A 57,671-nucleotide genomic window follows, 5' to 3' on the forward strand; every position below is an offset into this window, starting at 1 on the left:
ACAAAGGACAGAGGACGACCCCATCATTGGCAATGGGCCTTTCCCGTCTGGTCTTGCGTATATCCCGGATACTCTGGCGGCCCACAAAACCTGCTGTGTCACCTTTGAGGTCGAGCCGCTAGTTATAAACGGCAATATCGTCATCAGGGATTGGCGTTACGAGCAAGACCCCTACGGTGAATGGGACTATTGAGACCTATGTGCTCCGTGATTCGAGACGTGAGTCAAGACAAGATCGCCAGCGAAATTTGGCCTAATTTCGCTGGTCCAGATGGAGCGGCGGCGCCCCTTGATAATTGCGCTGAGTTTTACGAGCGAGCCTAACGTTTCACTCAAAGCGAAAAGGTCTGGGAGAAGATCAAGTCCATTGGATTCCACATTCCTCCCATGCATCTCGTATAAGTGATGCCCACTCCGTGTCATCAAACGAACGAGAAGAACTACGGTAAGCATCGGCAAACTCGCCCCCCACAGTGAGCAAGGCGTGCCATCTTAGATGCTCGAGAAAAGCACGCTTGCGCGAAGCTGAGCGGTATCGGGATGAAGGGGCTTCGTCTTCTTGTTGGAGTATCTCCAAATCGCTATCTGGCAGGGCTGCCCCCCACTGGATCATCGTCGATCCGACTCGGGTGGCAATCACTTCCGGAGCTAAGGAAAAGGTCTTGGCGAGCCTTGGCAAGTAGGCCGATTCATAGTCTTGCTCTTCGGCAAGCACCGCTTCTGGTCCGGCTATACACTCCCATGGAAAAGGTGTACAAACGCCTGTTAGAGTTGGTGGTACATTGGTTTGCACAGCGCCTACCTCCGTCGCAAGTTGACGTAGAAGAGGGTGGCACGTTCGAGTGTCGAGGATGCTCTGAAGCATGAGGCTGAGCTCCAGCGCTTGCTCTGATTTCAGAGCGCGCAGAAGCCCTAAGGCCAGCGACAAGTGCGTATCAAGATACCGAAACTCTCCTGACTCAGAGTTTAGGGGAGAGACATCAATGCTCTTCCAACGAGCGACGAGCTTTTCCAGCAGAGCTAAACGCTTGTGTTTGGCAAGAAACACTATGGCATCTGTCGCCGCTGTTCGTCGGCGTGGATTTTGGTCGCCCAGCCTAAGCCATATGAGGCCGGCTACGCACTCATCTGCGTTGCCTGCAGATGTTAGCCACTTTCGATGGCTGCCAACCGCATCGCGCTCTGCGAGGTGTGCAATCGGACTGTCCAAAAGACGCTTCACCATTGCCGATTTATCCTGAGTGTTGAGCCTCTCAGAGAGCATTGCTCCCAGCGCGAGCCATGTTGCTGGTGCGACATCGGCTTTACGTTCACTGGCTGCGGCCACAATGTTACTTGCCACTTCTTCGATAGGAGTGTGCGCCAGCATGACTAGCTTCGAAATCGTGTCGTCAAGTGAAGACGGCTCGCGAGACAAAGCCGACAGGTTTGCCTTTATCAGCATGCTTGCTAGTGCGGGACGAATATCCTGAATAGAAGTCATGACATGCCATGAGTCAAGGCAACATTGTATCGCCTTAAGGAGTGCATCCAGCTCACTCCACGGAGCACATACACCACTTAACGCTTGCACATGATTGGCCCGCTGATTGTATTTAACCTTGGCTCGTAAGCCATCGAAAAATAACTGAGCTGGTAGGTAAATTTCCTCGTCTAGCAGCTTCCAGGCGGCCTGAATCGCAGGTCCATCACAGGGGTCAGTTTCGGCAATCAGCTCTTTAAGCAATCTGTGTAATAGTTCCTGCTCAGGATTGGGATGATCTGAGCCGGCTTGGATGTCAGGGGGAAAACCTGGAACCACAACAGTTGCCGTATGTTCATTAATCAATTCGTCGAGTCGCTCCAAGGACGGGCGGACCTCGCCTTCATGCTCTGATGCAGCTGTTCTGAGGGCATGTAGCAGGAAGATTGGACGCTGTTTACTGTGTGCCCAGGCCAATTCCAAGTGATAAGTTAGTTCTTCGATGACTTCACTGAATTTCAAATCTCCGCGGGCGGATAGCGCATCAATGAGGCCAAGGTCCAAGTGTTCGCGGCGTTCAATAATTTCCAACCGAGTACTTTTCCACTGCTCAGGAGCCGCCAGAGCCAACAACGTCAATGCTTGTACAGAGTCAATCACGTGTCGTCTTAACAGATTGACTAGCACCGGAGCCAGTGAGTGGGAAAGCTTCACGTTGTTGTCGCGATCCCAGTGCCCTAATAGCACTAAGGCTCGATGGCCGAGTACAGCAGCCGCAGCTGCCCCGAACATTAGCCACGGGAATGTGCTTCCATAACCGCCAGGTTCACCTGATTCACAAAGACTAACGAACCGACTAGTTTGCGATACGTTCAGTTCAGACGACTCTACGTGCCGGCTCAAGGCAAAAACTCTGGATAAAAAAAAGCTATCCCTTTCATCAACATCATCGACGAGCTTTAATCCTTCTCGGTATAAGCCATATGACTCGTTGAGGGATGCGGGCAGAAGAGCCCGGGCCAGGGAAGCATAAGCATCTCGGCGCCAATTTAGTTCACGCATTTGCTTTATACGTGTGCTGCACCTGTCCGCTATCTCACCAGCTACCTCCTGCAGAGAAGGTTGGTCCGCGAAGTATTTGACATAGTTGATACCTTCAAATGCACGCTGCGAGCGAGTGTGCCACGCTTGAGCGAATGCTTTTGCATTGCTGACTGAAAATCTTTGGCTTACACGCAAGATGCGGAAGGTCAGGTTGCGGGCGAGATATTCGAGATTACTGGTCGAGGATGAGGTGTAATCCTCGACATCAAGTTCGTCTCTTATGTTTGTGCATGTGCTGATCAAGTCGGCCGCAGCTATGTCATTGAGTTTCGCCGGTTTGTCTAGGATAGCGGAACACATTGCCGTAATCTTCATCAAGGGGATGACTCTGGTACGGAGCGTTTTTACCATGAGTGCCTTTTCCTCGCGCTCTTCCGGGCTAACGCCTTCCAATACTTCCAAGTGCGAGGTGAGATTCTCGATAGTCGGTGCAGGAATCAGCTGCGCTATTCTCCTTAACTGCGAAGGCAAAATATCCATTAAGCAAGGCTGCCGCCCGGAAAGGAGTGCACTCAGCATGCTATCGAGTAGCCAGTTTGGCAGATCTTCCCCGTGTGCCCCTTTGCGGAAAGCACTCGTGTCGGGCGACATGATTTTGAGCGAGTTGCGTAAGGTGCGGCAGGTATCCAGCATACCGAGTCTGTAGGCACGTAATGCCGCATTCAATATGGGATCGTCATCTGATCTCAGTCGCAAACCTATCGGCTTGGCCATTATGCTTTTTGCCAATCGGTTCAGCAGCATCGCTTCGTCAGCGTGGGACAATTCGTGCAGTGTATCCAGCACACCGGCGAGTAGGCCGGGACATGACGTTTCAGAGTCGCGTAAAGCTGCAACTACTTCAACGAGAATGCTGGAGTTTTGAAGCGCTCGTGCTAGGAACAAAACCTGGAGTGTGATTTCAAAGGTATCACGTGGTGAGCGGCGTACGGTCCACCCGAAGAACGCATTGAAATCTCGCTGGCATAGTAGATAAAACGATACTGCGACGACGGCATAGTGTGTATCGGGAGCAGACGTATTACGTCCTTGCTGCAAATGCAGCCACTCTCTTGTGTAGTTCAGGTGCTGGGCGGAATTTCCTGGCGCGCCAGCTAAAAGGTTGGCTACGGTCAGTCGTGCATGACGCAGAGCTGGGTTGCGCGAGCGGAAGCGATACAATTGAAGCAGCGCATCATTGTCACCTAGGACCGCGGAGAGATCTGAACACGCGGCAATGTATTCGCTGCTTTTCTCTGCGGCGTGCTGTAGGGTGCCAGCCTCGACCAGTAAATTCACAATGATGGAGAGGTCATGGTCTATCGCTAACCGAAGCGCAGCTTGTACACGAGCAATTTTGATCCTGCGCCCCACTGTGGTCTCTAGGAGGTCCTTAGGCAGGCGGTGATTCAAAGCCATTTCGACAGCTGCATCGACATCTTTTAAGGCGACGAGAAGGTGAGGCAATGCCACGCCGGCATAATGTGACGTGTCTTGTAAGTTGCCCAAGCGATAGGCTAGCTCCGTCAGTACTTTCGGCTCTGACGCATAGTGCATGCGCACCCACGTTTCGGTCGGTTCATCGCGGAAGATTACGCCAAATGGTGTTTCTTCCAGTAATGGGCTCAGAGCCACAAACAGGCTTCGGGCCTCCTCAGGTGTGACGTCGTATGCTGCGGCATAATCGGTTACAGGGATAGGAACAGGAAGTACTGCTAGCCCTGCTAGGAACGGATCAAGATAGTCGGGGTCGTGGTTAAGGTCCGAGGCTTGTTGAATATGGTCCTTGATCAGCTGTTCGACTGTGATAGGGGTTTGTTGTCTGCTTGAACTCTCTGACTCATTCCAATGCTGAGTTAGAAACGCTAGTACGCGCGGGTTGCCACCCGATCGAGCAAATGCGATGTCCGCATCATTCAGTTGGATGTTGGACAGGGCGTCTACAAGATATTGGGCGGTTTCTTGCTGGGTGAAGGGTTGCAGTGCAAATTCTTCCACATACAATTTTTTACCCAGCAAATGTCGGCGTTCAGTCCTGCATGTCATGACTAAGCGCATCTGGGCGGGCAAGCCTTCAGCTTTGGCAAACGCTAGCAGTTGAGTTGGGAATGCCCTTTCGCCGAGATCAAGGGCCTGTTGTGCAGAGTTGTCGACACTGTCGAGTATCAGTACAAGCAAGGCGCCAGGCGAGATTTCCTGCAGTGTGGCCGAGGCTTCGCTCAGGCGTTTGGTGGCGGCCCGAAGCATCATACCGTCATCTGTCTGTCCTGGTAGGAGCGGATCGCAAAGCCCCTTGAGGGCCATTTGGTTGACGATGTGAAGCAAGCCACGATTCAGTCTGTGTCGTTCATCCGACAAGCCTCTGTAGGACCCCCCTCCAAAACAATCGAATAGAATGACCATGGAACCATCAGGTGCCGACTCACGCAGTTGCTGCATCAGCACGGTTTTTCCCATACCACCGGTACCGTGGACGAGCAAAGGTCGGTCGAGCGTTTTCAGGCGAGACATGATCTCGCTTCCTTGGCTGCGCAGCAGTTCTGCTCGCACCAGCGGGAACGCTTCCGGGGTCGGCAACAAATCCTCTACTTCTTCGAGCTGGAGGGCGTTCAACACGTCAGCGAGCCGGATCACGTTGTTGTCCTGGCCAGGGCTTTCAGCTTTAGCTCGAACCATTTCGTCCAAGCTGCCTACGCGCACCATTGATCCTAGGACGCTGCCTGCAGACCAGCTTTTGATCCGTAGCGCTAACGATTTCTTGAGGCCTTGGAGGGTCGGTTCTTGGCCCATGAACTCCAATCTGCTAGCAAATTCGGGATGATCGGTAGGATCTAGCTCCAAGACTCCTTTAATCTGCATCAATTGCGACGAGACGCAGTGATCGGTTGGCTCCCGCTCTGTTCTCAGAGCGTCGATTGCATCCAGGAAATGCTTACCGAATGGGCGATTGCTCACGACACAGAATGAGCGTTTGGCCATGCTATCTGTGCCACGGTGTGATTTGAGAAGGTCGGCCGCAGATATGGAGAATTTTTTCAGTGTTTTAGCCATATCGGAGGCTACTAAAGGGTCATGCGCCTTCGCGATCGAATACTTCAATTGCAGGATGACTTGCTTGTCGCAATCGGCGAGGCTGGTGCCTGCGCCGTAGTACAGGACAAGGTCGGCGACTTGGGCAGTCGCTTCATCGCTGCTGGCTTGGTCGACCGGTGAGAGACCCTCAACCGCGATACCTATCAGGGTGTCTTTCGGGTCTAGTAACTTTAGTGCCCAGCGTGCAGCCCAAGCTTCGTGGAAATGGTGCCCTTCGCGTGAGGCGCGCACTTTGTCGATCAATTTGATGTCCATTTCAATTGTGGTTGCTGGGCGATCACGGCGTCTGAACGACCGAAGAGTTGTGAATGCAAACCGCCGATGTAGCCGTGAGCGGCTTTTGCCCCATGAAAAATGGCGTAGATAGTCATTCGGCCATTACCACCCCGTCAACCTTTGAAGCTGACTTGTTGTGATGAACACTGCGAAGACCATCAGCCTTTATGAAGATTCGGCTTCGAATAGCCCTTGCTCAGAGGGCCTTACAATCAAGTGCTAGAGTGAAACCCTTTCTAGCTGCGGGGCGACATGTGTGCTCCAACACCGCTGCAGTGGCAGGCACACCAAGTAGTACATGAGCCAGCACGCATAGATGCTGGAATGCAGGTAGCAGCTACCGGATGCCAGCTTGCCATGTGCTAACTCGTGGCGCAGACATGGGCCCCCCTTGAGATTGAACAGCAGGTCAATCGAATAAATCAGGTCGATGCCAAAAATTGACTCCAACTGCTCTCGTCGGGTACGCAGCAGTGCACTCAGCGACCGGTCTTCTTGCAGTAATTCCTCGTCAAGTTTTGATGTATCGATCCCAGCGTCGCTGAGCACATGGCGTAGGGAGTTTTCGAGCTGCGGGAAAAGCAGATGGCAGGCGGACATCATGTCGCCCTGAAGGAAACGCGCCAGCCCCAGGGCGTAAATGTGCTCGAATCCTGACGGCACGAATGGACTAGCTGACACGATGGCCATCAGGTGCCGGTCGTCGACAGGGAATTTGGCCATGAGGGTTCGGGCAGCTGGCTTTATTCGGCTTTCAACCCACATTTGGTAATGGATGTCCAAGTAGCGAAGGCTCTCATGGTCATACCATTCAGGTGGTGGTGTTTCGTTGAGATTGATGGTCGGTGCTTGTGTGACGACCCGGCCCAGGGCGTCGGTGTAGATTTGCCCGTTGAAAAGGTCGGACAGGAATGAGTCGCTGCGGCCACGGATGATTTCCGTGTGCAGCGCCATTTTCTCCGGTACCTCGCAGATCCGGGCAAATGTGTAGAAGAATTCTGGAAGCGTCAGATCCTTGAAGATATTGATGGTGCCTTGGCGCTCCTCGCTCAAATCCATCGGGATCTGGAAGGAAGAGAACTCGTGAGCAGCCTGCGCTTGCAGCTCCAGCAACTCAGCCTTCAACGCTTCCAGTTCTGCATGCATGCTTGGAATAGCCCGAAGCTCCCCTATGGCATCTCGCGTCCAGCTGGCTCTGGCCATGAAGCTGTCTACGCCTTCGCGCATCCTGAGCGTCTGCTCGATCGCCTTTAACTTGCAGCGCTTGAAGCCAGTGTGATCCTTGGACTGATGATGGGCGAGGGCGGCAAGCTCCCACACGACTTTGACGGCCATGGCGTATTCGCCGGCAGCGGCGGCGTTTGCCGACTTCTCCGCATCCTGCGCAACTTGCGCCCATTCAATCAGGTTGAAGGACTGGCCTAGCCGAGCCAATCGATCAAGCGACGTGAAACATCTCAGTTTCTGGGCGTGAGTGTAGAGACGGTTCCACGTTGTGAGCACGATCTCGGGCGGTGTTTTCCGCTTGCCTGTGCTGGCTACGATGTGGAAGGCCCTTTCGATCAGGTCGACGACTTTGGAGGACAGCCCAGAGGGTGGCTCGTACCTGAACGAGAGCTTGTCGTCCAGGTAGAACTCGATCGTTTGACAGTAGGAAGTGATCGCCAAGCCGGCGCTTCGATGCAGGTTTCGATGGTTGTACCAAGCCACATCTGCCACCCGAGCTCGGAGCAGGGGGTGGTCGATTATTTCGGCGATGGTGGCAAGGGCCTGGCTCTGCTCTCCAGCGATGTCGGCAGGGATGGGCGTGCGCATGCCGTCACTGATCAACCTTGGGCCGAAGACGTCTTGGCGATCTACGGAGAAATGGTAAGAGCACACCACCATGAGCACTCTGTAAGCCCGATAGCCGCTGTAGTTCTTGTCCGCCAGCGCCTGCCTGGAACGTGAACTCAGTTCAGAGTCGAGCGAGTAGAAGTCGAGCGTATCGACAGTCTCCAGCAGCCGATTGATCTCGGTATGCTGGAAATCATCGACAGAAGCAAATTCGAGCCGGGAGCGATCTGGTTCGTTGTCGATGATCGTATCCGGTGCTACGGGCGCTTCCAGAACCGGCGCCATGCCCGTCGCAATGTCCGACTCCTGTCCGGCTCCTTGCACTCCGTCCTGATCTTCGGATGGCCTGTTCTGATCGCTCATTCCCTCTCCCTGCATTGGATGATCTCACTGAATGATCTCACTGCACTGGATGATCTCACTACGCTGGCGGTGATTTGCATGGTTGTTTCTGAATGCAAAAGCGTTCCGCCGCAGCCTCCAAGCACACCGCCACAGGCTAGCTTTACTGGCAGCTTGCCATCCAGTCAATATGTCACTATCTTGTGGTTTTTTACGGGCTCATCACTACATATGGTGGTTTCCACGAGCTGACATCATCTGCGGTGTAATCGCCTGGTACGGGCAATCTGGCTCCAGCGTCATTCTCTTCTGTCGGGGATGACATAGCACGCAGAGGTGCATAAAAGGACTTCTATGCGGTTGATCAATTTCCATACCGAGCACCCTGCAACTCAGGACGTGTTCCCCGGTGGTAGTCATGACAAGGTGGCGAGCGCGATCCACCGTCATTTGCTGAGTGACGGCCCCTCAAAGGTTGTCGGCCTGGATGGTGAGTTCGGCTCCGGTAAGAGCTCGATTCTGAGCATGCTGAAGGCAAAGCTGACGGCAGCTGACTCTGATTTCAGGGTCTGGTTTTTCGACTGCGAGCAGAATTACCAGGGCTCGACCAAGAGCAATTTCATCGAGCTCTTCACTGATGAGGTGCTCAAGGAAGTGCCTCATGTCAGCAGGGCTGCCGAGACCCTGAAAGCCTCTCGCGATCGAGCCCTCGGGCGCTTGTTCGAATACAACAAACGGACAACGAGCCGGGTCAGTGCCTGGGCGTTGGCACTGATCGCCAGCCTGTTCTTCGCCGCCACCTCATTCCGGGAGCTTTTTGCACTTTCGCGCAGTTCCCATGCGGCCATCACAGGGACGTCGCCGGAAGCCGCCGCGCTCACCAACACACTGCAAGACCCCTTCTGGTGGCTTGTAGGGGTGCACCTCATTTCATTTTTCAGCCCGGTGCTGATCCTTGGCGCCGCCAAGCTCTGGCATAGGAAGGTGCGGGTCGGCACCCAGAAATGGAGCCTTCTCAGCCTATTCAAGGGCTCTAGTGACGATCATATTTAAGAGAAGGTTGAGGTTGGCAAGGAGGTGACGCCCCTTGATCTCAAGAAGACCCTTCTTGAACAGCTGAAGGTGGTTGAGGACAAGCGTTTTGTCATCATCCTGGACAACCTTGATCGGCTGCCAAAGGACAGCCTGCGGTCGGTCTGGAGCGATCTGGAGATCTTTATTGAAGTCGCTACCCAGGCTGCGAACCTGACGGTGATCGTGCCGTTTTGCTCCAACAAGGTGGCGGAATACCTGAAGGCTGACGGTGATCGACGGTACGATGCCAGGGACTTCATAGCGAAAAAATTCCCGGTGGTTTTCCGTTCTCCGCCAGTCATTACCTCCGGCTGGAAAGATGGCTTCCGTCAGTTGTGGAACCACAGCTTCCCTGATAGCGATGGGAACGTCATTGAGCAGTGCGCACAACTGCTGCAGCGCCACAGCCCCATGGCCAACAACCTGGTCACGCCCCGGCTTCAGAAGAAATTCATCAACGACATCGCCACGACAGCCTTGGTGGTAGGGGAGGAGATCAGTCTCCTGGCAATCGCCAGCCATCTCCTCCTCTGTAAATATGCTGACCTTTCGCTGGTGGAGACACTGCGAACGGATGGGTTCTCGGATACCTATCTGAAAGTAGTTGGGGAGGAGCAAGCGGGGCTGGTCAAGGACACTAAAACCCTGCTGGGCGCCACTCTTGGCGATTCCATGGAGACCGGGTGGCAGATCCAATTCCTGCAAATCCATTATCTGACCACGGGTGATATCGCGATCGCGGAGCTCTTGGACACGCCGTTGGCAGCAGCCTTTGCCAACGAGGATCACGACGCGTTGGGTGAGCTTACTTCACTGTTCGGCTTCTCTGACGCCATGAAGCGCCTTCTATCCCAGCGTCCATCGCTGGCTTCTCTGTTGCCAACCATTTCCAAGGCACATCAGGCGCGTGAAGGCGACTGGATTGAGCCGCTCCTGCAGTTGATCAATGACACGCAACTTGATCTGTTCGGCGAATCGAAAGCGGGGACTGAGGAGTTCTACGAAGCCGTGCAGTATTGCAGAGGCCGTGGGTTGAAGGCTCGGTTGCTTGCTAATCATGGCAGCCAGCTGAAAACCGGCCTGCTGAAAATTCTGAACGGTGCGTTCGATCCTGAGCAACTGACGCCGGCCTGGGATCTGATGCAGGAATACGACTATTACCTCCAAGCGTTAGGGCTGGAGTTTGAAGCAGTCGTTGTTAAGCGTTCCGAGTATGTGATGCACCTGCTGCCTGATATTGCCCATCTGAACGTGATCAAGGCCAGTGGGTTTACCTTTGCGAACGCTGGGCTGCCAGATGCACACGCGCAGCTGGTCAGCTGTGCCGATCACCAGATGGGCATAGCGGTAATGCCGAACAATTGCGTCGTGCCTGCGCTCGAATGGTTGTACCGCGTGCGTAGGTTTGGCGGCGGTATTACCGGTGGCATCTCGGCTGGTGACGTGGCCATTCTGGCGAAAGCTACAGGCGCTGCAGGCGAAGTGGATAGCGCGGTGCTGGGGCTTGGGTTGGCTGCGACTGTCGACCAGATCATCGTCACCGCGATTGCAACGTTGCTGGCGAACAATACCCGTCCTCTGATAAAGGCGGTGGCGGCAGTGACGTACATTCGGCAAGCCGACGCCGATTCGCTCGTTAAACTCGATGATCTGGATGGTGTCTTCGAGTCGTCAGTCTTCCGGGCCTTGGCAAACGCATCGCTTACCACAGCGGATTTGTTCCAACTGGTTGACGACGCCCAAGTGGGTGAGTCGGTTGCGACCTACCTGGCGCACCTCATTCAAGAGCGGCGTATTGGGCAACTGAGCTACCAAATGGTTGCTCACAAATTTAGCGTGATTACTCAGGCGCTTTCCAAGGCTGGCCTTGCTGAGACCGATTTCGCGGCTTGGCTCACAGCTTGGGACACTCATATTGCAGAAGCCTCCACGGACGCTCTGAAGGCGGACGTCCGATTGATCAGTGTCGTCATGGAGGCGGATAAAAGTGTGCTGCCGAAAACTCGGGAGGGTCTACTCAAGCAGCTCACGAGCGAGGAGCGGACTTGTGATGAGTGGGTACAGACCATCTCGGCGGGGGCCAAGCAGCACCAGGCAATCCTGAATGGGATAGTGAGCAATCAAGAGCCTATACAGTCGATCGCGGCTGATGGCGATGCCTTGGTCAACGTGCTCAACTCCCTCGCCAGCGGCATCGTGACTTCGCCGTGGGGAGCGCCCCAGTACGCCATGATGGATTCGCTGCTCAGTTTGCTTGATGCCCAGCAGCGCAACGTCATCGGTATACGATTGAGAAAGATGCTCTTCGCGGAGTCGGTGGAGCCTGATGATTTCGCAATCCCGTTATCGAAATATGGCCATCTCATCCCGGATGTTCAGCCGTCTAACCCGCAAGAGGTTCAACGAATCGTCCTGTTCCTGGCGTACCTGAGCCGCAACCCCGACAGCCTTCTCCTCTTGGCCAAATTATTCGATGCGAAGGCCGAACAGATCGCAGCGTTCAAGTACTCGCCAGAACTCAGGAGCACGATGGGGGAAGCTGTTGCCAAGCTGTCTGAAATCACCCCGGCCCTCTACAAAAAGTTTGCTCAAACCAAAGGCTTCAAACGCCTGATCCAGTCGCTCACAAGGGCCGCGCGAGATCCAGAACCTGAACAAGACGCGTAACGGATTGTTCCCGTTTAGGGCCTAAATACTAAGTCGACGAACCATTGGAGATGTCGGAACAGACGAAAATTTGAAGGTTATAGCGACGGTCGTGGTATGACCGTCACTATCCATCTAGCAGCGGCTTAGCATGAGTATCCCGCCTCTTCTCACTGCTTAAAAGTCAGTCACCTTTTTTGTGTTTATGTACTTCCAGATCTGGATGTTTGGATTTATTTTCTTCGGTAACACGACGGCGCTGGTCCTTTTTGCCGGTGGATTCAGCGATCGGTTTGGGGCCGGGTTTAATACTCATGTCTTTAACTCCTTCGATTGATAATGTGTTTCTAAATAAATCTATACGCCTGTACAGTGAAGCTACGGGGCCACCAACTCTGCAAGCTTGGCTGCGATATCTCCAAAGGTATCTTCAGCTGTGCTCAGGCCGCTTCTCGAGCCTAGTAAAGGACTGACCTCGCGAAGCGATTCGTATGTTGTGTCGTGAACGACGGGAACCAGCAGATCCCTTGCGAGAAGCGCGGAAAGCTCTTTGTCGGCGATTCCTTCGGCCGTTAGGCGGCGCAGCAAAGCAGGGGTCACCAGCACAATTCCTACTCGAGACTTCGCCAATCCCTTATCAATTTCACGTAGTAACGAAGAGCCTAGGAGGACATCTTTCTCGCTGAACCAAACGGAAACACCGAGCGACTCGAGTACATCATGCAGCTCCTTGGCGGATCCTTTCCGGTCGTCCCAGGCGTGACAAAGAAAGACGTCTCGTAGATCAGGTACTGTCGTACGCCTCTCGACATTTTCGCGTATCGGGGTGAGGGTTCGTACTTCGGCGGAGGTGTAGGCTACAGAGGATCCGGGTTTCGACCAACGCGGCTTTGCGCTGCTGGATGAGCCGCCGCTGCGACCACCTCCGTCATGAGACGGTGATGAATAGGACGGAGCATAGAGCGAGGATGAATACGATCGCGATGCGTAAGCGCTGTATCCGCCGCCACATGCGGGACACGCCGCTCTTGCGCTTGCCGAACGATGACCATGTACCGGTGCTGTACATCTAGACATTTCGTAAACCTTCCGTTTTTAGCTGCTCGCCCAGATGATTACGCAGCGGCTGTGCCGAGCCATCAGCTTCTTGAGAGCACTGCAGCCCATCCTTATTGACTCGAAATCACCGTCGCTTCGGAGCGTGATTTCAATATGACAGCACGAAAGATAGTCAATAGCGCGAATTTCGCTAGTAGCTTTAGCGTGAATGTTGGCGATCAGCTTCCGTGACAAATGCCGCCATGCTCTACACTTATTCATCAAAGCGGGTAACTCTCCATCCAGCCTCAGGGTCTCTGACGTTCAATGGCCCCATTATCGAACGTCGCCTATGGGTAGAAAGTTGGCCTTCAAGATTGGGTTATCTGATCAATGCGAGGTAGGGGTTATCTATCGGCTGCTCACTGGTAAGGCCAGCTGTGCCCAACAGCAGGTAGCCATTTAGAACGCTTGTTTTGCGTGGCCCTCTTACAGCGCACGACCAGATATTCTGCCCGCCAGGCCGCTTTACATGCATGCCCAGCTTCTCAAAATGACGTTGAATGCGGCGCCAAGGTTCTTCCTGGTCGCTTCCTTCAGGCTGCCCAGGATGCTCGGCAGCATAGCGTTGGAAAATACCCGGAGTGACCAGGAAAAAAGTGCCGTCCACGGTATGGACCTTGGCCTTGCTGTCGTTGACCATTAATTGCCGACTGTGAATGCCTTCGCGCAGCCACTCGATAAAGGCCAATCCCGCGTCGTCCTGGCCCGGCGAAGTGGTAGGCCGGAAGCGCTCCGCACTGGATCCAGCCTGGAGCTCAGCTGGCTTCTGCAGCATGTCCATCAGATCGTCTAGGTAGTCGAGCTCCTGAGTCAGCGGCACAGCCGCGGGTTGTTTTACATCCGAACTTGTTTGCGGCTGTACTGGAGCCGGCTCGCCAGTCTCACTGGTTGATAGGGAAAAATTTGTCACCGGCTCAATAGTGCCACTGAAGTATTCAGGTCGGGGCTCATCGGCCCAGATCAGGGTCGGCTGCAGACGGAGGAAGGTGAAGCGATGCTGCCAGTCACCGTCCGTGACAATGGCGCTCCACACTGCTTTACCTTCCGGTGTCGCTTCTACCAATCCATGTGACTGCAGCTCATCGAACAAGGCGATGTTGGATGAGGGAACTCCGTTCACGGCCTGAGCCAGCAGATGCGCGCGCAGCTTGTCGGTGGTGGTCTTGCTGACCAGCCACAGGTGGTCTTCAGTTAGCCAGCCGGCTGCGCCGGGCTGGTTGAGCTTGAACTCGCTCTTGACCAGATGGCGCAGTCCCGTGAGCAAGTGGTGCTGCAGGGAGTGCTTGGGCGCCTGCAAGGCCTTCGCGGGATTAGCACCGATGTTCTGTGCGGTGGACACCCGGTCAGCTTGCAGCACCAGTTCCCCGAGCGTCCCCGCGTGCTCGTAGTGGTCGGCTAGGAGGAACAGCAATTGGCTCCATAATTCGGGGTAATCGCTGAGCCAGTCGAGGAGGGCTGGCGTCAGGATCTGCCTATAGAGCAGCCCGGCCGCGGCACCGTGCAGCTTGTAATCGCGGCCTGGGTGGTAGCGGAAACGGTAGGGCTGGTTCAGCGGGCCGTGCCAGGGGTGCCAGCGTTCGGCATTCTGGTACTCCACCTGCAAATCGATGGCGATTTTGCCGATGTCATGGAGCAGGGCACCGTAGGCAATCGCGGCGCTCCAGGCATCGGCTTGTGCCGCCTGGTCTTCCGGTGCAGCGCCGCTGGGGAGGAGGTAGGACTGGCGTAGCTTCAAGCTGCAGGCCACCAGCTCCAACCCGTGATCGAGCATGCCCCCGGGATAGGCGTGATGATGGCTTTCGCTGGCCGGGAGTTGCTGTACGTAGCCGGCGTAACGGCGGATGGGCTCGAGGTAAAGCCGATCAAACTGCGCTTCGGAGAGGGCCGTATACTGCCAGATACGTTCGAGCAGCTTTCTCCGGTGATCGGCGGCGAGTAGAGATTCGGCCGACTGAGGAAGCATGAAGCCCTCGACGAAGGGAGAGGGAGTGAGCTCTGCCGCCTCACCTTTTCGAAATTTCAACCACCAGCGTTTCATCGCATGACCTGCTGTTCGTTCGGGAGGTCCTTTTGCCTTTTTGGATAGAGCTCTTACCCTTGCGCCCCCTTCCATTGCCGCCGTTACCCTTTACCGCCTTGGCCTTGTTCGCGTGTGTGATAATTTGAAGCCAGGTCCATCGGGATCGGCGGCCGCTCGGAATAGCGGTCCCTTTGTTCAGGGCGTAAACTGCTCGGCATCATTGCTAGAGCGTGGGCGCGGATGACGTTGAGTGATGCGGTATTGGTCGTGTTATTGGCCGATCGGATTCATGGCACGGATGCGGCCATCCGATCTGCGGCCAAGCGCTGTGCGAAAAAGCTACCGCGCAGCCAGCGCGATATTTTGTTCAAAGTCGGGAATAGCGCAAACCCGAGGCAACTTGTGGCGCACCTGTGTCAGCACTTGTCAGATTGAGCGACCAGGCGAGGTCGTTTTAACCGGCGCCTCGCAAGAGCGCGTGCGCTTTAAGTAAACCCTCGGTTAAATCCGCAGTCTCAGTTATTATCCCAGCACTTGCCTCATACCTAGGAACATCATTCATGTCCAAACTTGCCGAGTTCAAAGCACTGGAAGCGCAACTGGCCGCGCAGCTGCAACAGCTGGATGCCATGAAAAACGACTCGGGTTTGAAGCGAGAAATCGAGTTTGAACAGAAGCTTAAAGCGTTGATGGAACAGTACGGCATGGGCCTGCGCCAGGTTATCAGCATTCTGGATCCGTCCAAGGGCCTGAGCGTACCGGTCGCGAGTGCGGTCAGCAGCAGTCAGCGCAAGCCTCGCGAGCTGAAACGCTACAAGCATCCGCAGAGCGGTGAGATTGTGGAAACCAAGGGCGGCAACCACAAGATCCTTAAGCAGTGGAAGCAAGAGCACGGCTCGGACACTGTAGAGAGCTGGCTGCAGTAATCACTGGCGTCCTGACTGCGGCGGATGCCGCACAGCAGAAAAAACAAAGGCCCCGTATAGGGGCCTTTTTGCTGGGTGTGGAATCACGCGGTGAGGCGAGAGGACGTATCCGTGGCCTGATCAGACTGCAAGGCCAACAGGTACTCAGAGGCTTCCCGAGCCTGACCACTGGCGCGGAAAATGGCTCGTTTGTCCTCCTTGAGTATCTTCAGCCAGGACGCCAGGTATTCCTCGTGACGCAACTCACCTGTGGTACCGGTGAATGCGCAGAGAAACGCGGCGCCCATTTCTGCGACCAGTTCCTCAAAGGCATACGCTGTGGAGCCGAATGCATGCCCGTCGGTGATACCTTCACGGTTCAGACGCGACCGGTGGCCCGACCAGTGTGTCAGCTCATGCAGAGCCGTTGCGTAGTAGCTGCCGACGTCTTCGAACTGAGCCTTCGTAGGCAGTTGGATCAGATCACGAATCGGTTGATAGAACGCGTCATCGCTGTAGCGATGCTCTATACGCGCCCCGCTGGCGACCAGCAGTTGCTCGGCCGGTTCATGGTCGATGAAGGTCGCGAGCTCGGCGTGCTCAGCGGTGGCTGGCTTCTCATCAGGCAAGCCCCCGGTCTGCTCGATATTGAACAGGCAGTGCGTGCGCAGGAGTGCGAACTGCACCAATTTGATGTTGCCCTGTTCATCGCGAACGACCTGGCCGTCCTCGTCATGCGCCTCCTTGCTCATCGGTTTGTACAGTACCGCGAGGGTGGATTGCTCGCCCTTGCGTACATGGCCGCCAGCCTTGCGTGCCTGATTGAAGGTCAGCCAGCGGTCCTGGGTGAATCCTCGCAGGCGGGCCTCAGCCCACAACAGTGGAACGTTGATGCCGGCGTAGGGCCGCCGGGTAATGGCGTTGATGGGAAATGGGGAGTCAGCGCTCGTACCTGTGGTGGTCCAAGGTTTGATCCAGGGGATCACGCCCTGGCTCAGGGCACTGACGATCTTGTTGGTGACGTCCAGGTAGATATCGGACATGGCGTTCTCCGGTCGTGAAGGGGGAACGCTGCCCGGCCGGGAAGGGTTCCCGGTGGGGGTAGAGGAGGCTGCGACGGTGCTGAGTGGGTCAGAGGGCGGCGATGTCTACCACGCTCTCATCAGGCATTCTGATGAGCAAAAAAGCCGGGCCGCTGCGTGGTATGACACGAGCCAGCTGAAGCTGCGGCAGATGGGCAATTTCTGAAGGGCCGTTGCTCAGCAGGTCGAGTTGCAGTGCTATGGGACGGTGCAGGGCAAGCGGTGCAGAAGTCAGCGCGCTATTGAGCAGGCCAGCCAAGCGCAGTGCAGACTGTCCAACCGGCTCCTCGCCTGTGGCTGGTTCAATGAACTGCCGCCAGACACCTGGGCTCAGCACAATGGCAATGGAGAGGTGGTTCATCCTGGACATGGTGGCCTCCGGTTAGCAGATTTCGCGTCACCTTTCTGAGGTTTGGTGTGGATTTGCCCGATCCGATCAACCCGCCGAGCAGGGAGCGTCCGTCCATTAAAACGCGCCTGAGCGTGGGGTCAATCCCCGATCCTGACCTCTTTGAATGGGGCTATCCAGGGCGTTCCAGGGAAGACTATCGGCCTTGAATTCCTGACCAAGGGCGATCCTCAGTCAGTCTGAACGTAGTATGTAATGTCTCCCGAAAGGCCTGCTAGGTGCCTCTCGGGAAGCGCGAAGTGCTCGCTTTTACGTTCAAGCTTTTCCCGCAGGATCAACCTCGGCGGCCAGGTAAAGGTGGGTGGAGGTGGCCTCCACCACCAGCGATCCTGCAGTGCCGCGAAGGCTGGCGAGAACGGGATCATTGATGTCAAAGTACTCGGCAAAATCATCGCCGCCAAATTCATCGTGGGCGCGATTCCACCAGGCGTCGAAGTCGTCGACGGCAGGGTTGCAACCGGTTGCATAGGCCACGCGTTTACGCCCACCGCCATCCGCTTTGCTTTCGCCAACCTCTGACATGAGGTAGACGCCGTGGTCTTTGACCAATATCACTCTGCAACCGTTGATACCGGCCTCTGCCAAGACGGCGTGAAGTTCAGTGCCTGTGAAACGCAGCATGATGAGATCCTCCAGAAGGTGCGGAGGAATGCCACCCATGCGGGAGAATTCCCAGCACTGGAATGGATTGGGTTGGGTGCGTCGAAGACGCAGGCTCAATGAGCTATGGGGGATTGGAAGGCGTTCATCACCGGGGAACGGTGACCATGCGAGCTGCCGAACGCGAATCGCATTTGGGGATAACCATCACAAACGTGACGTAGCCTCAAAGGTTACGGCTACCTGGGATGCTGGATAACCAGCGATTGCACTTACTCAATATCAGGCCGGCTGGCTGTGGTCAACGGCGGGGCAGGTGCAGAGTCAGGCTCCGTTTCCGCATTGTTCCATGGCGATATTTCAGTCCGCTGCTGAACGATGAGCGGTACTGTTCGCGGGACTGAAAGGAGTAAACTTGAATCTTGGATCCAACGGGCTACCGGCCTGTGGAGGTGTAACATGAGTACCAAAATCCGTCCTCATTCAGTTCCGGGCCTTCTAGGTTCTAGCCTTGAAACAGCCTGGCGAAATTTGGCATCCAAATTAGTAAGCGCTCAGAGTTCGACTCAATTACCGCATAGAAAATTTTGGGTTACGGCAGCTGCTAGACTACTTTGCTTGATTGGCCTTGCTGCAGTAGCTCTCGCCTTTGCTTTGCTGATCATCACCAGCTTGGCAGTTGCTTTGGTTCAAAGCTGGTGGGAGAACGGCGAACCATTGGCGAGTCGAGAAGAATCAGTCCCAGACTCTCTGGGTGCTGACCTCTATATTGGCGATTATGATAGCAACGGCCATTACATAGGTGACTTTAAGTCACCTGATTGATTTTTTGCCGGCACTAGTCAATTGCGCTGTGCCTTTGCTTGCAGCGTCGGTTGCATTCTTACCGCCACTTGCCAACATACTCTGGATCCCGTTACCCACGGCATAACCTGCCCAGCTTAAAGTGCCCACGAACAATGCAGGCAATACAATGAACATTGCCCCCATGACGTACTCGATTACCTGCGCGGTGACCGTTCCGTCCATGAAGCCTGCCGTCGGCAACGACAACAGTGCCTGGTCTGTGGCTGAGACTTGGTTGTATAGCGTTTCCAGCATGCTCGAATCGACCCAGCGCGCAAGCTCCCACCAGAACGTCAGCATGTGCAGGGTGAACAGCGCGAACGTGATCGTCATGAGCGCCTTCAACTGGTAGGTGCTGATCAGCAGCACCAGGGGCAAGCTGATGATGGTGCCCATGATCAGGAAGGCCTGAACCATGGGTAAGGCTGCACGCAAGGCATTCATCGCTGGGAAGTTGCTGAAAGAACCCAGGGCCAGGCCGGTGTTGGTGGCCAGGTTGTTGAGCCCTTGCGTCAGTGAGCCGCCCCTGGCACTGCTACCGTAGTCCTGGAACACTTGCCCGGGTGCCATGCTCAATGACTGTTGCCGCGGGCTCACCAGCTCTCGCAAGGTAGCGTCTTCGATCTCGGTGGTGGTGCGCCCAGTTAGCCAGCCCCGCAACTGCGACATCAGCGATGGATCGACCTCGGCCACCAAGCGATCACGTAATCCGATGGTGCCATCGCTCCACCACTGCTTGCAGGTGGGATAACCAGCACCGTTGTCGAGCTGGGGCAGCGAGGTATCTCTCGTCTCGTCGTATGGCCAATCGATCCTGGGCATTCGCGAGCGATCGGTATCGTAGAAGCCCGGTGTGTTGAGCAGGTAGGTCGAGCCAATCCAGGACGCGTCGTAGCTCTGGGATTCGTCCAAATCGGGCCGATTGGTAAAGAGCCGTGAGCGCGAAAAGCCGTAGCAGTCCCGGGTGAAGTCGGCGACCTCCTGCAGCAGTACCTGGTCGTTGATCCGCGAGCTGTCGATCTCCATGCGCATCGCACGGATGTCAGGTGCGCAGGGGATCGACGCGGTCGCGGCGGCGGTGATGCCTTTGCTCATGGCATGCACCAGGAACCACCACACTGGGACATTCGCTGACTTCTCTCCGATGGTGTTGAAGGTTGTGCCCCAGGCCGTGTCCGCGGGCTTCGCCATAGAGACCCCACAGCGCTGGCTCGCCGCATCGTCAAAGCTCACGGATGAGAGGTTCAGCGGGAAAAACGGCATGCAGCCAAACAATATGACCACGTAGCTCATCCACAACCGGTTCTCGACGCGAGGGATCGACAACAACCCCTTGTTGCCCTCGTCGGCACCCTGTTGGCGGGCCGACAGCCATTCCTGCAGGATGATTGCACCGAAAGGCGCGGCGAACAGCCCGGTGTCTGCCAATGTGTTCCAGATGCCGTTGTTGATGATCCAGGCCAGCAGCGACAGGTAGTACTCGAGGTAGCTGTTGGTGCTCATGTTCATGTCTGCACCTCACACGCGAGACAGTTCGACCAGGATGATCGAGCTGAAGCCGATTAAGCCCAGGCGCTTCAGCCGTTGCTGATCTGCGGGCGAAGGTCGTCTGCGCAACGCTGCGGCCCAACCGGCGAACATCAGGGTGTACAAGAGCGCGCGCCAGCACGCGAAGTAGTACGCTGTCCCTCGCCCTGGTTCGAGCCAATGCAACTGGGGCACGGACAGATGCAGCGCCATCCAAGCAATCAACAACATGCCCAGCATGGCGGCGAGTATCATCAGTGCACGCCCGAGCGTGGACCTCACCCCAAACGCGATCATGGCGTGCTCCTCTCCTGTTCGGCTCGGCGCAGTCGATCCGGCTCCGGATCGCGCTGATCGATGCTACGCGAGGCGTCGGCTCCGCCGGCGTGGCGGTCGAGGACCAGGCTGGCGGTGTTGGTCGCCAGCGCCTGGCGGACCTGCAGCTCGGTTTGCAGCAGGCGGATCTCGCGCTCCAGCGTTTCGACGTTGCTGTTGAGTGCGCTGGTGGCGGGCTGGGCTGAAGCCACGTTCGGCTCGTGGCTGCCGGCAAACAGCGTGCGCTGCAGCAGCATCGCCTTGTAGATCACGCTCGATAGCGCGGTCTCGCTGGCCAGGCGCCGGGCCAGGAGGTTCTGGTCGGGGTCGTCGCGCAGTCCCTCGATGACACCTCGGGAGACCTGCAGCAACGGGCTAGATACTTTGCCCAGGTTCTCTGGTGTCGGCTGCTCGGTGCCTGAAACCATGCGTTGCAAACCTTCCAGGTTTTCCGTGTAGGTTTCCTGGATCAGCGGCGACAGGCCGGTACCGGCAGTTACCCGAAGCGTCTCGCAGTCGTCGCAGGTCTGCACCTCGGTTTCCCCAAGCACACGCGTCGCCCACTCGGAGGCCTGCTCGGGACTCGACCAGGCTTGGCAGATGGCGCCATTCTGACAACCCGAACCAAGAGCCGAGGTATTCTCAACCGCCCGGTTGTGCAGCAGGTTGTAGCCGGCTTTGACCACGTCCGACGTCACCCGGATGGGTTGCTGGCCGTTGCCACCCGCTTTCTGCCCGCCGACCCAACTGACGCCGTTGTTGCCGTTGTTCGATTCGGTGTCCTTCACCGCCGTCACGGCATCACCGCCAGACTGCTCGAGGTTGTGCTGCATTTCCTGGTTCTGCGCCAGCGCACCCCAGCCGGCCTGGTCGACCTTGTCGGCCATCTTCGCCGCCATTGCCTGGCAGGTAAGCTTGGAGCGGTCGAAGTCAATCCGTCCCTGCAGAACACCATTGCTCAGCAGCTCATACAACCCGGGATTGGCCCGCTGGATGATCATCGCCGGCAGCGACATGACGGCCTGCGTGGCGTTCTGGATGACGTTGCCCATGATTTGCTGGAAACCCTGGGTGGCGCCATTGAGCTGGTTCTGCAGGGTGTTCGAGAGGTTCATGTTTCCGCACATCATGTTGGCGCGCCAAGACATGCCCACGCCAAGGCCATTGGGTCGGTAGAGCGAGGAGGGCGCTCCTGCCGCTGAACCGCCGCCGATGGTGTACATCACCCGGTCGTCCAGCACCGGAGCCTGGTCACCAAGGTGGTAGCCGTTCTCGGCGGCGTGGCCTACGGCATAGACGAGGAAGCACAGCAGACCGAGCGAAAGGGTCTTCATCATTGGCCTCTGTCAAAATCGATGCTGAACAGGAAGGTCTGGCCCATGCGCTGGCAGCAGCGGTAGGGCCGCCACAGCGACCAGGCATAGGCGCCGTCGGCGCTCTGGATCGTTGGGCTGGGGAAGATTGCGCAGGTGCTTTGGATCACCGGCGTGAGTAATTGCCAGCGGTGGTTGTTGACGTTGTTCTCAATCACCGGCTGCGGCGGCCAGTAGCCGGGAGCGGGCATTGGCTGCAACGGTCGGTAGACATGCGGCTGGCCAGCGCGGGTGATGAAGTCACTGGCGCGTTGAGTCATCACGGCAGCCGCCTTGAAATCGTCGGGCTGCACCAGAAAACCGTGGCGTGGGTAGACGCTACCCCACATGTCGCCGAGTGCCTGGTTACCGATCTCGCGCACTCCCGGCACCAGTGCCTGCGGGTAGACGGATTCGGGAATGGCCTGGCGCCACGCCAGCGGGTCGAGGGTACTGAGGTAGTAGGGCGCAAACGGCACGGCACCGCTTGGGCACGCATAGCCGAACGTGTGCGCCAAGGCCGTCAGGGCAGCCCCGCCGGGGTGCCCGATGCCGTCGACATTCTTGAACCGAGGCAGATTATCGCGCTGCAGCGAAGGCGTGATGAGGTTGCCACCGCCTTGGGATGCTGGCGTCGGCGTCGACAGTGCAGACATCTCGCTCCAGGGGTTGGCGCCGGTGTCCGCGTAGCTCGACACCACTAGCTCGGGAATGAAATGACGGATCTTCGGCGAGGTGCGCACCGTGCAGCCGAACGGCGTGCACAGCAGCCAGTAGCAGATACCGACGACCCGGTATTCCAGGCACTGCAGCGAGGTGACGGAGGCGATGATGCTCGGGGTGGTCAGTGCCATGCACTGCTCGGTGGCGACGAGTAGAACCGCCGCAGTGAACGCACGACTTCGGCCAGTATTCCTGGGCTTCGGTGATCTGCAGGCGGTAGAGGCGGTCACGTTCATGGGCAACGCTCGGCAGGTGGCAGCGGTGTGCATCCATGCGCCAAGTTTCAGCATCCCGGATCCGGCACTGGAGGAGGGAAGACAAACTGAGCCCGGGTTTATCGATTTCGTCTGGCGGGCTGATCTAGCAGAGCGAGTCAGGCAAAATACCGAAAGAGTACAAATGTGCTCTCGTCGATTTTTGCTGAACTAAGGGATTGCGAACAGTTCTGGCGGTATCGCTCACAACATGCCGCGCAGGCGATCGATCTCCGCCGCGACCTGCAGGGCGGCCTCCAACTCGGAGTGCTGGTGCTCCTCCATCAATCGCCAGCGTTGGGCTTTTTCCTCGGGCTCGGTCATGGCCAGTGCGAGGTACAGGCTCGGCGGCACCGCGCGGAACAGTGTTTCCAGGTTCTTCGACAGGACTACGCCCTCGGTGTACTTGCCTGAGGCTTTGCTCGCAGAGAGCAGCAGCGCCTTCTGCGCCGGTGTGAGTTTCTTGAAGCGGGCGATTTCCTCGATTTCCGCCGGCGGCATGTTCAGGCAGATCCACCACTCGATCATGTTGAGCATGGTCTGCGCCGCGTCGGGGAAGTCGGCCAGGTTCTGCGTCGCCAGCCAAAACCAGGCGCCCAGCTTGCGCCACATCTTCGTGCCCTTGACCACAAAGGGGGCGAGCAACGGGTTCTTGGTGATGATGTGGCCTTCGTCGGTGACCATGACGATTGGCCGTCCGAGGTACTGGTCGCGTTCGGCGATGTTGTTCACCGTGTTCATCAGGCTGATGTAGCTGATCGACATCTGCGCCTCGTAACCCTCACGGGCATAGGTGGCGAGGTCGACAATCGTCACATCGCTCTCTGGCCAGGGCGTGCCGGGCCGGTCAAACAGGGCGCCCTCAAAACCTTGGCAAAACAGGTCGATGGATTCGGCCATTTCCTGGGCGCGCTCCCGGCGTTTGTCAGGCAAATGGGCGTCGCTGGCGACTTGGCGCAAGGCATCGCGGACATGCCGCGTCAGCACCTGTTGTTCGGTCGCTGCGCAGTGCTGGGCGGCATCAAGGATGCACTCGCGGATCAAGCTGCGGTCTGCGCGGGTCAGACGCGCCTCTTCCTTGGCTTCACCACCGGTGATCATCAGTCGCGCGGTGATCTCCAATTCGCCCAGCACATCCCGCTGCTCATCACTGTCCGGCGCCGTTTCATCCAGGTCTTCGGTCGACAAACTGGCCACTTGGTCCGGGTGCTCAATCAGACGGCGAGCATCGGCGAATGGCGCCAGGCTCAAGCCACTGCCGGGTTTGAGTTGCACCTTGTTGACGGATAGTCCGAGTGTGGCGAAGTAGTCGCCCTGCAGGCCAAAGGAGTTGCCCGCTTCGACGATGAACAGCCGCGGCCGGTACACGGCCATGACTTGCATAAGGATTGAGACCAGGGTGGCCGACTTGCCGGCGCCGGTCGGCCCGAACAGCAGCAGGTGGCCATTCATGGAGCGGTCGAAACGTGACAACGGGTCAAACGACAGCGGTGCACCCCCACGGTTGAAGAAAGTGATGCCTGGGTTGCCTGTACCGATGCTGCGTCCCCAGAGGGGCAATAGGTTGGCGACATGCTGGGCAAACAGCAGTCGGGTGTACCAGTTGCGCGTGTCTCGTGCCGGGTTGTAGACCATCGGCAGCCAGCGCAGGTAGCTGTTGCACGCAGCCACTTCATCGCCCTCGCGCACTGGCTGCAGGCCGGCGCCGAGCAGGACATTGGCGGCCTGTACCGAGCGCTGGCGCAGTTGCTGTTCATCCGCACCGCGCAGATACAACGCCAAGGTGCCGTGATACAGCTTGTGCTGGCGCCCAATCAACGCGCGCGCTTCCTCTACGTCCTGGCGGGTCTGGCTCGAGGCAAGGTTCTCGCCGATGGCTTTACGTGCCAGGCGGTTCAGCTGTTCCTCGAGCACATCCTGGGGCGTGATCACCAGGGTCAGGCTCATCACCGCCTGCTCGGGTAATTGATCGAACAAGGCGTTCAACGCCTCGCCTTTGCGCGTTTCCCCGGTCAGCTGGCCGATATGCGGCGGCCTGCGCAGCTTGTCGACCACCATCACCGTATGAGGCTGTTGATCGAAGTACCAGAGGCCCTGTTCGCTATCGGAGCGCGGTTCCTGGAAAAACAGCCGCTCGGCGAAATCGTGGTCGAACGGCAGCGGCAGGTCCTCGCCGTCGTCCGTCTCCGGATAGGGCACGCGTCGATAGAACGCTGCGGGGGATTCGTCGGTTAAGGCAGGGGACGGGTTGAACCAGGGCAGCAACCAGGCGTAGAAGTCGCGTCCGGTCAACCGTCGAGAGCTGACCCCGCAGGCCTGCAGCGAGGCCACCAGGCGGTCGCAGGTGCGGCTCAGCAACTGAGTCGGGCTCTGCCCGTCATCGTCACCCTGGTCCCCGAGCCAGCGGTAGACCACCAGGCGAATCCGCCGGTTGCTGCCGCGCCAGGGCAGGTGGGACACGACATGGTCGTCGAACAGCCCACCCGGTTTAGCAATGGCGTCGAGGTGACGTTGCATCGAAGCGAGGAAGGCCTGGGTAAATGGTGTGCCGCGAGCTCTCGGCGCGATATAGCGTTCCAGGCGATCAAGGTACGGAGCAAAGTCACTGTCGTCCTGGCAGAAGAACTGCACCACCCAGGGCGCCTGGTCCAGTTCGTCGAAGCTGTCCTGCAACGCATCTTCCAGGGCGTCGCGGGCCGCCATCAACCACTCGGGCTCACGGCCCTCGGTACCGATCGGCTGCAGCTCGAACATCGCGCCCACCGAGCGGTTGTCGTCGAGCAGAAAGCACTGCTCGTCCTCGAAGTATTCGACCCAGGGTAGGTGATCAGCAAAGCTGGGATTGCGGGCATACTGGGCGGCCTCGTCGGCAAGCGTGGCGCGCCGGCACTGCGCCGCGCGCCAGGGCTTCCAGCGCGGCGGGTCGCGTCTTGTGTCATCGGCCATCACAGATCGTCCAGGCGTTCGCCGGGCAGCGCATACTGGACCTTCTCGTACAGCGGGAATACCGTCGAGTAGCCAGGTACCGGGGTCTGCTGGGTACCGGCCAGGTGCGGGTACACGTACATGACCAGGTCCGGATTGGGCAGGCGCGGGAACTGGGCGCGGATCTCGTTGGCGGCGGTGCGCGTGTAAGCGCTTTGGTCGCCTATCAGGCGCTCAGGGTCGAGCACTGGACGGCGCAGTTCGCCACGCGCTTCCTGCAACTGTTGTTGGGAGCCAACTGAGCCACCGCCATTCCATATGTCCAGCATGGTTTGATCGCCGTGGGGCAGCATTTCCTCCTTGCTGGTGGAGCAGCCGCTCAGGTGCAGGGCGAGTAGAAGACTAATCCAGATCCAGTACCGAAACGGATGGGCTTTCATGGTTCACTCTCCGGCCTTTCGGCTCGTAGTCGATGCTGATCTCGTGATCCAGGTGCAGGTCAACCTTGGCCCCCGGCGGCACGTAGATGGCGGCAAAGGCTTCACCATAGAGCTTGTTGATCCACTCCCGGATATCGCCAATACCACCTCTGATGACTGAGTTCAGTGCGCTGTTGCCGTTGTTCTGGGTCATGCCCAGGCTGCCGCTGGCTGAGTTGATGAACGAGGTATTGGTCTGCTCGCTGCCCAGGGCTGCGGCGAAACCGGCGCCGGCAGCGGTGATCAGGCTCTGGCTGCCCAGGTATTGCTGGGCGTTGGAGCGGCGCTCCCCAGAAATGCAGGGAATGCCGTAGGGATCGGAGATGTAGCCCAGCCCGCCACGGATCTTCTCGGTGTCTGAGGTCTGGGTGCTGCTGCGATTGCGGCTGACGACCTTTTGTGGCTCGGGCACCGTGCGGACGGTACCGTCGCTGAAGACAAAGGTGATCGACTCGACCTGGCCGCGCACGCAGGACAACGTCCAGTCGCCGGCGGCGGTGCCGCTCATGACCGCGCCGACCAAATCCGGCAGGTCGATGCCGTTGGCGGTGAGGTTGTCCGGGCCCACCAGCACCTTGAACGGATAAGGGTCATTCACGGTGCCGTCCACCGGGACCCGGCCAATCAGCGCGGTCATGGCGATCGAGCCCATCAGCGTCGAGTTTTCGGGGAGGGTGTAGACGGGCTTGGCGCCCTCGGCGCGGTCATGAGCGTGCTTCAGGTCACGCTCACCCTTGGCGACGGCGCGCAAACGGTCCTGGCCACGATCAATGGCGTTGTTGTCCAGGCCGTGCAGGTCCTTGAACGTCGACGTCAGCGATGACAGCGGACCGTCAGCTCTGCTGGCGTCATCCTGGCCGACGCGGGCATTTGACGGCTCGATCCACTGCACTGCATCAGGCGCTGATTGCGCACCCGAAAACTGTTGCTCGTCGCCGGGCTCAAGGCCAAAGCCTGCGGGGAGATTTGACTTCGCGGCCGGCTTGCTGGTGAGCTGGTCCTTGAGCCTGGAAAGCAGGCCCTGGGTTTCGCGGTGCTGCTGCTCAGCCTTCTGCCGGGCATCGTTGGCCTGCTGGCGCTGCTCGGTGACCTGCTGGGTGACGCTGCTCAAGGTGCTCTGTATACGCGTATCGATATTGCCTTCGCGCGAGCGCAGCCGGTTGTTCTCGGTTTGCAGCGCATCGTTGCCTTTCTTCAGCGTCTGCATCTCACTGCGCATCGCTTTGACCTGGCCGATCAGCGTGGCCACGGTGTCGCGCGGAGTGTCGCCCGCGATGCCCAGGGCCTTGGCCTGTTCCGCACTGAGTGTGGTCTTGTCCGGATCGTGAGCGGGCTGGCCGTCCGGCGCGGCCATCCAGGATTTGCCGATGATAAGTACGATGCCGAGCAGGACCCCGGGTACCAGGAACTTCAGCAGGCCGTTAGCTTTCATGATCGGCAGCCTCCGGCGTTGGCGGGGACAACAGCAGCGCGTCCTTCAGGTCGCTTCCGCGGGTGACGAGATAGGCCACGGTGGTGTCTTCAGGCGTACCGGCGAGGCCGAGATCCGCGTGTTGGAACGTTGCGGCGTACAGCGTGGCCTGCAGGTGACGCGGGTCCAGCGCGACCTTACCGGGCCCGCGATTCACGATCTTTACCGCCGTTACCCAGTAATCGCCCAGCCGCCACGCAGCAAGCGCTTTGATCGAAACACGCTCGGTCGGCAGCAAGGTGCTGAACACGATGGAGTTGGTCAGCGGCACGCGCCGTACACCCGGCAATGGCGACACGGTACGCAGAGGTGCATAGAGGTTCTGCGCGGCATAGCGGGTAAGCACCACCGGTACAGGCGTCGCCGCGGGTGGTGCATCCTTCTCGGTATGCGTACCCGGCGCCTGAGCCTGGGCCACGATCTTGACCGGCTCCAGCGCCTCGCTGCCCTCAAGCGCTTCGATGTCGATCAGGATGATGTCGCCGGACTTCACCGACTGCAGCTGCAGCCGGGTAGGGGGGAGCGCTTCGGCGGCGCGCAGATACACCGTACCAGCGACGGATTGCACGCGCAGCTTGCTGGCGATCGCACTGGGCAGTCCAACGCGAACGTCTTCATCGAGCATCAGGACTCGCTCCTGGCCCACCGTAAGCGGAACGGCCAAGGGCAAGCGTTCCCAGTATTTGACCTCGACGGCGCCGACCGCTGAACACCAGCCGCTGGCCATCACCAGAATCAGGATCAAGACACGCATCATCACGCACCTCCCGGCAGTGTCAGCTTCTGCGGTGTGCCTTCGTAGCAGTCCAGGGCCAGGCCCCATTTGTTGCGCTCGGGGTCGACGTCGAAGCGCACCACCCGCAGCGGATAGCGCACTACCACGCGTTTTACCGGCTCGGCGGCGTAGTACTCGTCGGTGTTGAGGTCGAGCTTGACCAGCCAGCTGTGCTTATCCAGCTGCTTCACACGAAGATCGGGGTCGTCGCTGTAGCCGCGGCCCAGCACCTCATACACCCCACGCACCCGGCCCCGCAGTTCGCCGGCGGCCTTGCGAAATTCAAAGTCGCCGTCGAAGAACGTCTTGCACGCGGGCGTCAGGTAGGGCTGCAGCGCAAAGATGGCGCGTTGGTAGTCGGCCTCACCGTCGGTAGGCCAGCGGTTGAGTTGGCCGAAGATGTACAGGGCGAAGGCGTAGATGTTCTCGGGTGGCACATCCCACCATTTGCGAGTGCTGCCGGAGCGCAGATCAGGTGGTACGTGGATGGTGAGTTCGGAAGGCGCGGCCTGCCAGCCGTACCACAGCCCGCCGCACAGCAGCGCCAGGATGGCCACCGCAAGGCGCAGGCTGAAAATATGCGCCTGCTGCGCATCCACCTTGTTGCGGAAGCGGCTCATGGGTTGGCTCTCCTCTGCCGGCGCGTACGGCGCACGGTCCACGGCCCCGAATGCAGGATCAGTTGCTGGGTACCGATGCCCCAGTGCACCGCCAGGTGCCACTGCAGGCGCCGGTACAACCAAGTTTCGGGGCGGGCACGTTTGGCCCGGCGCAGCAGCTTGCCGCCGCCGAGCAACACCAACGCCATGCACAAGAACATGAAGGTGGGTAAAGTCGCGATAGAGGCGGTGGCCACCGCCAGCGGCGCACCGAGGATCACGCCCAGCGCGGCACCGGCGATCAGGGCGACCCACATCTCGTCGTTGGTGAGGCCGCGCAGGACGGCTGGATCACGGTTGAGGCGTTCCGGCAGGAAGGTCAGTGTGCCGTCAGGCAGCGTGGCAGGGGTGTCGGACATGAGGACCTCACAGAATCGTCGCGGCTTTGGTGAGGAACCACAGGATCACCACCACCAGCAGCGCGCCGACGCCGACCACGGCGCCGAGATCCTTCCAGGTCTTGCGCTGGTTCTGCACGTCGGCGTAGACCGTGAGCGAATGCCAGGCCACGCCGAGGAAGGCGAGGGTGGCGATCAACAGGCCGAGCAGGATGCCGCCGTCGTAGGCGTAATTCTTGATGGTGTCGATCAGTCCTGAACCTTCACCCCGAGAGGGCGCTTCCATGGTCGGCAGGTCGGCCCTGGCGAACGCCGAACTCAGCAAAACCAGACCGCCGAACAGGACTTTTGAACAGGTACTCCGCAGCAATAGAAGCGAGCGGTGGCAAGGGTGGGAGAGTTTCATGGCAAGGTCTCCGGGTTACGACAGCATGAAAAACATCAGCACGATCAGGACGAGGGCCAGGCGCAGCGTGCTACCGCCCAGCGCGCCGAAATTGAGGTTGCCGGCCGCCCAGCCGCGGTAACCGGTCCACAGGGCCCAGGTGCACCAGAGCAATGCGAGCACTAGTACCGATGAACGCCACAGCACCGAGCTAAGCTGCGGGGTAAACCCGGCCACGGCAGAGAACGCGCTGAGTTGGGCGTCAGTCATGCTCATCGGAGGGACTCGAGTGAGGCTCTTCAACACGGTAATCGCCGCTCAGCTCAACCAGGTCAGCCGGCTGCGCGCGTGAGGGCGACAAATAGTTGTTGATGCCGTGCCGCACGCGCGCCAAGTCTGCACTCAACCTGGGATAGTCGAAGCGATAACGAACCTGGTCAGTGCCTGTAGCGCTGCTGCGTGCCTGGTCAGCCAACAGCTCGATGACATCGATCTGCCGCTGCATCAGGCCGAGATCCGAGCGTTCGCGCACGTCCTGAGCGGCAGCCGTGAGGGTAACCAAGCAGACTATGAGTAAGGGGTAGGGGGAAAGCATCATGGCGAAATCCAGCTGAGTAACTGGTTTCACCATGATCAGTTAGGCTGGCGTTGGCATGCGCTAAAGGGAATGTAGAGGGTTCGGTTTAATGGCACCTGCAGCGCGGTCGCAGCAGGCGCGAGATGCCTAGGTCTGAAAAGGGCAGCTCCGCTTGAATCGCGCCTGCGTTCGTGGCGCTTGGTGGTCTGGCGGAGGGGCGCCCGAAGCATTCTCCGCAACACTGGGGTGAAAAGAAGCCGCCCTTTTCTGTCTGGCACCACTTGTTGCTTTTTCAAGACGCGCTCTGTTGATTTGGCAATGTCCGCAATCGACCCCAAGCGGACTATCAGCAAGAAGGCCGAGCCTTCGTTTATCTGCTCTGCAAGCTCACTCAAATTGATGGTGTTGGCCATCATCAGGTTTCGGATCCCATTAGCGTCTCTACGATCATAGATAAGGCAGCTCTGGCGTTGCATTTCACGCAATACGGCTTTCGACCGGATGCGCTCTCGGAACGCCGCCAATGCTTTTAAACTGAATCCTGGTTTTAGGGCGCGTGTGCCCGGTTTAAGGATGGAAGTAAATGAATAAGAACAACGCAGCACTGGTGACCTACCGAGGAAGCTCGCTTGAGAATCTGCACCGTGCCCATGTGGCGGTTGTGGACGAGATGGGGAAGCTGCTTTATGGCTTCGGTGAACCAATGCGTATCACTCTGGCGCGCTCAGCCGCTAAACCGGCGCAGGCCCTCGCGGTGATGGAAACAGGTGCCTTCAAGCAGTTTGCTTTTGATGATGCCGACCTCGCACTGATGTGCGCCTCACACAGCAGCGAGGAGCGACACATCGATAGAACTCGCTGCATGCTCCGAAAGGTTCAGGTGAACGAGGCAGACATGCGGTGCGGCGGCCATGCTCCAATATCTGACGCCGTGAACAAGGATTGGATCAAGCGCGACTTCACCCCGACTGCCTGCTGCAGCAATTGCTCAGGCAAGCACGTTGGGATGCTCGGCGGCGCCATTGCACTGGGCCAACCGACCCAAGGCTATGAAGACCCTAGCCATCCGCTCCAACTCCATGTGAAACGAGTCGTGGCCGAGATGTGTGACCTGCCTGTCGACTCCGTAGCTTGGGCGATCGATGGGTGCAACCTGCCGACTCCAGCGTTCCCGCTCGACAGACTGGCTCTGATGTACGCCAAGCTTGCCGACGCTGCCGACGCTGCCGAACATAGCTGCACTTTGGATGGACGTACCATCGCCTTGGCGAGGATCTTCAGGGCGATGACCACCCACCCTGAGATGGTCGCTGGTGAGGGGCGCTACTGCACCGAATTGATGAACGCGTTTGGCGGCGAAGTCGTTGGCAAGTTGGGTGCCGATGCTTGTTACGGTGTTGGGATCCGCGCGTCGGAGGCTACTCGGCGCCTGGGCGCAAACGGCGCTATCGGAATTTCGGTAAAGATCGAGGACGGCAATATCGACGTCCTGTACATGCTGGTGAGCGAGATCCTTGAGCGTCTGCGCATTGGTACCGTCGAGCAGCGGAGTCTGCTATCCAAGTTCCACCGCCCGAAGATGCTGAACACCATGAACCGGGAAACCGGACACTCCGAGTTCGTGTTCGAACTCGACCGTTACTGATCGGCAGCTTGCTGCGCAAGCCAGTCTGGACTTGTCTAGAAGCTCTCGCCACGGATCTTGCGCAGCTCCTCGTCCGAAAACTTGCCAATGTGCTGCAGTTGCTCAGCGACGAAGTCTCGCAGCACGCGAACTTTGGTCGAACCTCGTCTGTTGGCCAAATACGCTAGATAGATGTTTCGGCCGGTGAGGGTGTTTTCCATTCTGTAATCGGGGAGCACGACTTCCAGCCTGCCTGTCGCCAGGTAGTCACGAATCAACCAAATCTCGAAGTCCGCGATACCCAGCCCTGCGCAGGTCGCTTCCAACAGGAGCTCGGAGTGGTCGGACACCAGGTTGCCGGCAGGCAGCAGGCTGTATCGGTCCTTCTCTGAAACCAAATGCCAGCGGGGATCACCTTCCGGGTGAACGTAGCGCAAACAGTTGTGCTGCTTCAGTTCATCGGGGCGAACCGGGCGTCCTCTTCGCTCGAGGTATGCCGGGGCGGCACAAAGCACACTGTCGTTTCGGGACAGCTTTTGAACGATGAGGTTGTCCAGGTAGTTCTCGCCCTCATGGATATCAAGATCAAAGCCGCCCGCTACCAGATCGTTGTGATTGTCGGTTAGACGCACGTCCAGCTGGATGGCGGGATAATGCGAAAGGAAAGGTGCTACCAGCGGCGCCAGATATCGGCGACCAAAAGCGACGGGCGCAGTGAGCTTAAGTGGACCGCTGGGTTTGGCATCCAGCTCGGCTACTACCCGCATCGTGTCGTCAAAGTCGGCGATCAGCGTAGTCGCCCGCTCGAGATACAAGCTTCCCGCTTCGGTGAGACTGATCTTGTGGGTTGAGCGATGTAGCAGCGTTACTCCCAACGCTTCCTCGATCTGCGAAACCTTTCTCGCCACAGTCGATGTAGAGACATGAATCTCCTTGGCTACGGCAGAAAAGCTCCCGGCCTCGATCACCTTCACGAACGTGCGCATCGCCCCCAGATCGTCTGGCCCAACGTCTTTTGACTTCGATTTCATAACTCATCTCCTTTTGCACGAAATGCAAAACAGATTTCTATTTTGCAGAAAACCCAGCTTCTACGCAAAGGTATAGAATCGCCAGTGTCCGGTCACTGACATGCAGAACATGCCGATTTCAAACCGAAACGGGTTTTCATACGTCTGTCCGTCTAACTCCAGAAGTGGTCTCAGGATTGAGGAAGACTTTGCGTCCACTGAGTTAGGTATGTGCTGGCAAAAGCAGGCGAAGTCATTATTGAAGCGAAGCATCATCACGGAAGAATGATTGCGGCATTGGCCTGGTAGCTGGCTTGGCGACCGGCCGTTGCTTTACCCCACTTGCTCAAAATGCCTTCCTGATTATTACAACAATCGCTTCAAAAGAAGCACGTTTTAGGAGACGCTCATGAAGCATGTCAGAGATGGCGCCGGCGCATTGCCTGGTAGCACTGACCCCTCCCACGCGAGCAAAGAAGATCTGTTCGCCTCGCACGAAATCGGTTACGAAAAGAAACTCAAACCTCGACACGTCCAAATGATCGCCATGGGTGGCGCCATTGGTACCGGTCTATTCCTCGGTGCCGGCGCCCGACTGCAGATCGCCGGCCCAGCACTGGCTGTGGTGTATCTGGTCTGTGGCATTTTCGCTTTCTTCATTATGCGCGCACTTGGTGAACTGGTAATGCACCGTCCCACCAGCGGGAGCTTCGTTTCCTACGCACGCGAATTCCTCGGTGAGCGATCCTCCTTCACCGCTGGGTGGATGTATTACTTGGTTTGGGCCACCACCGGGATCGTGGACATTACGGCGATCGCCATCTACATGAAGTACTGGGGCGCGTTCGCCGACGCACCGCAGTGGGTATTTGCACTTGGCTCATTAGGCATTGTGACTGTGCTGAACATGGTGGGTGTGAAGTACTTCGGCGAGATGGAGTTCTGGTTCTCCGTCATCAAAGTCGGCACTATCAGTCTGTTCCTGATTGTAGGTACGATCTTCCTTGCCAGTGGTCACCCCATTGATGGCCAGGCAACCGGTTTTCACTTGATCAGTGAAAACGGAGGGATTTTCCCGCATGGGATAGTTCCGGCTGTACTCATCATCCAGGGAGTGATCTTCGCCTATGCCAGTATTGAACTGGTGGGCGTGGCTGCAGGCGAGACGGCTAACCCGCGCAAGGTATTGCCGAAAGCTATCAATACCATCATGTGGCGTATTGGGCTGTTTTACGTGGGATCCGTTGTTCTACTCACCCTGCTGTTGCCGTGGACTGCCTATAGCGCCTCTGAAAGCCCTTTCGTGACCTTCTTCAGCAAGTTGGGTGTTCCCTATATGGGCAGCATCATCAACATCGTGGTACTCACCGCTGCGCTTTCGAGCTTGAACTCGGGCCTGTACTCGACCGGACGTATTCTGCGTTCCTTGGCGATGGGGGGCTCGGCTCCACAGTACGTAGGACGAATGAACTCCCGCGGTGTGCCTTACGGTGGCATCCTGGCGACCGTCGCGGTAATTGCGATCGGCGTTCCACTGAACTACATCGTTCCAGCTCACGCCTTTGAAATAGTCCTCAACGTGGCATCGCTCGGCATCGTAACTACCTGGGGCTTCATCGTGATGTGCCAGATCCGTTTGCGCCAAGCAGTCGAACGCGGCGAGCTGCCGGATGTGGGCTTCAAGATGCCAGGCGCCCCATACACCTCTTGGGCGACCATGGGCTTCTTGCTGGCGGTGTTGGTGCTGATGGCATTTGACTATCCGAGCGGCACATGGACTATCGGGATGATCCCTGTTCTTGCTGTAGGCCTCACTATAGGTTGGCAGCTCACCAACCGTCGAGGATCTTCACAGACAACCCCAACTCCTGCAGTCACCCCCAATACCGGCGACGCATAAGGTTCGACCCTTGCGACGCCGAGCGGCATCACTTGATCAAAGTGGTGCCGCTTGTGTTTGATGAGCAAATAACAAATTGATGCAATCGCAAGCGCTACGCACGCCATAAGTCATCGTCGCATGCAGGTGTTTGAGTCAAGAGCACAGGTATCCGAGTCAATGAGCGTGTGACCTCCGCCACCTTCTTGATTTGTCGCCTTAATATGCCCGCAATGGGTCATGTTCTGCCTTCTTGGAGGATCGCTTTTGGCCGAAAACAGCCTCTGACGGACGTCCCCAGTGGGTCGTTTGCTGCCCTCTGCGAACGGCAGCCAAGGGTCGATAGCGGTAACTTGCGATCGACCCGAAGCAGCCCTTCGTAAAGCACTGCTAACGGTACAAACGCTCATTCAGACAGGAAAAAACCGGCTCGCTAAACGCGCTTTTCGACTGGCATCGGCCAATGCTTCAAACCTTCCTCAGCGTACCTGCTTAAGCTAGGATCAAGCTGTCGTGTCATGAGTTCCAATGCTAACTTTGAGTCGCTAGAGCCAATACGCGCTAATGCATAAGCGCACTTGCGCTTGAACTCTTCCAGATTGCCCCACCTGATCAAGTGCTCGAAATTTTTCTGCGCGGCCTCCGTTATCGCGGACGTCGCGCAATTTCCCCCGATTAACCCCAGCTCGAAAACGATTTCTTCATGCTCTTCATGCCATTCCTCCAGCAGGAGCTTCGCCAAAAGTGGCGCGGCAATTTGTGCATCAATGCCGACGAGTGCGGCCCAGAAGGCCGCACTGTCCTTGGCCCGCAACGCGGACTCCGTTTTCTCATACAGCCCGCTCATGGGAACTTGGCTCCTGGCTTTAAACAGATATCTGGAAAATGGTAGTGTGAATCGTACTCGGTTTTCCAGGCACACCCAAAGCCTGCCATTGGCCGCTTGCTGCCTTCTCCAAACGGCCGCTATGGGTCGATAGCGGGCAGTCAAAGGTATTTTTTGAAGGTTGTAGCGGTGATTGCCACCATTCACCCCAGCAACGCAGCGCATCGCAATAGCACCCAATTGGGATTTACGGAGTTGGGAAGGGAGAGGTAGATCACCCCATGGCTCACCGTCAATGGCAACAATGTCCGCTTCGCTTATGTGCTGATACGATGTGGTGTATGGTCCGCTGCGCCGTTTGGTGAGGGGGCACTCGAGCCGTTCGGTATTGTGGCGGAGTACTTCAGGGCCGATGGCGTGGGACATACAGGCATTCAAAGCCGGTACCCGAATAGGGTATGCCTAGAGCCCCAGCCCGCTCTGTCCACTATTAGTAGCTTCACCGGGCACATGGAGATGCGTTCATGTAGCGCCACGACCGATACCTCGACAATAGGCTGGCTGACCCATGCCGAGTTGAGGGCATGTTCAGCGACTGAAGTCGATCACCATGCGGCCTTTTATCTTGCCTTCTTGCATCTCGTCGAAAATCTGATTGATGTCTTCGACCGGGCGCAGGGTCACCTTGGGCACGACCTTGCCTTGCGCGGCGAACTCGAACGCCTCGTGCAAGTCTTGCCGGGTGCCAACCAACGAGCCGACCACTTCGATGCCGTCGAGCACCAGCCGCGGAATGTCCAGGCTCATGGCTTCTGGCGGCAAGCCTACCGCGACTAGGCGGCCACCGGCACGCAGGGCATCGACCGCCGAGTTGAACGCCGCCTTGGCCACCGCCGTGACCACCGCAGCCTGGGCGCCGCCGGTCTTCTCCTGGATGATTTTCGCGGCATCCTCGCTACGTGAGTTGATCACCAGATCCGCGCCCATCTCACTGGCAAAGCGCAGTTGCTCATCGTTGACATCAATGGCAATGACCTTGGCGTTGAACACGTTCTTGGCGTACTGCAGGGCCAGGTTACCCAGCCCGCCGAGGCCGTAGATGGCGATCCATTGACCGGGGCGGATGTTGGAGATCTTCACCGCCTTGTAGGTGGTGACACCTGCGCAAGTGATGCTACTGGCGGCGGCAGAGTCGAGCCCATCCGGCACTTTGACCGAGTAATCGGCGACCACGATGCACGACTCGGCCATCCCCCCGTCGACGGTATAGCCGGAGTTCTTCACCTCGCGGCACAGCGTCTCGTTACCGCTATTGCAGTACTCGCAGTGGCCGCAGCCTTGGAAGAACCAGGCCACGCTGGCGCGGTCGCCTGGCTTGAGCGAGGTCACGCCGGGGCCAACTTCCTGAACGATACCGATGCCTTCATGGCCGAGGATCACCCCGGTCTTGTCACCGAAGTCGCCGTTCTTGACGTGCAGGTCGGTGTGGCAAACGCCGCAGCACTGCATTTTCAGCAGCGCTTCACCGTGTTTGAGCGGGCGCAGGGTTTTGTCCACGACCTCGACGCGACGCCCTTGGGCAACAACAGCAGCTTTCATACATGCCTCCGTGTAATGCTGAGTTAGCTTGAGTTATTGCAGGGTCAGCATAGCCAATACGGGTGAAGCGTCGGCTGCGCGCATGACCCTGCTCGGGTTTACATCCAGCCAAGCCAAGACCAGTAGGTGCTGGCGAATACCAGCAGCAGCGCATAGCCGATCGCCGTGACCCACAGGCCGACCCGGGCAAACTGGCGCGGGGTGAACGTGTCGGTGCCCAGGCAGACCATGTTCTGCGGGGCGTTGATCGGCAAGATGAAGCCAAAGCTGACCACAAAGCCGAGCAACATGGTCATGCCGATGCGGCTGAAGTCGCCCGGCAGGGTTTGCAGCACGGCGATCAAAATCGGCAGCAGCGCCGAGGTCAGCGCGGTGGCGCTGGCGAACCCCAGGTGGATGACGATCAAAAACGCGCCGAGCACCGCGAGCACGCCCAGCGAGCTGAGCTGATCCAGACCTGTGTGCTGCACCACTTGCGCGCCCAGCCACTGCCCGGCCTGGGTGGTGAGCAAGGTGGTACCCAGGCTGATGCCGACGCCGAACACGATCACCGTGCCCCACGGGATGCGCGCTTGCACATCCTTCCAGGTCATCACGCCAAAGCGTGGCAGCAACAGCACCACCAGGCCGGCGTAGGTGGTGGTCGTGGTATCGAACGGGTGCAGGCGGCCTTCAGTGGCCCAGGCCAACAGCAATAGCAGCGAGACCACACCCAGGCGCTTTTGCGCGGCGCTCATCGGCCCCAGTTGGGCCAGGCTCTGGCTGACCCCGGCCATGCCGCCGGGCACGCTGTCGCTTTCCGGCGGCAGCAGCTTCAACACCAGCACGATCAGCACCACCGACATGATCAGCGCCCAAGGCGCGCCAGCGATCAGCCAGTCGAGCCACGACACCCGCGCGCCCAGCATCTTGTCCATAAAGCCGATAGTCAGCAGGTTCTGCGCCGCTGCGGTCTGGATACCGACGTTCCAGATGCTGGTGCCCTGGGCGACGATGATCATGATTCCGGCAGCGATATTGGAGCGCGCCGGCACTCCGAATGCGGCGATCACCCCCATCATGATCGGCACCACGCAGGCACTGCGCGCCGTTGCGCTGGGCACCACCAGGCTGAGCAGGACGATGACGATCATCGCCCCGAGCAAAACCCGTCGGGTACTGGCACCGACCTTGGTCAGGGTGACCAGGGCGATGCGTTTGTCCAGCCCGGTATGGGTCATCGCAGCGGCGATGAACAATGCGCCGACCACCAGCGCCAACGCCGGGTTGGCAAAGCCCGACAACGCCATCGACACGCCCGCTGAAGAGCCGTAGCTCAGCGAAGGGTCGGCCAGGGTCGGCGCGGTGCCCAGCAGCACGGCCATCAGCGAGGTGATCATGATCGCGCTGGCTTCGTAGGAAACCGCCTCGGTGATCCACACGATCACGGCAAATACCAGGATCGCCAGCATGCGCTGGCCTGCTACAGGCAAGGTGTCGGGAAACGGCAGGAACAAGACCGCGGCCAACGCCAGGCAGGCGATGATCAGCCCGGGTGGAAAGCGCACAGCAGCAGGCGAGGGCTGCTGTGAGGCATGGTCCGTCATGGTTGGCTCACTGGGTGCAATAAAAGTGCTAACCAGCATAGCGCGGTTTGCGCACGGTAAAACTGCTTCAGGTCATGGGTTGGCTGAGTGGTCAGAGTGACGTGCAAGGCCGCGCCTCGTGGAGTCGCGGCAGCTAAGTTACTGATGTGGTCGCCGGACACAGCGGTCACTTCAACTGGCCCTGAGCGAGTCGAGCGACTCTGAGCCCAACCAAGCAGCTTATCACGTTAGTTTCGGCTGTGACGTGTTGTACGCTAACCGCGTCGACCATTGCTGGCATGGCCGGCAGATAAAAGTCCATGTGGCGAATCTCATCAAAAGTTTGAGAACTGCCAGCAGGTAACTGCTCCAATAAAGTTGTGCTGTCTTGACTGATACAGGAGGGCACATAAACGATTTGCAGGGCAAAAGGTGGTGAGTGGGCCGATGAACCAGGAGGCTGTAAACGCATTCCCAGGCTTAGAACCTCAGGACTAAGGCGCATCGCTGGAAGAGGTCGACCGCCAACGGTTGCAGATCCCTTGTCCAGGCGGTATTCGACTACCAATTGCTTGTGAGCGAAGCTGTGCGGCAAGGAGGTGCCACCACTTTATTTGGCCGCCGGCGCAGCTAGGGCGTACTGCCAGAGTGTGGTTCTCGTGAGTTGGCCATCGCGGTGGGATGAAGAAAATGTAGAATCCCACTCATTATTCTATTAAGTGGAGTATCCGATGAGCTTTATGGTCACGCGCAGGCGGTTGATCAAGGCGGGGGTAGGTTGTTCGGTTGCAATAGCTGCACCGGCTTGGGCTTCCAGCTCGCTGCAGCATGAGTTTTCGGCGTTGGAGCGCTCATTGGATGTCACGCTCGGGTTGTGGGCACATGATACGGGTACAGGAAAGACCCTGTCTTATCGCGCCGAAGAACGATTTGCTTTCTGCAGCACTTTCAAGGTCGTGCTGGCGGCTGCGATTCTCGCTAAGAGTTCTGCTGACAAAGGACTACTCGAACGAAAAATCTCCTACAGCGAAGACGATTTGGTCACCTACTCGCCGGTGACAGAGAGGCACTTGGCCAATGGTATGACGGTGTCTGAACTGTGTGCTGCGACCCTGCAATACAGCGATAACACCGCTGGAAATCTCTTGTTGGAGCAGATTGGGGGGCCAGCCGGATTAACGGACTTTGCTCGTCATGTCGGCGACGCGTCTTTTCGCTTGGACCGTACTGAGCCTGAACTGAACACTGCGCTACCAGATGACCCGCGGGACACTACCACCCCATTGGCAATGGGCGTGACGCTGCAAAAGTTGCTGCTTGGGAACAGCCTGCCAGAGGGAGCAAGACGACAGCTACAGGAATGGCTCAAAGGAAATACCACAGGGGATAAGCGCATTCGAGCCGGCGTGCCGCAAGGCTGGGCCGTCGGAGATAAGACTGGGTCGGGTGATTATGGTGTTGCTAATGACGTTGCGGTCATTTGGCCTTCCGGTAAAGCACCGTGGGTGGTAACGATATTCACACGAGGACAGAGAAAGGAGTCACCTTGGAATAATGAGATCATTTCCTCCTCAATGCTAAAAGTCGTTCGATTTTTTGGAGCTTGATTAGCCCCACGGCGCCCATGCGCACAAGTCGTGATGGTTTGACATGACGGTGAGGGCGCCGCTGGCTGAACGGCGAAAGAGAATAGGGTACGAGCGGCGGCTGGCGGCTCCTGTTGATGTATGTTGATAGGGCGTGCTCGGTCAGCAGGAGGTCGGAGCCGGCCCGGTCGAGCACAGTGTTTTTCGAAATTACAGCCCCACGATGCGTCTGGATGCGTGAGGCCCGTCACGGTACTTCCCATCCTGTTTTGAGCGTGCCAAAAGGATGCGTCACCGTCTGTCGGCTAACCTTCATCTTTCCCGGAACATGTTACAAGCGGACCTGCACCGTTTGGACGACTGCTCCATCGTTTCAATCGTCGCTCTTGGGTGATGGTGCGGATAGATATCGGTTAGCTCCTTGGCTAGTCGAGAGCGCGGATCTGCAGTAAGGCGATGACTCGGATGGTCGACGCGGATGCATTGTTTTTTGTCCATGTCCTGGGCCGCCCAGCCCGTAACTGCTGCACAACGGTAAAGACCCCCAAAGGGTCGGTAATGCGATGACGACGCCTACGAACGGCACGGTGCTGGGCAGGAGTATGATGCCGCTGGCAGCGTTGAAAGCTGCGACTTGCGTGCCGCTCATTCTCATGGCCTCCGACCGTAGGTGAAAGTGTATTTACCCGCCAGCTCAATCGGATCCCGCGGCGGTGTGATATTTGGCCAGGTACTCTGGCAGGCCTTAGCGAGCGCGCTGGGTGTCGCGGGCCAGCCGTCCTTCGAAGTGGTGGGGTTGATCAGGTGCACTGCCGATCGTGACACTAAGTCGCGCCGAGTCCCCCAGCGCATTCAACTTGCGGATCATCACCTCGATGTTGGCCTGTTCTGATGGGCAAGCCGCCTGGAGGGTGGGCGTCAATGAAAGGCCTCGGTTGACGCAGATCAGCGCGCCAGTCAGGATTCGACGAGGGGGTGCAAGGAAGAGGGATGGCTTGTTCATGGCTGGACTCTTGCAAGACTGACGGGGGTGTCAGGATGCCGAGATCACCAGCCTATCCGCTCCAAGAAATAATTATCCGGAAACCGTAGATTTTTCTTTTAGGATCGAGGAAACGCTGCATACCATATTCTATGGCAGTCGGCGGGGCGTCATTGGCTCTTTCTTTGCCAGAGCGAATCCGATGATTACAACGAGCCGAATCAAGCCAGAGATCGATGGATGCAAGTCTCATCTATGGGGAATTGCTATGCCGCGTCAGAAGATCAATTCGCCGGCGTTTGAAAGTTGGGTATCGGACTTTCTTGGTACCCCATTTCAAAATGAAGGGTGCTACGACGAAGCAGTGCATACGGCGGAACTGCTGGAGTATCGACGAGAAATAACCTCTTCTGAGCTCCTCGAGATGGTTAGAAGAGCTAACGTGCTGTTGGCCTGTTTGTCCAGCCATGATCAGGATCTCTAACGACAGGTGATCGTTCAGTTGAAAATGAGCTGTCACACTTTGTCCAAGTTTTGTAGTGGCAGTTGATTACGATTCGCTTTTAAAACGAGTCGTAGGAACCTGTCATGCTTGCATCTCATCGTTTCCACCCCCTGGCCGGGGTCGTCAAAGCCGCTCTGATCACCAGCGCTGCCGTCAGTCTCGGCGCCCATGCCCAGACCACTCCTGAGCCGGCGCCGCTGATACTGGATGACGTGGTAGTGACCGCCGCCGGTTTCGAGCAGCGCATCGAAGAGGCGCCGGCCTCGGTCAGCGTGATCGATGGCGAAGCGCTGCGGCGTAAGTCGTACCGCGACCTGGGCGATGCGGTGCGTGATGTGGAGGGCGTGACCGTCAACGGCAGTGCCAACGAGACCGATATCTCCATTCGAGGCATGCCGGCTGACTACACCCTGATCATGGTCGATGGCAAACGCCAGACCGCACGTGAGTCGCGGGTCAACGGCAATAGTGGCTACGAGCAGAGCTTTGTACCGCCGGCGGCGGCCATCGAACGTATCGAAGTGGTGCGCGGGCCGATGTCGTCGCTCTATGGCTCGGACGCCATCGGCGGAGTAATCAACGTGATCACCCGCAAGGTTTCACCCGAGTGGGGCGGCTCCATCGGCTACGACTATTCGGCTCGCCAGCACAGCGACCAGGGCAATGCGCGCCAGAGCCAGTTCTACCTCAGCGGGCCGATCCAGGAAGACTGGCTGGGCTTGCAGGTGTGGGGCCGCTACCTCGACCGCCAGGCCGACGACGATATCGAGCAGACCAACGGCTTCAGCAAGGCCGACCACCGCGATCTCACCGCCCGCCTGGCCTTCACCCCCACGGTGGACCACGACATCCTGCTCGAAGCCGGCGCCACGCGCCTGAAGAACGGCGACGGCATCAGCGCCAACTGGGCCACCCGCGAGCAGGAAAACAACCGTGATCACTGGTCGCTGTCGCACCAGGGGCGCTGGGGCTGGGCCACCTCGGACGTGGCCCTGTCGCAGGAAACCTCCAGCCGCGAGGGCAAGGCCACGCCTGCGCAAACTGACATCTACGGGCGTAAACCAGAGGTGAAGAACACGGTGTTCGACGCCAAGCTGGTGGTGCCCACCGCGCACAACATCAGCACCGTTGGCGTGCAGTGGAACGAGAGTGAGCTGACCGACTGGAACCAGGGCCTGGGTGACCGCGTCGACTATGAGTTCTCGGTGGTGCAGAAGGCCGTGTTCGCCGAAAACGAGTGGTCGGTGACCGACACCTTCGCCCTCACCACCGGCCTGCGCCTGGACCATCATGAGCAGTACGGTACCCACGCCAGCCCGCGGGTGTACGGCGTGTGGCGCGCCAGCGACGAGTGGACGCTCAAGGGCGGTGTGGCGCGTGGCTTCAAGGCCCCGGAGCTGCGCGCGGTGGTCGAGGACTATGCGTACCTGCGGCGCAACCGTTTCGTGATGTTCGGCAATCCCGACCTCAAGCCCGAGACCAGCACCAACTATGAAGTGTCGGCGCTGTGGTCCAACCGCGACGACCTGTCGGGTGGCGTCACGCTGTTCTACAACGACTTCAAGGACAAGCTTTCCACCGTAACCACCACCGAGCGCTGGAACGGCTACACCGTGATGGACCGCGTCAACGTCGACCAGGCGGTGATCAAGGGCGTGGAGCTGAACGGCCAGTGGGACATCAGCCCGAGCGTGCTGCTCAAGGCCAACTACACCTTCACCGACTCCGAGCAGAAGACCGGCGCCAATGCCGGTGCGCCGTTGGCGCTGACGCCCAGGCAGAAAGCCAACGTGCGCAGCGAATGGACCCTCAACGACCGCGCCCAGGCCTGGGCGTCGCTGAGCTACTACGGCGAGGAGACCGGCAACACCGTCACCGACGAGCAACCGGCGCCGGGTTACACCACCGCCGATGTTGGCGGCTCGTATGACCTGACCGAATCGCTGACCCTCAATGCCTCGCTTAACAACCTCACCGACAAGCGCCTGGACGATGAAACCTATGGCACGGTGAACTATGGCCGCACCCTGTGGATGGGCGCAACGCTCAACTTCTGAGTACAGCGCCGGGCAACCGCACCACTGCGCACAACCCGGCCGGTGGACGGTTTTCCAGCAGCAGTTCGCCGCCGTGGGCCTGGATGCACGCCCGTGCAATCGCCAGGCCCAGCCCCAGCCCGTCGCCACTGGGCGTCAGTTGCACGAACGGCTCGAACACCTTGCTCAGCCAAGCCTCGGGTATGCCCTGGCCGTGATCGAGAATTTCCAGGCGCAGCATTGTGTCCTCTTCTTGATGCAGGGTCAGCGTGGCATCACCGGCATGGTGCAGGGCGTTGTCGATTAGGTTGGTGAGGGCGCGCTTGATCGCCAGTGGGCGACACGTCAGTTGCACCTGCAATGCACCGGCCCAGCTCACGGGTTGGCTCATCAGGCGGTAGCGTCGTGCAAGGTCATCGAGCAGGGCGTTGAACGAAACGGTTTGAGTCGCCTCCTGCTGCGCATCCCCGCGCACGAAATTAAGCGTCTCGCGCACCATGGCATTCAGCTCGCCGAGGCTTTCGAGCATGTCGTCGCGGGCTGGGCCGGGCTCCAGCAGCTCCACCTGCAGGCGCAGTTCGGTGATCGGTGTGTTGAGATCGTGGCTGACGGCGGCGAGCATGCGCGTACGGCCCTCTACATGGCGGGCGATATTGGCCTGCATGGTGTTGAAGGCGGTGGTCAGGTCGCGAGCTTCCTGCGGGCCCACGAGCGGCAGCGGGGCGATCCATTCGCCGCGACTGACGCGTTCGGTGGCCTGGGCCAGGCTCTTGATCGGGTGAACGACACGGGCGATGAAAAACAGCACGATCAACAGCACTGGTACCGTGCTCACCGGCACGCTGTAGGCCAGCACACGGCCCCACTCGTAGGCGCCGGAAGGGTGTTGCAAGGCATTCAGGTACTGGCCGTTGGGCAGCGCGATGCTGGTCCGCAGGCGTAGCGGCGCCCAACCGGCGGTGCTGAATACATGGGTGCGGGCGTCGGCACCGCCGATGCGTTCCAATTGCATGCCAATCGGCACCTCGGCGGGCAGTTGCAGGCGTTGGCGCAGAGCGGTAGCCAGTCGCTGTTCTTCCGGGCGTAGGGCGAAGGGCTCTACATCGGCCTTAGGGGCGGTCCAGAAACGGGTTTCGTCGGTGCTCATGGCGCTGAGGAAGTGTTCGCTCTCGGCGGCGCTGAGATCCAGCGCCGCGTGGTGCGCGTTTACCAGGCGCTCGAGGCTATAGCTGCGCGACAGCGGGTGGATTAGGCTGCCGGTGCGTTGCAAAAACAGCATGGCGATGGTGTTGGACGCGAGCAGCGCCAGCAACAGCAGCAGACCAAGCTGGTGCACCAAGCGGCGCGGCCAGGGCAGGCTCTTCATGCCGAGGTCACTTCGGTGGCGAGCATGTAGCCGCCGCCCCAGATGGTGCGCAGTAGCTCGGGAGCGCTTGGGTCATGGCCCAGCTTTCGACGCAGGCGGCTGACCTGGCGGTCGATGGCGCGGTCGCTGACGTCGGTGTCGGCGGATGTCAGATCGATCAGACGTTCGCGTGGGAGCAGGGTGTTGGGGTGGTTCAGCAGCACTTGCAGCAGCTTACTTTCGACGGTGCTGAGCTGGATTGGTGCTGCACCTTCACGGGTGAGTAGAGCAGTGTTGGTTCTGAAATGCCACCCGGAAAAGCGGTATTCACGCGGCGGTGTGACGGTGGGTGCGCTAGGTTGGTGGGCACCGTGGCGGCGCAGCACGCTGTTCAGCCGGGCCATCAGCTCGCGGGGTTCGAAGGGCTTGGTGACATAGTCGTCGGCGCCCAGGTCCAGGCCACGGATGCGGTCGGCGGTGGTGTCACGCGCGGTGAGCAGGATGACCGGCATGTTATGGCGTCGGTGCAACTGATGGCAAAGGTCGAAGCCGTCGCCGTCGGGCAGCAGCACGTCGAGCACGATGATGTCGAAGGCTTGTTGCTTGAGGAGAGTCCACATGCCGCCCGCATCTTCGGCTGTGCGCACGTCGAAGATGTGCCGGCGCAGGTAGATGGCCAGGGGTTCGCGGATTTTGCGGTGGTCGTCGACAATGAGTACGCGGGGTGCTGGGGTCGGGGGGGCGAGATCCATCTGATACGTGCTCAGAGCAAAAATGTTTGGTCAGTGAATATTACATTGAATGGTTATCAAATGCGTATGTGCTCGCGCCGTTGAATGGTCGCCAATTGTGAGCCAACGTCGGTATTTATTCGGCTGCTGCCCAGAGGGGCAGTAAGTCTCATATATCGCTCAAAATGAGCGCGAAGGCCTGCCCTTAGGTAGCGCGACCACGCGGGTTGGCTCAATCATCGACACACCTACCAACTGCACCTAGTCATGCGAGCTCGAGGTGAATGCTGTTGTGCCGCTGACTGAGTTGTTCGCACTTCTCGCCGGGGTGTTGTGGTAGATCTGCACCTTGGGCAGCTGGCTAGTCAGTTCCCCGGAGGTGGCAGCCTCACGGTCACACAACATGAACAGGTTGGTGAAGTTACCGATCATTTGGCCGGCCTTGGCTACCGAGCCAATCTTCGCCTTCGATGTCGCTCATTCTTGGGGTAGGTGGTGACCTGTATGCTGGCGCCATCGGCTTGTTCACCATCGGCTGAACTCGTCGCCCATCAGTTCGTTGAATTCGTCAGCGTAGAAATTGATACGGACCTTGCCGCGAGCTACAGGCACGGTGCGTGCGGCGTTCTTCCCGAGCCTCTCCGTTCGGCAGCGCCAGTACCGATCAATCCGATCTGTTCAGTTAGGATCAGCGGCTAAGGTCCTTCTCGCCGCGGTTCACGCTGCCGATCTTGGGCGGTGGGCGCAATCGCGACTTGGCGCAGGTACGTGGGGGCGTAGGTTTGGAGCTTGATCAGCTTTGCCTCGGCATGATGCTCTTTAGGCACAACAACGAAAACATTCTCTCTTTTGCGCGCTCCAGAACCTGGAGGAATAGGTTATGCACGAGATTGCGTGCTAGAGGTGTTTCACCGAACCATCGACGGATGTAATCCCCAAGTGCGTCGTAATGACGCACCAATGGGAGGGGGCGACGAGCACATCCCGAATTCAGGCACCCAGGATGATGGTGTTCACTCGAAGCAGACGCGATCCCTCTCTCGCTAGGATCCCTATCCGCCATCGAAGCTCTTGTTATCCTCATTCAGCATTATCAATGCGCGGTTTTATTATTCAAACCCGAAGGGGCTGTAGCTCAACGTTCAGCGAGTTGGCCATTATCACATAATACAATTGGTTGAGACCGCTTCGTTGAAATCGGTGTGAGCTACCTCATGCCGCATCCGGCTACCGATTTTAAGCTAAACCTACTCTCCTGTGGAAAGTGGCGGATCAAAGGAAGGCCTTCATTTATAAAGCGACTTCGGATGCAATTCTTCCAAACTATTCAGAACGTCGCAAGCCGCGCGCCAGTGTTCGATGGTCATCAACCAGCCCGAACCAATATCTCGAACTTCCGGTACTTGTAGGTCACTGGGCTGGTTTGATGCAAGCCGAGCGCAGCGTATGCTGGTGTTGCGGATTGCCGCCGCAAAGCCCTCCGGCACCGGAGCCGCCTGTGTACGCATTGCGTCCGCGAACGCCTCGCCGAATAGCAGTGATGAGGCATACAGCCGAATGGCCCCTCGGTCGTAGCGCGACGCGATGTCGGTGACCGCGCGCGCGGCAAACCGTCCACGCAATGACCAGCGAGCTTGGAAGCGCGCCGCATCGATCCCAGCACTGAGAGCTATCAAGCTTTCGTGCGCGGATGAGAAGCGCTTGAGTGCCACCGCTGCTCTATGGGCGTCGTTCTTCTCCAGCGCATCTGCGCAAGCTTCGAAGGCGTCTTCCAGGCGCCGCAGCAGATCGTCGGCCGCCGCATCGATCTGTCGGACCGGGTCCGGCGTTAACAGTACCTGGCTGAAGAGCAGGCCTACCCCTACGCCCACTGCTACGTCCTCTAGCCTTGCTAGACCGGCACTGTGTGGACCGAACGCCAGTACCAGCACTGCGGATACCCCTGATTGGATTGCAACCACAGCGGCCTGACCAAATGCAGCGGCAATAAGAATAGAGAGAAACGTGGCCAATCCGAGGCGTAGCAACGACAAACCTTCGGGTACGAGTAGGCCTTCCGGTAGCACGATTATGGCGACTTCGCCAACCAAAATACCCGTTGCAACGCCAAGCATCAGCCCCACTGCCTGCCGACCATGGCTTGGTAGGCCAGGCGCCAGGCAGACGATGGCGGTCACGACCGCAAAAACCGGATGAGGATGACCGAGCAGCCACGCGGCCAACATCCAAGACATGCAGGCCGCGACTGCGCAAGCAGCGGCATCGTGCCAGTCTTTCGAAAGGCGGCTATTCAAGGTCGTCAGGCAGCCAAACATCAAAAAGGGGCCTTTCATTCGGTGGTTCTCGACAGATGAAAGATGAATGGGGCCAGCTGACGTTCTGCATGGCCGACAACACTATGAACAAGCGTGCCGATGGAGGATTTCTGCAAGGCCAAGCCAAAAAGCCTACTCGATATCATTAGCGCCAGCAGATGGAAGCTCACTTCTCGCGGCTAGGCTCTATGAGGAAAGCGAGTTAGGAAGGCTTAGAATTTAAATGTGTTATTTCGCCCACTACTGCCAACAGGAAAGTCCTCAAGTATTTCAATTTTTCTTGGTGGTGACTGGGAGAGCTTACACAGAAAAAGGGGTCGTATTTTTACCGATTTATCAATTGTCTTTTACAGCATCCTCGATTTATTCACCCAGGATCGCCACACTACAATCATAAATATCATCCGCGACGCCCTACGTTTAACATTTTGTCCAAAACTTCTATCTCTCAGCGGGTAAACGCTAGCACTGCTTGTCAGCGTTATATTTGAGGTCCATAGGACGGCTTCTCGTTCGCATCAATCGCCACCAGCGGTCTGTGTCTTAGCCAGGCTACCAGTACTGCCACGGAGCAAATCTAACTCACCAACAGAGCTTACACGACTATGATGGATGGCAACTGTTCCAACGCTGGGAGGCGCTCGTTAAGTAGTGCCGCTCGAGTACTTTTCTCGTTATTTCTACTGTGTGCGGCATTAGGGTTGATCTACGGCGGTTTCAAACTTCTAGTACTGGGTGGGTCCAGTTACTACTTGCTTGCAGGGCTTGGCTACGCCGTACTCGCCGTACTGGTATTCCTGCGCAAGCGCATCAGCATTGTAGTTTCCGTGCTGATATTCCTTGCTACCTGCGCCTGGGCATTTTACGAGGTGGGCCAATTCAGCTACTGGCAGTTGCTGCCTCGCCTGGTCGTTCCAGCCATTATCCTGACCCTGAGTCTGTGGGTCGGGGCTGCGCTATTCAATACGGCGCCGGCCATGCGCCGAGCCGCCAATCGCGCCGGGTTTACCGTGTTCCTGGCCTTGATCGCCACCTTCATCGCCGCCTTCTTCCCGCATGGCGGCATTTCAAATCCGATCGCAGCAGTCAGCCAGCCAAACGCGGATGCAATTTCCACAGCCCCGGAAAACTGGGAGTTCTTCGGGCGCAGTGCCTCGGGGACGCGCTTCGCCCCGTACACCCAAATCACTCCGGAAAACGTCAAGGACCTGCAAGTTGCCTGGACCTACCGGACCGGCCGCAGGACCACGGGTGCAGGGGCGGGTGTCGACGAGAACACGCCCCTGCAAATCGGCAGTGTGCTGTACTCGTGCACCCCGGAAAACCTGATCACGGCGCTTGATGGCGATAGCGGCAAACCGCTCTGGAAGTTCGACCCCCACGCCAAAAGCGCAGAGCATGTAACTTGCCGTGGCGTGGGCTATTACGACATCGACCGCGACGATAGCCTGAGCGCAGAGGCCAAGGCCTCCCATGCCAGCGAACAGCAGTGCCGCCAGCGCATCCTCGTGTCGTCGGTCGATGCCCGGCTGTTTGCCCTGGATGCACACACCGGCGCCCTCTGTCCCAACTTCGGCGAGGCCGGTTACGTTGACCTCAAGAAAGGCATGGGGCCAACGGAAAACAGCAAGCGCTATCACCCGACGTCCCTGCCTGTGGTCATGGGCCACCACACGGTGGTGGGGGGCTGGGTGCGTGACATCGTGGCAGGCGAGCCTTCCGGTGCCGTACGGGCATTCGATGTGCTGACCGGTGCGCTGGTATGGGCCTGGGATGTCGGTGCGCCCGAGGGTACCGACACTACAGCAACTGACCATCAGTTCGCGCTTGAAACACCGAACGTATGGACCATTCCCACCTACGATAAAGAACTGAATCTGGTCTATCTGCCTACCGGCAACGGTCCACCCGACTATTGGGGTGGCGACCGCAACCAGGTGAAAGAAAAGTTCGGCACAGCGATTGTCGCGGTCGATGCATCGACGGGGAAAGCCAAGTGGGTTTACCAGACCGTCCATCATGACGTCTGGGATTACGACCTGCCGTCGCAACCCGTGCTGTACGAAATGAACAACGCACAGGGGGTGAAGACGCCCGTGCTGATCCAGACCACCAAGACCGGCAATATCTTTGTGCTGGACCGCCGTACCGGCCAGCCCGTCACTGAAGTGCAGGAGAGCCCTGTTCCCACTTCACCGGCTGCAGAAGGCGAGCACCTGTCGCCAACCCAACCGTTCTCGACGGGCATGCCGGTGATTGGTGCTGATCCGTTAACCGAACAGTCTATGTGGGGCGTGTCCACGTTCGACCAACTCTACTGCCGGATCATGTTCAAGGACTCGGTGTACGTCGGCCCGTTCACACCGCCCACTGAAAAGCCGTACATCGAATGGCCCGGGCTGTTGGGCGGCATGAACTGGGGTGGCATTTCGATTGATGAAAGCACCGGCATGATGTTCGTCAATGACATGCGCATGCCGCTGCGCATGTCGTTGGTAACCAAGGAAAACACGCGCAAGTACAAAGTGTCGACCGATGAGGTTCCGGGCTTCATGGGCACTATCCGCCCACAGGTCGCGGGCATCTATGGCGGCGTGAAAATCGACATCCTCCAGTCCCCGCTGGGCGTGCCTTGCAATACGCCGCCGTTTGGCAGCATGAGTGCCATTGACCTCAACACCCAGAAGCTGGTGTGGCAGGTGCCACTGGGCACTGTTCAGGATACTGGCCCACTGGGGATCAAGACGCACATGCAGATCCCGCTGGGCATGCCGACACTTGGCGGCCCAACTTCGACCGCATCGGGCCTTGTGTTCTTTGCTGGCACCCAGGATTACTACCTGCGCGCCCTCGATTCGGCCACCGGCAAGGAAGTGTGGAAGGCCCGCTTGCCAGTAGGTGCCGTAGCAGCCCCGCTGATCTACAAGTCGCCCAAGACCGGCAAGCAGTATGTGGTGATCTCCGCGGGCGGCATGAGCCACTCGCCAGATGTGGGCGATTACATCATCGCCTATGCGCTGCCTGACAGCATCAAGCCGTAACGGATCGTTGCTGCATGACGACAAATCCCCGCTCGCGGGGATTTTTTTTCCCGCCAGTGACCCATCACGCAAATGCCTGAATTGCTCAACCATTTCTCAAGCAAGGGAGCCCGCCCAACATGTCATTACCCTTCCGCGCCGTGCTGATCAGCAGCCTGTGCAGCGGTTTGTCTCTTTGCCTTCTGCCTCTGTCCTGCGCACTGGCCGATACTGCCAACCTGATGACCCAACCTACACTGACCGGCAACTGGGGCGGGCAGCGCCAGAAGCTGGCAGACCAGGGCATAAAGCTGACGGGCGACTACACCTCGGAAACCCTTTCCAACCTGCATGGAGGTATCAAGCGCGGCACCCGCTATGCACAACAGATACGTCTGGGCGCTCAGTTCGACTTGAGCAAACTGCTCGACATCCCAGATGTCGGACGCGTGCAAGTGCTTATCAACGATCGTCGCGGCCATAGCGCCACGGAAGACCTGATTGGCAATCGCATGTCCGCGCAAGAAATCTACGGGGGCGAATACACCCGGCTGACCGAACTGAGTTACCAGCGCAATCTGTTTTCGCCAGACCTATCCGCCAAAGTCGGTTACATGGTCATGGGTACCGAGTTCGGCGCCATGCCGATCCTGGCCAACTTTGCCAGTGCCGGTTTTTGTGCACACCCGCTGACCATGTCCAGCGGGAGTGGCTGGGGCAACTACCCGACAGCACATTGGGGGGGCGAGTTGCGGTATGACGTAAACCCGTCGCTAACGCTGCAAACGGCACTGTTCCAGGTGAACCCGGACTACAACGCTCGCGTCTCCAAAGCGTTCGCCATGCCCAGCAACGGTACCACGGGCGCGATCCTGCCGCTGGAGGCGATTTTCAATAACCGTGCATTACTCGATGGCCAGTACAAAGTTGGCTGGTACTACGACACGTCCGACTATCCCAAGATTGGCGACACTGGCAAAAGCAGCAGCCGCACCGGCGCTTACCTGCTGGTCGACCAAGCAATCTGGCGTGATGAGCAGGACCCGGCGAGCGTCTTGAGGTTGTTCGGGCAAGCAGCCACCAGTAATGCCGCGACCTCGCCAATGCGCCGCTGGTACTCGCTGGGCGTGGTCAAACAGAAGCCGTTTGCCAACCGCCCGCATGACTCCATTTCGTTCGGCTATGGCCGCGCCGTCATCAACTCGCGCACGCGCGATGTGCAGGAGGCCGCTGCGGCCAGCGCAGAGCAATCTGCCGTAATTAGTAGCCTGAATAGCGGTGAGCAAGTGCTGGAGTTAAACTACGGTGCGCAAGTGACGCCCTGGCTACTACTTCGCCCCGACTTGCAATATTACATCGAGCCTGGGGCTTTCTTTGGTGAACAAAGAAGCAACGCGCTAGTGGCTGGATTGCAGGTAAAGATGACGTTCTAATTGTCTCCTTTCCGATCATCATCTATTTTTTGACAGCATTTTTTCCATTGTCCCGCAGGAAACAAGTCAGAGGCCTAACGTTAGACGATAGATGGTATGAGCACCTGGCCTACACTCTCTGGTATTTGCCCTCGGCGTTAGAAAATGCACCAGACATGATCAAGGATCTTTAGAGTGCGACTGAGCCTGCAAGAGGACTTCGGACTAAAGCATGAGAATCCATAAAGTATCGGGCGCGCTCTGTTGACTGAAACGATAACGTTATTTTCTGGGGTGGCGGTGGCTCGAATAAACGGTTAACAGGCATGCGGTCGCTTCGTGCTCATCAAATATACATACCGTTTTTTAAGGCACTCACGTCTACGTGTCCAATATACTGTTTCCGCTAAATTGCTCGCCCATCAACTTTAAAAATGCTGATGCCGCTCGAGTCGGATTTAGTTCCTTTGAAGCAGCGATCACTACCTGTTGTGGCGCTACGCCTGTTTCCAATGGTCGGCAGAGAATTCTCCGGCCATCATAGCTGAGGTCGCCTGCAGGACGCGTAACCAGGATGGACACGCCGTGACCGTGAGCGACCAATGAGCGAACCATTTCCACGGAGCGAAGTTCCATTACAACATCCGGAACGACATTTGCTGTACGAAACAGCGAAAGAAAGTATTCGCGGCTGTGAGGGAGATCCAGCAGGATATAGGGCTCCCCGCTCAGGTCTTGAATGCTCAGGTTGACTTTCGTGGCCAAGGGGTGATTTTCAGGCATAAGCACGTAGGGCACCTGCATGCCAATCGAATGCAGGTTGACCTTGCGTGCCAGGTTCATGTCATAGATGAGCGCCAAATCCAACGTCCCTCGCTCTACCTTCTCCACCAGCTCCTCGGTATCGCCCTCGAATATTGCGATACGTACACCGGGATACCGCTTAGTGAACCGTTCGACCATGGCGGGCATGTGTCGCGCCCCCAGTGTGGCGAAACAGCCCAGAGACAGCGTACCTATCACGTCGTCAGTGGATGCCGATCCCAGATGTAGAGCGCTTTCTAGCAACTGGCGCGCCTGATGGTAGCGCCGTAATCCGGCACTACTCAGCTCTATGCCCTTGCCAGGCAGGCGCACAAACAGTCGTTCTTTCCACAGGTCCTCAAGCTCAGCGATGGCGTGGGAGATGGAAGGCTGCGACACATTCAGGCGCTTGGCTGCGCTCAGCGTGGTCCGGCATTCGGCCGCCGCTACGAAGTACTCGATTTGCCGCAGGCTGAAGTGAATCATTTTTTTGAATTCGCCCTATCAAAACTGAATATTTTTAATCATATACCTCGACCGGTACGCTCTGTCCATCCGGCCTGCCAGCCAATGTCTCTGGAATCACAACAACACATACCAATGACTTTGAGGGTTTGTCCCATGGCAATTTCAGGTGCACCTGCGGCGCGCAGACCACTGATTGAGACACGTTCAATTGATTTCATTCCAGAAGGAGAGCGGCACGGACACGCGTTCGGCCAATTCACCTTGTGGTTAGGGGTCAACTTGAATATCACGGCTATTGTGACCGGGGCCCTGGCGGTAGTGCTGGGCGGGGACGTGTTCTGGTCGTTGATTGGACTGCTGATCGGTCAAATACTCGGCAGTATTGTTATGGGGTTACAGGCTGCACAAGGGCCATCTGTAGGCTTACCTCAAATGATTCGTAGTCGTGTGCAGTTTGGAGTGTATGGAGCAATCATTCCGCTGATATTGGTCAGTTTTCTATACGTTGGCTTTTCAGCGAGTGGCACGTTACTCGCGGGGCAAGCGCTGGCTAAGGTGCTCAGCGTTGCAGACTGGGCGGGGATCATCCTGTTCGGGGCAGTCACTTTAATGCTTGCTATGCTGGGTTATCGCACTATTCACTCGATCGCGAAGGTCGCCAGTGTGGTGGGCGTGTTGGCCTTCATCTACATGTTCGGCGCGTTATTGGCGCAGCATGACATCTCCACGTTACTGGCCAACCGGAATTTCGTGCCAACACAGTTTGTTTTTTCAATTTCTTTGGCAGCAGCGTGGCAGATTTCTTACGGCCCCTATGTCGCAGACTATTCCCGCTATTTGCCTAGCAATACCTCAAAGGTAAAAGTCTTCTTTGCGGCAGCGATGGGGACGGTGATCGGATCTCAGGCTGCCATGACGTTTGGTGTCTTCGCTGCTGCGTTGGCGGGCGCTGCTTTCTCAGGACGCGAAGTTGAGTTCGTGGTAAGCCTTGGCTCCACGGGTGTGATGGCCGCTGTGCTGTATTTCGTGGTTGGCTTCGGAAAGATCACGATGATGACGCTGAATGCCTACAGTAGTTACATGTGCAGTGCGACCATGGTCAGTGGCTTTTGTGCAGCGCGTACGGTGACGCTGGAACACCGTTTTATCTATGTCCTCGGTATGGTGGCTGTGGCCGTACTGATTGCCTTGGCTGGGTCTCACAGCTTCATTCATTCTTTCTCTTCATTCTTGATTTTTCTGCTGGCATTCATCACCCCCTGGAGTGCGATTTGTTTGGCCGACTGGTTTTTTGGAAACGGCTCACGCTACGACATAGCTGCGCTCAATGACCCTGCCGGCTGTTATGGACGTTGGAATGTCCCAGTCATAGCGCTCTACTGCACAGGTGTACTTATAGAGCTGCCTTTTATCTCAAGTAGTTTCTACACCGGTCCTGTCGCCGCTTTGTTAGGTGGCGCCGATATCTCATGGGGTGTCGGTTTGCTCGGCACCAGCGCGCTGTACTACCTGATGAGTCGCTACCGCAGTCGCGTCCAAGTTAGAAGTTATTGTGCAAAGTAATAATTCTGAGTGTACGTAATCAAGATTTTTGGTCGTTAGGCCTTTCAAGGACATGCTTCTCATGACAATCGATAACATCCCCGCTGTTCGCGAAGACGCGCTTAGCAATCCCTATGCGATGCTGTTGGACTGCGCTGTCCGTTGGCCTGATAGAGAAGCTTTGGTATTCGATGAGGGCGCGCAGCGGTTAAGTTTCGGCCAGTGGCTAAGCCAGGTTCAACGGCTGGGCGCCGGGTTGCGCCAGCTTGGTGTTAAACCTGGGGATCCCGTGGCTTTGCTGGCTGAAAACCGTATTGAATGGCCGATCGCGCAATTGGCGATTGCGGCGATCGGCGCAGTACTCGTGCCTATCAACACGCATTCTCGAGAGGAGGATCTTTGGTACGTACTCGATCATAGCCAGGCGGTCGCGATCCTGCTGTCGGAGCGCTTCCGCTCCAACGAGTACCTCTCCATGCTTGAGAAAATGCAGGGACAGCTGCCGCGATTACAGCATGTACTCTGTTTTGAGCATTCGGGCTACGCTGCGCTCCTGGCCCAGCCCCCACAGCAACAGTTCCAGCCTTGGTCGTGGTCACCACGTGCACTGGCCAGCATTCAGTACACTTCCGGGACAACGGGCCGCCCCAAAGGGGCTGAGTTGTGTTTCGAAGGCATGCTCATGAACGCACAAGGGACTGTCGAGCGTCTAGGTGTGACGGCGGATGATCGATGGACCTCAATAATCCCCCTGTTTCATTGTGCGGGTTGCATCATGAATATTCTCGCTGCCTTGAGTGTTGGTGCGACTTACGTCGGTATACGCGCCTTCGAAGCAGGCGCCATGATTCGGCTGGTTGAACAGGAGCGCTGTACGATCCTAACCGGCGTGCCGACCTCCTATTTGGCCATGCTCGAACACCCAGCGCGGGCGCTCCATGATCTGTCCTCTCTGCGAGCAGGAACCTGCGGTGGCGCGGATTGCGACCCGCACCTGCTCGAGCGCTGTGCGAGCGCTTTCCCCATCCCGGGTTTAGTCCAGGTGTATGGGCAGACGGAAGCAAGTACGTTGATTGCGTTAGATACCTGCACCAGTGACGACCGCTTCGTGACGGCTGGCCTACCCATAACCGGTATGCAGGTGCGTGTGTGTGAGCCGGATAGCGGCATACCGTTGGAGCAGGGAGAGACCGGCCAACTACAGGTGCGAGGCCCTATGGTGATGCTCGGTTACCATCGCGATGCTGTTGAAACAGCACGTTGCCTGAATGACGAGGGCTGGATGCAAACTGGAGACTTGGGGCGGTTGCGGGAAGACGGGCGGGTGGAGTTAGTGGGCGGGCGGTTGCGTGACATGATCATTCGCGGAGGAGAAAACGTTTACCCTGTAGAAGTTGAGAACTTGCTGAGAGCTCATCCTGCAGTCATTGAAGTGGCCGTTTTTGCTTTGCCAGATCCCTATTACGGTGAGGTCGTTGCTGCTGCTGTGGAGTTGACGGAGGAGCTCACCAAGGCCGAGGTCAAGCAGGTTTGTGCGGGCAAGATTGCTGGATTCAAGCATCCCTCCAGATTATTCAAAGTGCAACAGTGGCCGATGACCTCAAGCGGAAAAATCATCAAGCGCGCGTTGCAGGCGTCGGTGCTGGCTGAGCAATTGCAGGAGTTGGCATGAGCGACGTATTCGTTCCGGGGCATCGTCACCTTTGTGTTTTTATCCCCACGACACAGGATACGGCCGCCGCCATTGGCAACACTGGGGTGCAAGTGGTATCGACACCTGCATTGATCGCCCTGCTGGAAGAGACTGCCGGTAGCGGTGCCCAGGCGTCCAGCGCACCTGGTTGGGGCACCGTCGGTAGCCGTGTCG

48 protein-coding genes and 1 pseudogene (1 of these 49 running past the window's edge) are annotated in these 57,671 nt (G+C 58.0%); 15 read left to right on the plus strand and 34 right to left on the minus strand.

Going from position 1 to position 57,671, the window contains the following annotated elements; translation table 11 throughout:
• Positions 1-193 (plus strand): hypothetical protein (locus APH36_RS32320; RefSeq protein WP_218187324.1); only part of this gene is annotated, 193 nt, incomplete at its 5' end.
• A 165-nt stretch (positions 194-358) separates the two neighbouring features.
• Here APH36_RS32320 and APH36_RS12625 read toward each other — a convergent pair.
• From APH36_RS12625 to APH36_RS12630, 3 genes are all read right to left on the minus strand, one after another.
• The gene (locus APH36_RS12625; RefSeq protein ID WP_060498883.1) at positions 359-5,893 is read right to left on the minus strand and encodes an NACHT domain-containing protein; all 5,535 of its coding nucleotides are present in this window, start codon (positions 5,891-5,893) and stop codon (positions 359-361) included.
• Positions 5,878-6,009, minus strand: coding sequence for a hypothetical protein (locus tag APH36_RS32645; protein WP_256219208.1), 132 nt, complete (start codon positions 6,007-6,009; stop codon positions 5,878-5,880). Before APH36_RS32645 ends, APH36_RS12625 begins: the two co-directional genes overlap by 16 nt.
• A gap of 124 nt (positions 6,010-6,133) precedes the next feature.
• Positions 6,134-8,113, minus strand: a complete 1,980-nt coding sequence (locus APH36_RS12630) for a DUF4209 domain-containing protein (RefSeq protein WP_060499041.1) — start codon at positions 8,111-8,113, stop codon at positions 6,134-6,136.
• 333 nt (positions 8,114-8,446) lie between these two features.
• Between APH36_RS12630 and APH36_RS32650 the strand changes: the two genes are divergently transcribed.
• Positions 8,447-9,145, plus strand: a complete 699-nt coding sequence (locus APH36_RS32650) for a P-loop NTPase fold protein (protein ID WP_060498884.1) — start codon at positions 8,447-8,449, stop codon at positions 9,143-9,145.
• Between the two features lie 24 nt (positions 9,146-9,169).
• Positions 9,170-11,833 (plus strand): P-loop NTPase fold protein, encoded by a 2,664-nt coding sequence (locus tag APH36_RS30740; RefSeq protein ID WP_233462736.1) that lies wholly within the window; start codon positions 9,170-9,172, stop codon positions 11,831-11,833.
• 163 nt (positions 11,834-11,996) lie between these two features.
• Here APH36_RS30740 and APH36_RS32655 read toward each other — a convergent pair whose 3' ends face one another.
• From APH36_RS32655 to mobH, 3 genes are all read right to left on the minus strand, one after another.
• A complete protein-coding gene (locus tag APH36_RS32655) occupies positions 11,997-12,128 on the minus strand; it encodes a hypothetical protein (RefSeq protein WP_256122401.1) in 132 nt (43 codons plus the stop codon).
• A 62-nt stretch (positions 12,129-12,190) separates the two neighbouring features.
• Complete coding sequence (locus APH36_RS32660; RefSeq protein WP_256219224.1) at positions 12,191-12,634, minus strand: toll/interleukin-1 receptor domain-containing protein; 444 nt, start codon at positions 12,632-12,634, stop codon at positions 12,191-12,193.
• A gap of 598 nt (positions 12,635-13,232) precedes the next feature.
• A complete protein-coding gene (mobH, locus tag APH36_RS12650) occupies positions 13,233-14,951 on the minus strand; it encodes a MobH family relaxase (RefSeq protein ID WP_060498886.1) in 1,719 nt (572 codons plus the stop codon).
• 222 nt (positions 14,952-15,173) lie between these two features.
• Between mobH and APH36_RS32665 the strand changes: the two genes are divergently transcribed.
• Both APH36_RS32665 and APH36_RS12655 read left to right on the plus strand, forming a co-directional pair.
• Positions 15,174-15,368, plus strand: a complete 195-nt coding sequence (locus tag APH36_RS32665; RefSeq protein WP_082426382.1) for a hypothetical protein — start codon at positions 15,174-15,176, stop codon at positions 15,366-15,368.
• A gap of 125 nt (positions 15,369-15,493) precedes the next feature.
• Positions 15,494-15,859: a histone-like nucleoid-structuring protein, MvaT/MvaU family gene (locus tag APH36_RS12655; protein ID WP_060498887.1), complete on the plus strand. Its 366-nt coding sequence runs from the start codon at positions 15,494-15,496 to the stop codon at positions 15,857-15,859.
• Positions 15,860-15,942: 83 nt separating this feature from the next.
• On the opposite strand, the gene APH36_RS12660 is transcribed toward APH36_RS12655, so the two are convergent.
• The 3 genes from APH36_RS12660 to APH36_RS12670 form a co-directional block, all read right to left on the minus strand.
• Positions 15,943-16,881, minus strand: a complete 939-nt coding sequence (locus tag APH36_RS12660; protein ID WP_060498888.1) for an ArdC family protein — start codon at positions 16,879-16,881, stop codon at positions 15,943-15,945.
• Between the two features lie 88 nt (positions 16,882-16,969).
• Entirely contained in the window at positions 16,970-17,290 is a 321-nt protein-coding gene (locus tag APH36_RS12665) for a hypothetical protein (protein WP_233462737.1), read from the minus strand.
• A 294-nt stretch (positions 17,291-17,584) separates the two neighbouring features.
• Entirely contained in the window at positions 17,585-17,950 is a 366-nt protein-coding gene (locus APH36_RS12670; protein WP_082426383.1) for a DUF3085 domain-containing protein, read from the minus strand.
• 438 nt (positions 17,951-18,388) lie between these two features.
• Here APH36_RS12670 and APH36_RS32090 point away from each other — a divergent pair, with 438 nt between their 5' ends.
• Positions 18,389-18,754, plus strand: a complete 366-nt coding sequence (locus tag APH36_RS32090) for a hypothetical protein (protein WP_177337102.1) — start codon at positions 18,389-18,391, stop codon at positions 18,752-18,754.
• Here APH36_RS32090 and APH36_RS12675 read toward each other — a convergent pair.
• The 14 genes from APH36_RS12675 to APH36_RS12745 all read right to left on the minus strand — a co-directional run bounded on the left by APH36_RS12675 (position 18,743) and on the right by APH36_RS12745 (position 30,971).
• Positions 18,743-20,284, minus strand: coding sequence for a conjugal transfer protein TraG N-terminal domain-containing protein (locus APH36_RS12675; protein WP_060498890.1), 1,542 nt, complete (start codon positions 20,282-20,284; stop codon positions 18,743-18,745). The genes APH36_RS32090 and APH36_RS12675 overlap by 12 nt on opposite strands.
• 9 nt (positions 20,285-20,293) lie before the next feature.
• Positions 20,294-20,599 carry a hypothetical protein gene (locus APH36_RS12680; protein WP_060498891.1) on the minus strand — a complete coding sequence of 102 codons (306 nt, stop codon included), beginning with the start codon at positions 20,597-20,599 and terminating at the stop codon, positions 20,294-20,296.
• Positions 20,596-21,951 carry an integrating conjugative element protein gene (locus APH36_RS12685; protein ID WP_060498892.1) on the minus strand — a complete coding sequence of 452 codons (1,356 nt, stop codon included), beginning with the start codon at positions 21,949-21,951 and terminating at the stop codon, positions 20,596-20,598. The genes APH36_RS12680 and APH36_RS12685 overlap by 4 nt, the downstream gene beginning before the upstream one ends.
• Positions 21,951-22,928, minus strand: a complete 978-nt coding sequence (locus APH36_RS12690; protein ID WP_060498893.1) for a TIGR03756 family integrating conjugative element protein — start codon at positions 22,926-22,928, stop codon at positions 21,951-21,953. Before APH36_RS12690 ends, APH36_RS12685 begins: the two co-directional genes overlap by 1 nt.
• A 222-nt stretch (positions 22,929-23,150) precedes the next feature.
• Positions 23,151-25,892 (minus strand): conjugative transfer ATPase, encoded by a 2,742-nt coding sequence (locus APH36_RS12700; protein ID WP_060498895.1) that lies wholly within the window; start codon positions 25,890-25,892, stop codon positions 23,151-23,153.
• Complete coding sequence (locus tag APH36_RS12705) at positions 25,892-26,311, minus strand: TIGR03751 family conjugal transfer lipoprotein (protein ID WP_060498896.1); 420 nt, start codon at positions 26,309-26,311, stop codon at positions 25,892-25,894. Before APH36_RS12705 ends, APH36_RS12700 begins: the two co-directional genes overlap by 1 nt.
• Positions 26,274-27,782 carry a TIGR03752 family integrating conjugative element protein gene (locus tag APH36_RS12710; RefSeq protein WP_060498897.1) on the minus strand — a complete coding sequence of 503 codons (1,509 nt, stop codon included), beginning with the start codon at positions 27,780-27,782 and terminating at the stop codon, positions 26,274-26,276. The genes APH36_RS12705 and APH36_RS12710 overlap by 38 nt, the downstream gene beginning before the upstream one ends.
• On the minus strand, positions 27,772-28,578 hold the full coding sequence (locus APH36_RS12715; protein ID WP_060498898.1) for a TIGR03749 family integrating conjugative element protein: 807 nt from the start codon (positions 28,576-28,578) through the stop codon (positions 27,772-27,774). Before APH36_RS12715 ends, APH36_RS12710 begins: the two co-directional genes overlap by 11 nt.
• On the minus strand, positions 28,578-29,216 hold the full coding sequence (locus APH36_RS12720) for a PFL_4703 family integrating conjugative element protein (protein WP_060498899.1): 639 nt from the start codon (positions 29,214-29,216) through the stop codon (positions 28,578-28,580). The genes APH36_RS12715 and APH36_RS12720 overlap by 1 nt, the downstream gene beginning before the upstream one ends.
• Complete coding sequence (locus tag APH36_RS12725) at positions 29,213-29,614, minus strand: TIGR03750 family conjugal transfer protein (protein ID WP_060498900.1); 402 nt, start codon at positions 29,612-29,614, stop codon at positions 29,213-29,215. The genes APH36_RS12720 and APH36_RS12725 overlap by 4 nt, the downstream gene beginning before the upstream one ends.
• A 7-nt stretch (positions 29,615-29,621) precedes the next feature.
• On the minus strand, positions 29,622-29,999 hold the full coding sequence (locus APH36_RS12730; protein ID WP_060498901.1) for a TIGR03745 family integrating conjugative element membrane protein: 378 nt from the start codon (positions 29,997-29,999) through the stop codon (positions 29,622-29,624).
• Positions 30,000-30,014: 15 nt separating this feature from the next.
• A complete protein-coding gene (locus APH36_RS12735) occupies positions 30,015-30,254 on the minus strand; it encodes a TIGR03758 family integrating conjugative element protein (protein ID WP_060498902.1) in 240 nt (79 codons plus the stop codon).
• The gene (locus APH36_RS12740) at positions 30,241-30,573 is read right to left on the minus strand and encodes an RAQPRD family integrative conjugative element protein (RefSeq protein ID WP_374754792.1); all 333 of its coding nucleotides are present in this window, start codon (positions 30,571-30,573) and stop codon (positions 30,241-30,243) included. Before APH36_RS12740 ends, APH36_RS12735 begins: the two co-directional genes overlap by 14 nt.
• A gap of 38 nt (positions 30,574-30,611) precedes the next feature.
• A complete protein-coding gene (locus APH36_RS12745; RefSeq protein ID WP_156342132.1) occupies positions 30,612-30,971 on the minus strand; it encodes a hypothetical protein in 360 nt (119 codons plus the stop codon).
• Positions 30,972-31,138: 167 nt separating this feature from the next.
• Between APH36_RS12745 and APH36_RS12750 the strand changes: the two genes are divergently transcribed.
• Positions 31,139-32,200, plus strand: a complete 1,062-nt coding sequence (locus APH36_RS12750) for an asparaginase (RefSeq protein ID WP_060498905.1) — start codon at positions 31,139-31,141, stop codon at positions 32,198-32,200.
• Between the two features lie 35 nt (positions 32,201-32,235).
• On the opposite strand, the gene APH36_RS12755 is transcribed toward APH36_RS12750, so the two are convergent.
• Positions 32,236-33,210, minus strand: a complete 975-nt coding sequence (locus APH36_RS12755; protein ID WP_060498906.1) for a LysR family transcriptional regulator — start codon at positions 33,208-33,210, stop codon at positions 32,236-32,238.
• Between the two features lie 388 nt (positions 33,211-33,598).
• Here APH36_RS12755 and APH36_RS12760 point away from each other — a divergent pair, with 388 nt between their 5' ends.
• A complete protein-coding gene (locus APH36_RS12760; protein ID WP_060498907.1) occupies positions 33,599-35,089 on the plus strand; it encodes an amino acid permease in 1,491 nt (496 codons plus the stop codon).
• Positions 35,090-35,501: 412 nt separating this feature from the next.
• Here APH36_RS12760 and APH36_RS33170 read toward each other — a convergent pair whose 3' ends face one another.
• The 4 genes from APH36_RS33170 to APH36_RS12775 form a co-directional block, all read right to left on the minus strand.
• The gene (locus APH36_RS33170; RefSeq protein WP_060498908.1) at positions 35,502-35,915 is read right to left on the minus strand and encodes a hypothetical protein; all 414 of its coding nucleotides are present in this window, start codon (positions 35,913-35,915) and stop codon (positions 35,502-35,504) included.
• A gap of 182 nt (positions 35,916-36,097) precedes the next feature.
• Positions 36,098-36,184, minus strand: coding sequence for a hypothetical protein (locus APH36_RS33175; RefSeq protein ID WP_374754793.1), 87 nt, complete (start codon positions 36,182-36,184; stop codon positions 36,098-36,100).
• 298 nt (positions 36,185-36,482) lie between these two features.
• The gene (gene adhP, locus APH36_RS12770) at positions 36,483-37,493 is read right to left on the minus strand and encodes an alcohol dehydrogenase AdhP (RefSeq protein ID WP_060498909.1); all 1,011 of its coding nucleotides are present in this window, start codon (positions 37,491-37,493) and stop codon (positions 36,483-36,485) included.
• Between the two features lie 98 nt (positions 37,494-37,591).
• Positions 37,592-39,079: a DASS family sodium-coupled anion symporter gene (locus APH36_RS12775; protein ID WP_060498910.1), complete on the minus strand. Its 1,488-nt coding sequence runs from the start codon at positions 39,077-39,079 to the stop codon at positions 37,592-37,594.
• Between the two features lie 710 nt (positions 39,080-39,789).
• On the opposite strand from APH36_RS12775, the gene bla reads away from it, so the two are divergent.
• Positions 39,790-40,665 (plus strand): class A beta-lactamase, encoded by an 876-nt coding sequence (gene bla / locus APH36_RS12780; RefSeq protein WP_060498911.1) that lies wholly within the window; start codon positions 39,790-39,792, stop codon positions 40,663-40,665.
• Between the two features lie 724 nt (positions 40,666-41,389).
• On the opposite strand, the gene APH36_RS12785 is transcribed toward bla, so the two are convergent.
• A complete protein-coding gene (locus APH36_RS12785; RefSeq protein ID WP_156342134.1) occupies positions 41,390-41,647 on the minus strand; it encodes a conjugal transfer protein in 258 nt (85 codons plus the stop codon).
• 567 nt (positions 41,648-42,214) lie between these two features.
• On the opposite strand from APH36_RS12785, the gene APH36_RS12790 reads away from it, so the two are divergent.
• On the plus strand, positions 42,215-44,188 hold the full coding sequence (locus tag APH36_RS12790; RefSeq protein WP_060498912.1) for a TonB-dependent receptor domain-containing protein: 1,974 nt from the start codon (positions 42,215-42,217) through the stop codon (positions 44,186-44,188).
• Here APH36_RS12790 and APH36_RS12795 read toward each other — a convergent pair.
• The 4 genes and pseudogenes from APH36_RS12795 to APH36_RS12805 all read right to left on the minus strand — a co-directional run bounded on the left by APH36_RS12795 (position 44,178) and on the right by APH36_RS12805 (position 48,576).
• Complete coding sequence (locus tag APH36_RS12795) at positions 44,178-45,506, minus strand: ATP-binding protein (RefSeq protein WP_156342142.1); 1,329 nt, start codon at positions 45,504-45,506, stop codon at positions 44,178-44,180. The two genes, APH36_RS12790 and APH36_RS12795, sit on opposite strands and share 11 nt — an antisense overlap.
• Before the next feature lie 23 nt (positions 45,507-45,529).
• Positions 45,530-46,264, minus strand: coding sequence for a response regulator transcription factor (locus tag APH36_RS12800; protein WP_060498914.1), 735 nt, complete (start codon positions 46,262-46,264; stop codon positions 45,530-45,532).
• Positions 46,265-46,441: 177 nt separating this feature from the next.
• Positions 46,442-46,837 (minus strand): annotated as a pseudogene (locus APH36_RS33050) (TraM recognition domain-containing protein); the annotation flags it as partial.
• A 692-nt stretch (positions 46,838-47,529) separates the two neighbouring features.
• The gene (locus APH36_RS12805) at positions 47,530-48,576 is read right to left on the minus strand and encodes an aromatic acid exporter family protein (RefSeq protein ID WP_060498915.1); all 1,047 of its coding nucleotides are present in this window, start codon (positions 48,574-48,576) and stop codon (positions 47,530-47,532) included.
• A 590-nt stretch (positions 48,577-49,166) separates the two neighbouring features.
• On the opposite strand from APH36_RS12805, the gene APH36_RS12810 reads away from it, so the two are divergent.
• Complete coding sequence (locus APH36_RS12810; protein WP_060499043.1) at positions 49,167-51,599, plus strand: membrane-bound PQQ-dependent dehydrogenase, glucose/quinate/shikimate family; 2,433 nt, start codon at positions 49,167-49,169, stop codon at positions 51,597-51,599.
• 119 nt (positions 51,600-51,718) lie between these two features.
• A complete protein-coding gene (locus APH36_RS12815; protein ID WP_060498916.1) occupies positions 51,719-53,011 on the plus strand; it encodes a carbohydrate porin in 1,293 nt (430 codons plus the stop codon).
• Positions 53,012-53,371: 360 nt separating this feature from the next.
• On the opposite strand, the gene APH36_RS12820 is transcribed toward APH36_RS12815, so the two are convergent.
• Positions 53,372-54,280 carry a LysR substrate-binding domain-containing protein gene (locus APH36_RS12820; protein ID WP_060498917.1) on the minus strand — a complete coding sequence of 303 codons (909 nt, stop codon included), beginning with the start codon at positions 54,278-54,280 and terminating at the stop codon, positions 53,372-53,374.
• Positions 54,281-54,415: 135 nt separating this feature from the next.
• Here APH36_RS12820 and APH36_RS12825 point away from each other — a divergent pair, with 135 nt between their 5' ends.
• The 3 genes from APH36_RS12825 to APH36_RS12835 form a co-directional block, all read left to right on the plus strand.
• Complete coding sequence (locus tag APH36_RS12825; protein ID WP_060498918.1) at positions 54,416-55,825, plus strand: cytosine permease; 1,410 nt, start codon at positions 54,416-54,418, stop codon at positions 55,823-55,825.
• A gap of 61 nt (positions 55,826-55,886) precedes the next feature.
• On the plus strand, positions 55,887-57,476 hold the full coding sequence (locus APH36_RS12830) for a class I adenylate-forming enzyme family protein (RefSeq protein WP_060498919.1): 1,590 nt from the start codon (positions 55,887-55,889) through the stop codon (positions 57,474-57,476).
• Positions 57,473-57,671: the beginning of a DsbA family protein gene (locus tag APH36_RS12835; protein WP_060498920.1), read on the plus strand. 815 nt of this gene lie beyond the right edge of the window; 199 of the gene's 1,014 nt are visible here — the first part of the coding sequence; its start codon is at positions 57,473-57,475; the stop codon falls past the right edge of the window. Before APH36_RS12830 ends, APH36_RS12835 begins: the two co-directional genes overlap by 4 nt.

Source organism: Pseudomonas sp. NBRC 111133 (genome assembly GCF_001320605.1).
Lineage (GTDB): Bacteria > Pseudomonadota > Gammaproteobacteria > Pseudomonadales > Pseudomonadaceae > Aquipseudomonas > Aquipseudomonas monteilii.

Excerpts from the sequence above, each read along its gene's own strand:
- adhP (WP_060498909.1), bottom strand. The coding sequence starts at position 37,493 with ATGAAAGCTGCTGTTGTTGCCCAAGGGCGTCGCGTCGAGGTCGTGGAC.
- bla (WP_060498911.1), top strand. The coding sequence starts at position 39,790 with ATGAGCTTTATGGTCACGCGCAGGCGGTTGATCAAGGCGGGGGTAGGT.
- APH36_RS12680 (WP_060498891.1), bottom strand. The coding sequence starts at position 20,599 with ATGATCGCGTTTGGGGTGAGGTCCACGCTCGGGCGTGCACTGATGATA.
- APH36_RS32655 (WP_256122401.1), bottom strand. The coding sequence starts at position 12,128 with ATGAGTATTAAACCCGGCCCCAAACCGATCGCTGAATCCACCGGCAAA.
- mobH (WP_060498886.1), bottom strand. The coding sequence starts at position 14,951 with ATGAAACGCTGGTGGTTGAAATTTCGAAAAGGTGAGGCGGCAGAGCTC.
- APH36_RS12700 (WP_060498895.1), bottom strand. The coding sequence starts at position 25,892 with ATGGCCGATGACACAAGACGCGACCCGCCGCGCTGGAAGCCCTGGCGC.
- APH36_RS12625 (WP_060498883.1), bottom strand. The coding sequence starts at position 5,893 with ATGGACATCAAATTGATCGACAAAGTGCGCGCCTCACGCGAAGGGCAC.
- APH36_RS12810 (WP_060499043.1), top strand. The coding sequence starts at position 49,167 with ATGGATGGCAACTGTTCCAACGCTGGGAGGCGCTCGTTAAGTAGTGCC.
- APH36_RS12800 (WP_060498914.1), bottom strand. The coding sequence starts at position 46,264 with ATGGATCTCGCCCCCCCGACCCCAGCACCCCGCGTACTCATTGTCGAC.
- APH36_RS12760 (WP_060498907.1), top strand. The coding sequence starts at position 33,599 with ATGAAGCATGTCAGAGATGGCGCCGGCGCATTGCCTGGTAGCACTGAC.
- APH36_RS12725 (WP_060498900.1), bottom strand. The coding sequence starts at position 29,614 with ATGTCCGACACCCCTGCCACGCTGCCTGACGGCACACTGACCTTCCTG.
- APH36_RS12665 (WP_233462737.1), bottom strand. The coding sequence starts at position 17,290 with ATGTCCAGGATGAACCACCTCTCCATTGCCATTGTGCTGAGCCCAGGT.
- APH36_RS12830 (WP_060498919.1), top strand. The coding sequence starts at position 55,887 with ATGACAATCGATAACATCCCCGCTGTTCGCGAAGACGCGCTTAGCAAT.
- APH36_RS12750 (WP_060498905.1), top strand. The coding sequence starts at position 31,139 with ATGAATAAGAACAACGCAGCACTGGTGACCTACCGAGGAAGCTCGCTT.
- APH36_RS12735 (WP_060498902.1), bottom strand. The coding sequence starts at position 30,254 with ATGAGCATGACTGACGCCCAACTCAGCGCGTTCTCTGCCGTGGCCGGG.
- APH36_RS12705 (WP_060498896.1), bottom strand. The coding sequence starts at position 26,311 with ATGAAAGCCCATCCGTTTCGGTACTGGATCTGGATTAGTCTTCTACTC.
- APH36_RS12660 (WP_060498888.1), bottom strand. The coding sequence starts at position 16,881 with ATGTCCGATATCTACCTGGACGTCACCAACAAGATCGTCAGTGCCCTG.
- APH36_RS32650 (WP_060498884.1), top strand. The coding sequence starts at position 8,447 with ATGCGGTTGATCAATTTCCATACCGAGCACCCTGCAACTCAGGACGTG.
- APH36_RS12675 (WP_060498890.1), bottom strand. The coding sequence starts at position 20,284 with ATGAACATGAGCACCAACAGCTACCTCGAGTACTACCTGTCGCTGCTG.
- APH36_RS12720 (WP_060498899.1), bottom strand. The coding sequence starts at position 29,216 with ATGAGCCGCTTCCGCAACAAGGTGGATGCGCAGCAGGCGCATATTTTC.
- APH36_RS12715 (WP_060498898.1), bottom strand. The coding sequence starts at position 28,578 with ATGATGCGTGTCTTGATCCTGATTCTGGTGATGGCCAGCGGCTGGTGT.
- APH36_RS12730 (WP_060498901.1), bottom strand. The coding sequence starts at position 29,999 with ATGAAACTCTCCCACCCTTGCCACCGCTCGCTTCTATTGCTGCGGAGT.
- APH36_RS12825 (WP_060498918.1), top strand. The coding sequence starts at position 54,416 with ATGGCAATTTCAGGTGCACCTGCGGCGCGCAGACCACTGATTGAGACA.
- APH36_RS32645 (WP_256219208.1), bottom strand. The coding sequence starts at position 6,009 with ATGACTATCTACGCCATTTTTCATGGGGCAAAAGCCGCTCACGGCTAC.
- APH36_RS12655 (WP_060498887.1), top strand. The coding sequence starts at position 15,494 with ATGTCCAAACTTGCCGAGTTCAAAGCACTGGAAGCGCAACTGGCCGCG.
- APH36_RS12805 (WP_060498915.1), bottom strand. The coding sequence starts at position 48,576 with ATGAAAGGCCCCTTTTTGATGTTTGGCTGCCTGACGACCTTGAATAGC.
- APH36_RS33170 (WP_060498908.1), bottom strand. The coding sequence starts at position 35,915 with ATGAGCGGGCTGTATGAGAAAACGGAGTCCGCGTTGCGGGCCAAGGAC.
- APH36_RS12755 (WP_060498906.1), bottom strand. The coding sequence starts at position 33,210 with ATGAAATCGAAGTCAAAAGACGTTGGGCCAGACGATCTGGGGGCGATG.
- APH36_RS12690 (WP_060498893.1), bottom strand. The coding sequence starts at position 22,928 with ATGAACGTGACCGCCTCTACCGCCTGCAGATCACCGAAGCCCAGGAAT.
- APH36_RS12740 (WP_374754792.1), bottom strand. The coding sequence starts at position 30,573 with ATGCTTTCCCCCTACCCCTTACTCATAGTCTGCTTGGTTACCCTCACG.
- APH36_RS12820 (WP_060498917.1), bottom strand. The coding sequence starts at position 54,280 with ATGATTCACTTCAGCCTGCGGCAAATCGAGTACTTCGTAGCGGCGGCC.
- APH36_RS12790 (WP_060498912.1), top strand. The coding sequence starts at position 42,215 with ATGCTTGCATCTCATCGTTTCCACCCCCTGGCCGGGGTCGTCAAAGCC.
- APH36_RS12745 (WP_156342132.1), bottom strand. The coding sequence starts at position 30,971 with ATGATGGCCAACACCATCAATTTGAGTGAGCTTGCAGAGCAGATAAAC.
- APH36_RS12710 (WP_060498897.1), bottom strand. The coding sequence starts at position 27,782 with ATGAAAGCTAACGGCCTGCTGAAGTTCCTGGTACCCGGGGTCCTGCTC.
- APH36_RS32665 (WP_082426382.1), top strand. The coding sequence starts at position 15,174 with ATGACGTTGAGTGATGCGGTATTGGTCGTGTTATTGGCCGATCGGATT.
- APH36_RS12815 (WP_060498916.1), top strand. The coding sequence starts at position 51,719 with ATGTCATTACCCTTCCGCGCCGTGCTGATCAGCAGCCTGTGCAGCGGT.
- APH36_RS12775 (WP_060498910.1), bottom strand. The coding sequence starts at position 39,079 with ATGACGGACCATGCCTCACAGCAGCCCTCGCCTGCTGCTGTGCGCTTT.
- APH36_RS12670 (WP_082426383.1), bottom strand. The coding sequence starts at position 17,950 with ATGCTGCGTTTCACAGGCACTGAACTTCACGCCGTCTTGGCAGAGGCC.
- APH36_RS12630 (WP_060499041.1), bottom strand. The coding sequence starts at position 8,113 with ATGAGCGATCAGAACAGGCCATCCGAAGATCAGGACGGAGTGCAAGGA.
- APH36_RS12685 (WP_060498892.1), bottom strand. The coding sequence starts at position 21,951 with ATGAAGACCCTTTCGCTCGGTCTGCTGTGCTTCCTCGTCTATGCCGTA.
- APH36_RS12785 (WP_156342134.1), bottom strand. The coding sequence starts at position 41,647 with ATGAACAAGCCATCCCTCTTCCTTGCACCCCCTCGTCGAATCCTGACT.
- APH36_RS32090 (WP_177337102.1), top strand. The coding sequence starts at position 18,389 with ATGAGTACCAAAATCCGTCCTCATTCAGTTCCGGGCCTTCTAGGTTCT.